General features: G+C 67.0%; 40 protein-coding genes and 3 pseudogenes. 35 read left to right on the plus strand and 8 right to left on the minus strand.

The features are described 5' to 3' along the window. The 9 genes from rpsB to rlmN all read left to right on the plus strand — a co-directional run. Window positions 1-1120: 30S ribosomal protein S2 (gene rpsB / locus WKF39_RS15215; RefSeq protein WP_340389927.1), on the plus strand; the 1120-nt coding region annotated here is incomplete at its 5' end. A gap of 38 nt (window positions 1121-1158) precedes the next feature. Then, window positions 1159-1980 (plus strand): translation elongation factor Ts, encoded by an 822-nt coding sequence (gene tsf, locus WKF39_RS15220; RefSeq protein ID WP_340389929.1) that lies wholly within the window; start codon window positions 1159-1161, stop codon window positions 1978-1980. A gap of 34 nt (window positions 1981-2014) precedes the next feature. Then, window positions 2015-2770: a UMP kinase gene (pyrH, locus tag WKF39_RS15225; RefSeq protein ID WP_340389931.1), complete on the plus strand. Its 756-nt coding sequence runs from the start codon at window positions 2015-2017 to the stop codon at window positions 2768-2770. A 36-nt stretch (window positions 2771-2806) separates the two neighbouring features. Beyond that, on the plus strand, window positions 2807-3361 hold the full coding sequence (gene frr, locus WKF39_RS15230) for a ribosome recycling factor (protein WP_340390003.1): 555 nt from the start codon (window positions 2807-2809) through the stop codon (window positions 3359-3361). Then, window positions 3351-4217 carry a phosphatidate cytidylyltransferase gene (locus tag WKF39_RS15235; protein WP_340389933.1) on the plus strand — a complete coding sequence of 289 codons (867 nt, stop codon included), beginning with the start codon at window positions 3351-3353 and terminating at the stop codon, window positions 4215-4217. The genes frr and WKF39_RS15235 overlap by 11 nt, the downstream gene beginning before the upstream one ends. Window positions 4218-4233: 16 nt before the next feature. After that, window positions 4234-6693 (plus strand): circularly permuted type 2 ATP-grasp protein, encoded by a 2460-nt coding sequence (locus tag WKF39_RS15240; protein ID WP_340389935.1) that lies wholly within the window; start codon window positions 4234-4236, stop codon window positions 6691-6693. Continuing rightward, the gene (locus WKF39_RS15245; RefSeq protein WP_340389937.1) at window positions 6690-7565 is read left to right on the plus strand and encodes a transglutaminase family protein; all 876 of its coding nucleotides are present in this window, start codon (window positions 6690-6692) and stop codon (window positions 7563-7565) included. The genes WKF39_RS15240 and WKF39_RS15245 overlap by 4 nt, the downstream gene beginning before the upstream one ends. 29 nt (window positions 7566-7594) lie before the next feature. Beyond that, on the plus strand, window positions 7595-8578 hold the full coding sequence (locus tag WKF39_RS15250; protein ID WP_340389939.1) for a putative zinc-binding metallopeptidase: 984 nt from the start codon (window positions 7595-7597) through the stop codon (window positions 8576-8578). A 44-nt stretch (window positions 8579-8622) separates the two neighbouring features. Then, window positions 8623-9753 carry a 23S rRNA (adenine(2503)-C(2))-methyltransferase RlmN gene (rlmN, locus tag WKF39_RS15255; protein WP_340389941.1) on the plus strand — a complete coding sequence of 377 codons (1131 nt, stop codon included), beginning with the start codon at window positions 8623-8625 and terminating at the stop codon, window positions 9751-9753. A gap of 16 nt (window positions 9754-9769) precedes the next feature. Here the strand turns inward: rlmN and WKF39_RS15260 are convergent, their stop codons facing one another. Further along, window positions 9770-11482, minus strand: coding sequence for a TIGR03767 family metallophosphoesterase (locus tag WKF39_RS15260; RefSeq protein WP_340389943.1), 1713 nt, complete (start codon window positions 11480-11482; stop codon window positions 9770-9772). Between the two features lie 118 nt (window positions 11483-11600). On the opposite strand from WKF39_RS15260, the gene WKF39_RS15265 reads away from it, so the two are divergent. After that, window positions 11601-12320 (plus strand): enoyl-CoA hydratase, encoded by a 720-nt coding sequence (locus tag WKF39_RS15265; protein ID WP_340389945.1) that lies wholly within the window; start codon window positions 11601-11603, stop codon window positions 12318-12320. After that, complete coding sequence (locus tag WKF39_RS15270; protein WP_340389947.1) at window positions 12320-12769, plus strand: AMP-binding protein; 450 nt, start codon at window positions 12320-12322, stop codon at window positions 12767-12769. Before WKF39_RS15265 ends, WKF39_RS15270 begins: the two co-directional genes overlap by 1 nt. A 69-nt stretch (window positions 12770-12838) precedes the next feature. On the opposite strand, the gene WKF39_RS15275 is transcribed toward WKF39_RS15270, so the two are convergent. Then, window positions 12839-13318: an Lrp/AsnC family transcriptional regulator gene (locus tag WKF39_RS15275; protein WP_340389949.1), complete on the minus strand. Its 480-nt coding sequence runs from the start codon at window positions 13316-13318 to the stop codon at window positions 12839-12841. 156 nt (window positions 13319-13474) lie between these two features. Here WKF39_RS15275 and WKF39_RS15280 point away from each other — a divergent pair, with 156 nt between their 5' ends. From WKF39_RS15280 to WKF39_RS15295, 4 genes are read left to right on the plus strand one after another with little or no spacing between them, the layout of a single operon-like run. Beyond that, entirely contained in the window at window positions 13475-14635 is a 1161-nt protein-coding gene (locus tag WKF39_RS15280) for a spermidine/putrescine ABC transporter substrate-binding protein (protein ID WP_340389951.1), read from the plus strand. Further along, window positions 14628-15782, plus strand: a complete 1155-nt coding sequence (locus tag WKF39_RS15285; protein ID WP_340389953.1) for an ABC transporter ATP-binding protein — start codon at window positions 14628-14630, stop codon at window positions 15780-15782. Before WKF39_RS15280 ends, WKF39_RS15285 begins: the two co-directional genes overlap by 8 nt. A 2-nt stretch (window positions 15783-15784) precedes the next feature. Beyond that, window positions 15785-16663 (plus strand): ABC transporter permease, encoded by an 879-nt coding sequence (locus WKF39_RS15290; RefSeq protein WP_340389955.1) that lies wholly within the window; start codon window positions 15785-15787, stop codon window positions 16661-16663. Next, entirely contained in the window at window positions 16660-17481 is an 822-nt protein-coding gene (locus tag WKF39_RS15295) for an ABC transporter permease (RefSeq protein ID WP_340389956.1), read from the plus strand. The genes WKF39_RS15290 and WKF39_RS15295 overlap by 4 nt, the downstream gene beginning before the upstream one ends. A 138-nt stretch (window positions 17482-17619) precedes the next feature. Here the strand turns inward: WKF39_RS15295 and WKF39_RS15300 are convergent, their stop codons facing one another. Continuing rightward, window positions 17620-19026, minus strand: coding sequence for an aspartate aminotransferase family protein (locus WKF39_RS15300; RefSeq protein WP_340389958.1), 1407 nt, complete (start codon window positions 19024-19026; stop codon window positions 17620-17622). A gap of 112 nt (window positions 19027-19138) precedes the next feature. On the opposite strand from WKF39_RS15300, the gene WKF39_RS15305 reads away from it, so the two are divergent. After that, window positions 19139-20578, plus strand: a complete 1440-nt coding sequence (locus WKF39_RS15305; protein WP_340389960.1) for a gamma-aminobutyraldehyde dehydrogenase — start codon at window positions 19139-19141, stop codon at window positions 20576-20578. 3 nt (window positions 20579-20581) lie between these two features. After that, window positions 20582-21817: a saccharopine dehydrogenase C-terminal domain-containing protein gene (locus WKF39_RS15310; protein ID WP_340389962.1), complete on the plus strand. Its 1236-nt coding sequence runs from the start codon at window positions 20582-20584 to the stop codon at window positions 21815-21817. An 8-nt stretch (window positions 21818-21825) separates the two neighbouring features. On the opposite strand, the gene WKF39_RS15315 is transcribed toward WKF39_RS15310, so the two are convergent. Then, window positions 21826-22197, minus strand: a complete 372-nt coding sequence (locus WKF39_RS15315; protein ID WP_340389964.1) for a hypothetical protein — start codon at window positions 22195-22197, stop codon at window positions 21826-21828. A gap of 650 nt (window positions 22198-22847) precedes the next feature. Between WKF39_RS15315 and WKF39_RS15320 the strand changes: the two are divergent. The 5 genes and pseudogenes from WKF39_RS15320 (at window position 22848) to WKF39_RS15340 (ending at window position 27284) form a co-directional block, all read left to right on the plus strand. Next, window positions 22848-24093: pseudogene (locus WKF39_RS15320) on the plus strand (IS256 family transposase). A 295-nt stretch (window positions 24094-24388) separates the two neighbouring features. Next, window positions 24389-25354: an acyl-CoA dehydrogenase family protein gene (locus tag WKF39_RS15325; protein ID WP_340389966.1), complete on the plus strand. Its 966-nt coding sequence runs from the start codon at window positions 24389-24391 to the stop codon at window positions 25352-25354. Beyond that, the gene (locus WKF39_RS15330) at window positions 25347-26042 is read left to right on the plus strand and encodes a PIG-L family deacetylase (protein WP_340389968.1); all 696 of its coding nucleotides are present in this window, start codon (window positions 25347-25349) and stop codon (window positions 26040-26042) included. The genes WKF39_RS15325 and WKF39_RS15330 overlap by 8 nt, the downstream gene beginning before the upstream one ends. Next, window positions 26039-26605: a class I SAM-dependent methyltransferase gene (locus WKF39_RS15335; RefSeq protein ID WP_340389970.1), complete on the plus strand. Its 567-nt coding sequence runs from the start codon at window positions 26039-26041 to the stop codon at window positions 26603-26605. The genes WKF39_RS15330 and WKF39_RS15335 overlap by 4 nt, the downstream gene beginning before the upstream one ends. Further along, window positions 26592-27284 (plus strand): glycosyltransferase, encoded by a 693-nt coding sequence (locus WKF39_RS15340; RefSeq protein WP_340389972.1) that lies wholly within the window; start codon window positions 26592-26594, stop codon window positions 27282-27284. Before WKF39_RS15335 ends, WKF39_RS15340 begins: the two co-directional genes overlap by 14 nt. Here WKF39_RS15340 and WKF39_RS15345 read toward each other — a convergent pair. Together WKF39_RS15345 and WKF39_RS15350 are read right to left on the minus strand one after the other, a co-directional pair. Beyond that, a complete protein-coding gene (locus WKF39_RS15345) occupies window positions 27281-27952 on the minus strand; it encodes a response regulator transcription factor (protein ID WP_340389974.1) in 672 nt (223 codons plus the stop codon). The genes WKF39_RS15340 and WKF39_RS15345 overlap by 4 nt on opposite strands. A 245-nt stretch (window positions 27953-28197) precedes the next feature. Continuing rightward, entirely contained in the window at window positions 28198-29355 is a 1158-nt protein-coding gene (locus WKF39_RS15350) for a histidine kinase (RefSeq protein WP_340389976.1), read from the minus strand. Window positions 29356-29485: 130 nt separating this feature from the next. Here WKF39_RS15350 and WKF39_RS15355 point away from each other — a divergent pair, with 130 nt between their 5' ends. From WKF39_RS15355 to WKF39_RS15395, 9 genes and pseudogenes are all read left to right on the plus strand, one after another. Further along, window positions 29486-30400, plus strand: a complete 915-nt coding sequence (locus tag WKF39_RS15355) for an ATP-binding cassette domain-containing protein (RefSeq protein WP_340389978.1) — start codon at window positions 29486-29488, stop codon at window positions 30398-30400. After that, window positions 30397-31188: an ABC transporter permease gene (locus tag WKF39_RS15360; RefSeq protein ID WP_340389980.1), complete on the plus strand. Its 792-nt coding sequence runs from the start codon at window positions 30397-30399 to the stop codon at window positions 31186-31188. Before WKF39_RS15355 ends, WKF39_RS15360 begins: the two co-directional genes overlap by 4 nt. Window positions 31189-31341: 153 nt before the next feature. Further along, window positions 31342-32544, plus strand: a complete 1203-nt coding sequence (gene dxr, locus WKF39_RS15365) for a 1-deoxy-D-xylulose-5-phosphate reductoisomerase (RefSeq protein WP_340389982.1) — start codon at window positions 31342-31344, stop codon at window positions 32542-32544. Then, a complete protein-coding gene (locus tag WKF39_RS15370; protein WP_340389984.1) occupies window positions 32541-33839 on the plus strand; it encodes a M50 family metallopeptidase in 1299 nt (432 codons plus the stop codon). The genes dxr and WKF39_RS15370 overlap by 4 nt, the downstream gene beginning before the upstream one ends. Window positions 33840-33924: 85 nt before the next feature. Beyond that, window positions 33925-35070: a flavodoxin-dependent (E)-4-hydroxy-3-methylbut-2-enyl-diphosphate synthase gene (gene ispG / locus WKF39_RS15375; protein WP_340389986.1), complete on the plus strand. Its 1146-nt coding sequence runs from the start codon at window positions 33925-33927 to the stop codon at window positions 35068-35070. Window positions 35071-35226: 156 nt separating this feature from the next. Next, window positions 35227-36081, plus strand: coding sequence for a GNAT family N-acetyltransferase (locus WKF39_RS15380; protein ID WP_340389988.1), 855 nt, complete (start codon window positions 35227-35229; stop codon window positions 36079-36081). 25 nt (window positions 36082-36106) lie between these two features. Beyond that, window positions 36107-36469, plus strand: a complete 363-nt coding sequence (locus WKF39_RS15385; protein WP_340389990.1) for a DoxX family protein — start codon at window positions 36107-36109, stop codon at window positions 36467-36469. Between the two features lie 43 nt (window positions 36470-36512). Further along, window positions 36513-38263: pseudogene (locus WKF39_RS15390) on the plus strand (proline--tRNA ligase). Further along, a complete protein-coding gene (locus tag WKF39_RS15395; protein ID WP_340389992.1) occupies window positions 38260-39162 on the plus strand; it encodes a TylF/MycF/NovP-related O-methyltransferase in 903 nt (300 codons plus the stop codon). The pseudogene WKF39_RS15390 and the gene WKF39_RS15395 overlap by 4 nt, the downstream one beginning before the upstream one ends. On the opposite strand, the gene WKF39_RS15400 is transcribed toward WKF39_RS15395, so the two are convergent. Further along, entirely contained in the window at window positions 39153-39563 is a 411-nt protein-coding gene (locus WKF39_RS15400) for a DUF4439 domain-containing protein (protein WP_340389994.1), read from the minus strand. The genes WKF39_RS15395 and WKF39_RS15400 overlap by 10 nt on opposite strands. After that, window positions 39560-40045, minus strand: coding sequence for a hypothetical protein (locus WKF39_RS15405; protein WP_340389996.1), 486 nt, complete (start codon window positions 40043-40045; stop codon window positions 39560-39562). Before WKF39_RS15405 ends, WKF39_RS15400 begins: the two co-directional genes overlap by 4 nt. 106 nt (window positions 40046-40151) lie before the next feature. Here WKF39_RS15405 and rimP point away from each other — a divergent pair, with 106 nt between their 5' ends. The 4 genes and pseudogenes from rimP to WKF39_RS15425 form a co-directional block, all read left to right on the plus strand. Beyond that, a complete protein-coding gene (gene rimP, locus WKF39_RS15410) occupies window positions 40152-40604 on the plus strand; it encodes a ribosome maturation factor RimP (protein ID WP_340389997.1) in 453 nt (150 codons plus the stop codon). 1 nt (window position 40605) lies between these two features. Continuing rightward, window positions 40606-41676 (plus strand): transcription termination factor NusA, encoded by a 1071-nt coding sequence (gene nusA / locus WKF39_RS15415; protein WP_340389998.1) that lies wholly within the window; start codon window positions 40606-40608, stop codon window positions 41674-41676. Window positions 41677-41680: 4 nt separating this feature from the next. Further along, window positions 41681-41986, plus strand: a complete 306-nt coding sequence (locus WKF39_RS15420) for a YlxR family protein (RefSeq protein ID WP_340390001.1) — start codon at window positions 41681-41683, stop codon at window positions 41984-41986. Window positions 41987-42140: 154 nt separating this feature from the next. Beyond that, a pseudogene (locus WKF39_RS15425) lies at window positions 42141-43633 on the plus strand (translation initiation factor IF-2 N-terminal domain-containing protein); the annotation flags it as partial.

Genomic DNA, 43633 nt, shown 5'->3' on the forward strand with positions numbered 1-43633 from the left:
GAAGCGCTTCATCTTCACCGAGCGCAACGGCATCTACATCATCGACCTGCAGCAGTCGCTCGCCTACATCGATGCCGGCTACGAGTTCGTCAAGAACACCGTCGCCCGCGGCGGCACGATCCTGTTCGTCGGCACCAAGCGCCAGGCGCAGGAGCCGATCGAGGAGCAGGCCAAGCGCGTCGGTATGCCCTTCGTCAACCAGCGTTGGCTCGGCGGCATGCTCACCAACTTCCAGACGATGCACCAGCGGCTCCAGCGCATGAAGGAGCTCGAGGAGATCGACTTCGACGACGTCGCGGGATCCAACCGCACGAAGAAGGAGCTCCTGGGGATGAGCCGGGAGTATGCGAAGCTCTCGCGCACTCTCGGTGGTATCCGTGACATGGGCCGTACGCCGTCCGCCGTCTGGATCGTCGACACCAAGAAGGAGCACCTCGCGGTCGACGAGGCCAAGAAGCTCGGTATCCCGATCATCGCGATCCTCGACACCAACTGCGATCCTGATGACGTCGACTTCCCGATCCCGGGCAACGATGACGCCATCCGCTCGGTCGGCCTGCTGACCCGAGTCATCGCCGACGCCGTCGCCGAGGGCCTCATCGCCCGCGGTGGCAGCAAGACCGGCGATGAGGAGCCCGGCGCTGAGCTCGGCGCCGAGGAGCCCCTGGCTGACTGGGAGCGCGAGCTGCTGGAGACCAAGGCTGCTGAGGCTGCCGCAGTCGAGGCGCCCGCGACCGGTGACGCTGAGAAGCAGGTTGAGGCTCCGGCTGACGCCAAGGTCGAGGCTCCGGCTGACGCCAAGGTTGAGGCTCCGGCTGACGCCAAGGTTGAGGCTCCGGCCGACGCCAAGGTCGAGGCTCCGGCCGCGGAAGAGGCAGCTCCGGCCAAGAAGGCCCCCGCCAAGAAGGCGCCGGCTGCCAAGAAGGCCGCCGCTGATGAGGCTCCGGCCGAGAAGGCTCCGGCCGAGAAGGCTCCCGCCAAGAAGGCGCCGGCTGCCAAGAAGGCCGCCGCTGACGAGGCTCCGGCTGACGAGGCCCCGGCTACCGAGAAGGCGGCAGCTGATGAGGCTCCCGCCGAGAAGGCGCCGGCTGCCAAGAAGGCCGCCGCCACCTCCGAGTGACCAGCTGACCACCAGTCAAGACGCAGAAGGAACCACACATGGCTATCACCGCCACAGAGGTCAAGAAGCTCCGCGACGCGACCGGCGCCGGGATGATGGACGCCAAGAAGGCGCTCACCGAGGCTGACGGCGACTTCGAAAAGGCGATCGAGGTGCTCCGCATCTCGGGCGCCGCTAAAGCCGCCAAGCGCGGCGCCGAGCGCAATGCAACGGCCGGACTCGTCGCCAACTACGGCAGCGCGATCGTCGAGCTCAACTCCGAGACCGACTTCGTCGCCAAGAACGATCAGTTCGTCGAGCTCGCCGAAGAGCTCGCTGTCCTGGCCGACAAGGTCAAGCCGGCCGACGCGACGCAGTTCGCAGCGACGACGCTCGACAACGGCAAGACCGTGTCCGAGGCCGTCGCCGATCTCGCCGTGCTGATCGGCGAGAAGATCGAGCTCGGCCGAGTGGCCAGCTTCGATGGCAATGTCGCGACCTACATGCACCGTCGCGCCAGCGACCTGCCGCCCGCCGTCGGCGTGCTGGTGGAGTTCGAGGGTGACGAGGCCGGTCACGACGTGGCGCGTGGAGTCGCGATGCAGATCGCGGCCATGCGCCCTCGCTACCTGACGCGCGACGAGGTGCCAGCGGACGTCGTCGCCAAGGAGCGCGAGATCGCCGAAGCCACCGCCCGCGAAGAGGGCAAGCCCGAGCAGGCCATCGCCAAGATCACGGAGGGACGCCTCAACGGGTTCTTCAAGGACACGGTCCTGCTCGATCAGGCCTCGGTCCAGGACAACAAGAAGACCGTCAAGGCACTCCTCGATGAGGCAGGCGTGACGCTCAAGCGTTTCGCGCACATCGAGATCGGCGCCTGACTCCCGCTCGTACGACCAACATCGGAGGCCGAAAGTGGACACTGACACCGCTCAGGACGTCGACGGCCCGGCCTCCGGTCATGGTCTCAAGCGAGTGCTGCTGAAGCTGTCGGGCGAGGTCTTCGGTGGCGGCAAGATCGGCATCGATCCCGACGTCGTCAACGGCATCGCCGTCCAGATCGCTGAAGCGGTTGCCGAGGGCGTCGAGGTCGCGATCGTGGTCGGCGGCGGCAACTTCTTCCGCGGAGCCGAGCTCAGCCAACGCGGCATGGACCGCTCGCGCGCCGACTACATCGGCATGCTGGGCACGGTCATGAACTGCCTCGCACTGCAGGACTTCTGCGAGAAGCAGGGCATCGAGACGCGGGTCCAGTCCGCCATCACGATGGGCCAGGTCGCCGAGCCCTACATCCCGCGTCGGGCGATCCGTCACCTCGAGAAGGGGCGCGTCGTGATCTTCGGCGCCGGCGCCGGTATGCCCTACTTCTCCACCGACACGGTCTCGGCGCAGCGCGCGCTGGAGATCGGCGCCGACGCGGTGCTGATGTCCAAGAGCGGAGTCGATGGCGTCTACTCGGCCGACCCGCGGACGGATCCGACTGCCAAGAAGTTCGACGAGATCACCTTCGACGACGCCTTGCGCCTTGGGCTCAAGGTTGTCGACGCGGCCGCCTTCGCCCTGTGCATGGAGAACAAGCTGCCGATGATCGTGTTCGGAATGGAGGGCGAGGGCAACATCGCCCGCGTCCTCCGTGGTGAGAAGATCGGAACGCTGGTCCACGCCGCCTAGGCGTCGGACCGAACAGAACCGGATGGAGACATCGTGATTGACCAGACCCTGCGTGACGCCGACAGCAAGATGGCCAAGGCCGTCGAGCACACCCGCGAGGAGTTTGCCGCGATCCGCACAGGCCGTGCGCACCCGGCGATGTTCGCCCAGATCACCGCCGATTACTACGGGCAGGCGACGCCGCTCAACCAGCTCGCCGGGTTCCAGGTTCCCGAGCCCCGGACCGTCATCATCCAGCCGTACGACGCCGGTGCCAAGCCCGCGATCGAGAAGGCCATCCGCGAGTCCGATCTCGGCGTCAACCCCAGCGACGACGGCAAGGTCCTTCGCGTGACGCTGCCCGAGCTGACCGAGGACCGTCGCAAGGAATACATCAAGCTCGCGAAGTCCAAGGCCGAGGAAGGTCGCGTCTCGGTGCGCAACCTGCGTCGCGGTGCCAAGCAGGCGCTCGACAAGGCGGAGAAGGACTCAGAGATCAGCAAGGATGAGAATGTCGGCGCGGAGAAGCGCCTTGACGGACTCACCAAGAAGTACGTCGACACCGTCGATGAGCTGCTCAAGAACAAAGAGGCAGAGCTCCTTGACATCTGAGTCTCCCGCCGAGACCCCCGAGACCCCCGCAGCCGCAGAGAAGACCAGCCGGGCCGGCCGCAACCTGCCGGCTTCGATCGCGGTGGGCGTCGGGCTGGTCGCGATGGTCCTGGCGACGCTGTTCATCCAGAAAGAAGTCTTCATCGGGGTGATCGCGATCGCGCTGGCGATCGGACTGTTCGAGCTGTCCCGCGCCTTCTCGACCGCCCGGATCAAGATCCCCGTGGTGCCGGTCTTGACCGGTGGCACGATCATGCTGGTCGGCAGCTACCTGGGCGGTATGGAGACCGCCTCCATCGCGTTGGCGTTGACCGTCATCGGCACGTTGGTCTGGAGGTTGTCCGACGGCGCCGAAGGCTTCGTCCGCGACAGCAGCGCTGGTGTCTTCGTGCTCGGCTACCTCTACCTCATGGGCTCATTCGTGATCCTCATGCTGGTCGAGGATGACGGCCCGTGGCGCGTTGTCGCGTTCATCGTGGCGACGATCGCCTCCGACATCGGCGGCTATATCGCAGGGGTCCTGTTCGGCAAGCACCCGATGGCACCCACGATCAGCCCCAAGAAGTCCTGGGAGGGCTTCACCGGATCGCTGATCTTCGGCGTCGGTGCGGGCATTGTCACCATCACGTATGCGCTCGACGGCGACTGGTGGGTCGGCATCATCCTGGGCATCGCCGGTGTCGTCTTCGCGACGCTCGGCGACCTGTCCGAGTCGCTCATCAAGCGTGACCTGGGCATCAAGGACATGGGTGACCTGTTGCCGGGACACGGGGGTCTCATGGACCGACTCGACTCGTTGATCGCCGTCGCGCCGATCGCCTGGTTGATCCTGCACACCCTGGTCCCGGTCAGCTAGCCGATCGGGCAGATCCATGACGGCTCTGCGGGACTACTCCGCCGCGGTCACGCAGCCCACGCTCACCGGCGGGCCGGCCCGCTACGACGAAGTGGTCGCTCCTGACGGGAGCCTGCGGGTCGGATGGAGGCTGCTCGCCGAGCAGGCCATCCAGCTGACCGACAGCGACTTGCGCCGGGTCGGCAGCGACATCGAGCGTTTCCTTGCCGATGACGGCGTGACGTACACACCTCCGGAGGAAGAGCCGGGTCCGTGGCGCCTCGATCCGTTCCCGCTCATCATCGATGCCGCCGAGTGGGCGCCGCTGGAGGTCGGGCTTGCGCAGCGCGCAGAGCTGCTCAACGCGATCCTCGTCGATCTCTACGGTCCGCAGCGGCTGCTGTCCTCGGGTGTTCTGCCGTCCTCGCTCATCTTCGGACATCAGGGTTTCCTTCGGGTGGCCGCGCGAGCGTCGGCGAGCGATGCCCGGCCGTTGTTGCTGGCCGCTGCCGATCTGGGACGCAACGCCGCAGGTGAGTGGCAGGTCCTCGCCGACCGTGCGCAGGCGCCGTCAGGGATCGGCTTCGCGATGGAGAACCGCCGGGTGATCTCCCGCGTCATGCCCGAGCTCTATCGTCAGGCCGCACTGCACCGCATGGCCCCGTTCTTCCAGGCGTTGCGATCGACACTGATCGACTCGGCGCCGGGCGACAGCCCCAACCCCCGGGTGGTGGTCCTCTCGCCGGGGACGCACTCCGAGACCTCGTACGATCAGGCGTTCGTCGCGACGAGCCTGGGCTTCCCGCTCGTCGAGGGCAGCGACCTGGTGATGCGCGAGGGTGCGGTGTGGATGCGGGTGTTCGGCCGCCTCGAGCGAGTCGACGTCATCTTGCGGCGGGTCGATGCGGCATGGAGCGATGCGCTCGAGCTGCGCAAGAACTCGCAGCTCGGTGTCGCCGGTCTGTCCGAGGCGGTTCGCCGCGGCTCCGTGCGGGTCGTCAACGGGCTCGGTGCGGGCGTCCTCGAGAACCCGGCTCTCCTGCCGTTCATGTCGGCGATGTGCGAGATGCTGCTCGACGAGCCGCTCCGACTGCCATCCGTGCAGACCTACTGGACCGGCGACGACCGGTCGCGGGCCTATGTGCTGGACAACCTGGACAGTCTCGTCGTGCGCTCGATCGACGACCCAGTCGAGGGCGCGGCCCCGTCCCGCGACCAGCTCCAGGCCAGGATCTCGGCCGAACCGCACCGCTACGTCGGGCAGGAACCCCTGATGCTCTCGCAGTCGCCGACCCTCGGCGCAGGTGGCCTGCGTCCGCAGACGCTGACGTTGCGGACGTTCACGCTGCGATACGGCTCGACCTATCGGCCGCTCGTCGGCGGTCTGGCCCATGTCTTCGAGGCCGGCCGGCCGACATCCAGCAAGGACGTCTGGGTGCTCAAGGACAGGCCGGAGGACCCCGACCAGGGCCTGACCGACGTGCTGCCACTGACCAACGTACGTGCGTCTGCGGCAATGATGCCGCGGGTGCTCGAGGACATGTTCTGGTTCGGGCGCTATGCCGAGCGCGCCGAGGACATGTTGCGACTGGTGCTCACTGCGCACGCGATCGCAGAGGACTTCCGGTCCCGACCGCAGACCGCCGGTGGCGCGAGTCTCGCGGTGCTGATGCGCGCCATCTCGGGTCTCAGCCGGTCGTCGTTCGGGTCTGATCAGCTCGATGAGAACTTCCGCTCGATCCTGCTCGACGTCCGGCGCTCCGGCTCGGTCGCACAGTCGGTCACCGCCCTGCGAGAGGCGGCCCAGAGCGTGCGAGACCAGCTCTCGCCCGACACCTGGCTGGCATTCAGCTCGACTGATCGTGCCTCATCGGCGTTAGAGGCCTATCACTACAGCCATCAGGTCGCCGAGAGCGCGGGCAGGATGCTGACGGGGATCCTGTCGCTGCAAGGCATGACGGCCAACATGATCCGCGATCCTGGCTGGCGGATGATCGGCGCCGGTCGCGCGATCGAGCGCGGGCTGCAGCTGTGCCACCTGCTGAGGTCGACCACGACGGTCCGCCGCGGCATCGATGCCGATCGCGACCTGCACCTTGCCGTGCTGTCAGCGGCCGAGAGCACCGTGACGCATCGGCGTCGTTATCAGGGCTATGTGCGCCTGGCGGGCGTGCTGGACCTGCTGCTGGTCGATCCGGACAACCCCCGCTCGTTGGCGTTCGGCATCGGCGAGATGCGCGAGCATCTCGCGGAGATGCCCGGGTCGACCGGCTCGACCCGGCCGGAGCGGCTCCTCGATGATCTCGCCGATGAGCTCGACCGGGCCGACATCGTGGCCTTGACCGCGATCGAGGGCGAGAACCGGCCCAACCTTGCGCGCTTCCTCGACGGATACGCAGCACAGCTGAGCCGACTCGCCGACGCGGTCGGCGAGCTGCATTTTGCCGCCGCGCCCATCCCTCGCTCATTCGGCTTCGCGACGGCGGTCCAGGAATGAACCGGTATCGCGTCTCGCACCGCACGACCTACTCCTACGACGAGGACGTCAGCGACAGCCTCGGAATCGCCTACCTCGTCCCACGGGAGCTGCCGTGGCAGCACGTCGTCTCCCACGAGCTGAGCCTCGACCCCTCGACCGAGGACTGCACCGGGGACCTCGACTTCTACGGCAACACCTCCACCTATTTCCAGGTCACGTCCCCACATCAGGTGCTCGACATCTTGGCGACGAGCGAGGTCGAGACCGAGCCACCCAGCCATGACGAGCACACACTCGACACGCCCTGGGAGTCCGCCCGGCCGCAGCGACGTGCCGACGTCGCGGACGCGTGGCAGGCGCAGGACTTCGCGCTGGCCTCGGCCCTGGCCGACCAGACCACCGAGGCACACGCGTACGCCGCGCAGTCGCTGCAATCCGGCCGCCCGGTGGGGGAGGCGGTCACCGACCTGATGCACCGCATCCACGCCGACTTCGCCTATGACAAGGCCTCGACGACTGTCACCACCACGATCGACGACATCTTCGCCCAGCGGGCCGGGGTCTGCCAGGACTTCGCGCACCTGACCCTCGCCTGCCTGCGGTCCCACGGCCTCGCGGTCCGCTATGTCAGCGGCTACCTCGCCACGAGGCCGCCACCGGGCAAGGAGCGGATCGTCGGTGCTGACGCAACGCACGCCTGGGCCGCGGTGTGGATCCCTGACGGTGGCTGGCTCGCGCTGGACCCGACCAACGACCAGTGGGTCAACGACCGTTACGTCACTGTCGCGTGGGGGCGCGACTATGCCGACGTGGCCCCGGTCAAGGGGGTCATTTTCACCGAGGCCAAGAAGTCCTCCCTCAAGGTCGAGGTGGATGTGGCGCCCATCTGACCGGCCCGGGCGCCTGACAGTATTGCCCGGTGAAGTCCTTCTCCTGCCGAATATGCGGCAATCCCCTCTACTTCGGCAACTCGGTCTGCTTCTCGTGCGGCTCACGTCTGGGTTTCTCCCGCGAGGACAAGGCGATCGTCCCGGTCGACGAGCACGGTCAGCACGTGGACATTCACAGCAGGGTGTGGCACGTCTGCTCCAACGCAGCCCTTTCCGGCTGCACCTGGCTGACCAATGTTCCAGGCGGCACATGTTTCAGCTGCGGCCTGACCCGTGCCCGGCCTTCGGACGATGACGTCAAGGGCCTGTCGGAGTACCCGATTGCCGAGGGTGCCAAGCGCCGGCTCATCGTCGAGCTGGACGACCTCGGATTCCCGATTCGTACGCGCCAGGAGGATCCCGAGACCGGTCTGGCATTCGACCTGCTCTCGAGCGTCTCGGAACGGGTCACGACAGGGCACGCCGATGGTGTCATCACGCTCGACCTCGCCGAGGGCAATGACGTGCACCGCGAGCGGCTTCGGGTGTCGATGGACGAGCCCTACCGCACGATGCTGGGCCACTTCCGTCACGAGATCGGCCACTTCTACTGGCAGCAGCTGGTCACGGGCGACCTGCTCACGGAGTTCCGAGAGCTGTTCGGCGATGAGAGCGCAAGCTATGCCGACGCCATGCAACGCCACTACGGCGAGGGCGCTCGGACGGACTGGCAATCGCACTACATCAGCCAGTACGCCACGATGCACCCCTGGGAGGACTTCGCCGAGACATTCGCCCACTACCTGCACATCTGCGACACCGTGGAGACCGCCTCTGCCTACGGCCTTGCCACCGTGGCCGCACCCAAGCAGTTCTTCTCATTCCGCGATCTGGTTTCGGGGGTCTGGGTGCCACTCAGCATCGCGCTCAACCAGATCAACCGGAGCATGGGCAAGGGTCCGCTCTATCCGTTCGTCATCCCCGGCCCGGTCCTCGACAAGCTCGAGTTCGTCGCCCGGCTCACCCGGGTCTGACGCCGCGATTTCAGCGCTCGGCTGCCGAATGAGAGAATGGGATGGTGTCTGAGTCCCCGAAGAACCTCCCGCTCGTGTTCGAGCAGCCCCGGGGACGCAAGAAGCCTCCCCGGCACCTCGCCGACCTGAGCGCCGAGGAGCGTACGGCTGTCGCCGAGACGCTGGGCGAGCCGGCATTCCGGGTCAAGCAGGTCGCCAATCACTACTACGCCCGGCTCGAGCGTGACCCGGCCAACATGACCGACCTCCCGGCAACGAGCCGGGATCGCATCGTCGCCGAGCTGTTGCCGACGCTGCTCAACCCGGTGCGCACGCTCGAGGCCGACAAGGGGACGACGCGCAAGACCCTGTGGCGGCTGTTCGACGGCGCACTCGTCGAGTCGGTCCTGATGCGCTATGCCGACCGCGCGACGATCTGCGTCTCGAGCCAGGCCGGCTGCGGCATGGCCTGCCCGTTCTGCGCTACCGGCCAGGGCGGCCTCGAGCGCAACATGAGCGCCGCCGAGATCGTCGACCAGGTCGTTGACGGAGCGCACGCGATGGCCAGCGGCAAGGTCGCCGGTGGTCCCGGCCGGCTGTCCAATGTCGTCTTCATGGGCATGGGCGAGCCGATGGCCAACTACAAGGCCGTGATCGGCGCCGTGCGCCGGATGGTCGCGCCGGCACCCGACGGGCTCGGGATGTCGGCCCGCAACATCACCGTCAGCACCGTCGGGCTCGTCCCGCGGATGAGACAGCTCGCGGACGAGGGCATCCCCGTCACCCTGGCATTGTCCTTGCACGCACCCGACGACGAGCTGCGCAACGAGCTCGTCCCGATCAACACCCGCTGGTCGGTGCACGAGGCCGTGGAAGCGGCGTGGGACTACGCCCGCAAGACCAAGCGGCGCGTCTCGATCGAGTACGCCATGATCAAGGACATCAACGACCAGGCGTGGCGGGCCGACCTGCTCGGCGACGTGCTGCAGTCATATGGCGACTGGGGGTGGGTCCACGTCAACCTGATCCCGCTCAATCCGACACCGGGCTCCAAGTGGACGGCCTCACGGCCCGAGGACGAGCGTGAGTTCGTGCGACGACTGATCGCCAAGGGCGTACCGACCACGGTCCGCGACACGCGAGGCAGCGACATCGACGGAGCCTGCGGGCAGCTGGCCGCCGCCGACCTCGTCTGACGCCTGCCCGCGAGTCTCAGGCCAGCGGGTTCTTGAGCAGCAGCTCGGTGTTGCGGTCGTCGAGCGACCCTTCCTGGGCGGAGTCGCGCTGTTGCGGGTCGTTGGCCGACAGCTCCCGCCCCAGCGAGGCGAGGCGCACCGAGTCGACGAGCGATCCACCGTGCGATGCCGGAGCCGCGTGGTCGACCATCGTGGTGAAGATCGACAGCGTGCCGTCGCGGTTGTCGACGAGCTCGATGAGCCTCGACTGCTGCGGGAAGTCGACGTGGGAAGCGCTGTTGATCTCCCAGAAGCCGCTCTGACCGCTCACGCTGGGGTGCGCCGTGACCTCGTTGCGATGGGTGTGGCCGTTGACCCACGCAACGACATTCTTGCTGGCCAGCAGCGTGGCGACGACCTGATCGCCCAGCACGCGCGGGTTGAGGTCGAGACCCGTGACGACGAGCGGGTTGGTCATCGTCTTGGAGGTGTGGTGGCTGAACACGAAGACGTACTTGTCCGTCGAGGCGGCCAGGAGCTGCGTGAGCCACAGGTGCTGCGGTTGGTCGATCGAGCCGTCGGCATAGCCGTTGGGATTGACGCTGTCGAGCACGACGCACCGGACGCTGCCCCGGTCGAAGGAGTAGTACGCGGTCTTCTGCGCGCGGTTCGTGGAGGTGAAACCGTGGCCGACGGGCGACCCGGTGGTCTTGAAGTGCTCTTCGACAACCTGCCCGCGGGTCAGGGTGCGGCGCTGCGGATCCGCGCTGACGATTGTCGCGGAGGTCAGTGTCGCGGCGCCGAACAGGACCGTGGGGTCGGCCGTCGCGAGGCTCGAGATGACATCGGCCTGGGACAGCCCGGGCGGTAGCGCGGTGGCCTTCAGCGAGCCGGTCGCCAGCACCGTCAGCGGCAGCGTGCTCGGGAAGTTGCCCTGCACGAGGCCGTCGTGGTTGCCGAACACCGAGTACCACGGGATGCCGAGGCCCTGGGGTTGGAATGAACGGCGGGAGGCATTGAGCATTCCGGTCTTGCGGGGAAATCCGAACCGGGAGACGTAGAAGTCCTCAGGGACGCCGGTCTTGGGACCTTCGGGGTGGTAGTAGTGCGGATCCCAGTTGGTGTTGTCGGAGACGCCTTCGTACTTCGTCTTGTTGCCGGAGTCGGGGACGACGCGTTTGCCGTCGAGGATGTCGATGTTCCACCGCACCTCGTTGTACTGGCAGTTGTCAGAGTTGTCGCCGGTCTGGATCGCGAATGCGAGCTTCTGCCCAGTCACCGGCCCCCGCCCGACCCGATTGACCGCCCGCACCATGGAGTCGGCGATGTGCGGCGTCAACATCTCCTGCGGCCGGTACGCCGATGAGAGGAGCCCGCCGAGCGTCGGGGATCCGTCGTACGAGTCGTCGAATCGGTCAATGTACTCGGCACGTGCGGGCGACTGTGCATCGATGATGTGCACATCGGTCAGGTGGGCGAAGCTCAGGACGACAGCTCGCGTGGTCTCGCGACCGGTTCCCGCCGCCGTGCCGAGGTCAGTGCGGACGGTGTGCGGTTCGCCGCCGGTCGAGACGAGCGTGGCGTAGCCGCCGGCGCCGGCGGACCCACGAGCCAGGCAGCTGTCGAGGGTTGTGTACTGCGGCGCGACGACGCCCGGAGCCGCCCAGGCCGTGAGGGGGCGCAGTCCGACGGCTGCCGCACCGCCCATGACGGCACTGGACTGGATCAGGGCGCGGCGGGAGATCGTCATGCTGGATCAACGAGCCTGAGCGTGTGAGGTTACTCACAAGTCATATGTTGTCATCGGGCCGGGTCGGATGGTGTCCGATTGCGGCAGATAGCGTGGTCGCGACCCTCGAAGGAGACCCATGCTCGGTGTGACCACGGATGGCGCAGTCACCGTCCTCGAACTCCAGCGCGAGGACCGGCGCAATGCGTTGAACCTTGAGCTCTGCCGCGCGATCCACGCAGCGGTGGACAAGGCAGTCGACGGGGGAGCGCGCGCGATCGTGATCACGGGTCAGGGCAGCGCGTTCTGCGCCGGCGCTGATCTCGGCGGTGTCTACGGACCGGAGTTCCTCGAAGCGCTCTACGGCATGCTGCACCACCTCACGGAGCTCCCTGTCCCGATCATTGCGGCGGTCAACGGCCCAGCGATCGGTGCCGGCACCCAGCTCGCGATGGCGTGCGACCTGCGAGTAGCCGACACCACCGCGAAGTTCGCCGTCCCGACCGCCCGCAACGGCATGGCTGTCGACGCCTGGACCATCCGCACGCTCAAGGAGCTCGCCGGTGCCGGGCCCGCACGACGGCTGATGCTTGCGGCCGAGTCGCTCGACACGGACGAGGCGATCGCATGTGGCCTCGCCGATCGCGCCGGGACGCCTCAGCATGCGATCGAGTGGGCGCACGAGCTCGCGCAGCTCGCGCCGATGACGCTGGCACACAACAAGCTGGTGCTCAACGGATCGCCTGCGGACGACGCGGCGATCGAGGCGAGCTTTGCCTCGGTCTGGGCGAGCAGCGACGTGAAGGAGGCTGCGCAGGCACGCCTCGACAAGCGCGCCCCGGTCTTCGAGGGGCGATGATGACGAGCTTGGTCTTTCGTGTCCTCGACGCGCAGGTGGTCGGCGGCCTCGCCGACGAGATCGCCGTCAGCGACGGGCGCGGCACGATGTCGTACGCCCAGCTGCTCCACGAGTCCGCCTCGCTGGCGGCGGGTCTGCGTCACATGGGGATCGTCGCCGGCACCCACGTGGTGATCGACCTGCCTCCCGGGCGCGACCGGGTTGCCGCGGTCCTCGCCTGCGCCCGGATCACCGCCGTGCCGCACACCACGGGAGACTTCCGTCTCAAGGGCACGCCGCCGGTGCTCCACGCCCCCGACACAGAGGTCACGTGGGACGTGCTGATCAAGGCCGGTCGGACCGAGCCCGCCAGTGCGCCCGAGAGCGATCCTGACGGCTATGACGAAATGGTGCGCGAGACGTACGAGGACATCTTCTCGACGCTTGCCGCGGGCGGCACCATCACGTAGTGACCATGGGTCGAGCCAGCGCAGCGAGTGCAGACAAACCCCCGAGCGGCGACGAAGGAGCCGCGCGTCTCACCTGACGCCCCAGGCATAGGTCTGCTTCTCCAGGCGCAGGTAGACGAATGTCTCGGTCGTCACGACCCGGTCGAGAACGCTGATCCGCCCCGACACGATCTCGAGCAGCTCGTCATCGCTCCCTGCGACGATCTCGGCGAGGATGTCGAAGCGGCCCGTCGTGATCACGATGTAGTCGAGCTGCTCCATCACCGCCAGCTCCTGGGCGACCTCTCGCACGTTGCCGCTGACCTTGATCCCGATCATGGCCTGCCTGGCGAAGCCCATCTGCATCGGATCGGTGACCGCCACGACCTGCATGACACCGCTCTCGATGAGCTTCTGCACACGATGTCGCACCGCGGCCTCGGAGAGGCTGACCTCCTTGGCGATGGCCGAGTAGGAAAGCCGGCCGTCTCCCTGCAGGAGCTCGATGATCCGCTTGGCGGTCTCGTCCAGGTTCTGGCCACGTGTTGTCGTCGACTTGGGTTCGGTCACGAGCGACATCATGCCGTACTCCGGCACTGAAAGCATCGAATTGCCGGGGGGAACTTGACGCTTTCCGGACCGAAACATGTTTGTTACGCCGGATTCCCTTGTGGTCAGCCCAAAATCTTGCGAAGATTCGTGGTCATGGACAGAAATGAGGGTGTTATGGCGCAGCTCGACAGGCGGACGTTGCTTCGAGGCGTGGGTGGACTGGCAGTCGCTGGCACCGGCGCGATGGCTCTGGGTGCCTGTGGCACGTCAGGCAGCAAGCAGAATGCGGAGGAGTGCGTGGCGAAGGACGTCTCCGGCACCGAGAAGAAGCTCATCGTCTCCAACTGGCCGGAGTACATCGACGAGGACGATGGTTCTTATGTCTCGACACTCGCCGCGTTCGAGAAGGCCACCGGCATCAAGGTCGACTACACGGCTGACGTCAACGACAACAACGAGTTCTACGCCAAGGTGAAGAACCAGCTCGGCTCGTGCTCGTCGACCAAGCGCGACATGTTCATGCTGACGGACTGGATGGCGACGCGCATGATCCAGTCCGGTTGGATCCAAAAGCTCGACAAGTCCAAGGTGCCCAACCTCGACGCCAACATCATCGACAGCCTCGCCAACGTCGGCTGGGACAAGAAGCGTGAATACTCCGCCCCGTGGCAGAGCGGGCTCACGGGCATCGCCTACAACAAGTCGAAGGTCAAGGAGATCCGCTCGTTCGAGGAGCTGCTCACCCGGCCCGACCTCAAGGGACGCATCTCCCTGCTCTCGGAGATGAACGACACGATGGGCCTGACACTCCTGACCAATGGGGCCGATCCGGCGAAGTTCACCGACGATGAGTGGCAGGCCGCCATCGACAAGGTCACGAAGGCGCGCAGCGACGGACAGGTTCGTGCCTTCACCGGCAACGAGTACATCCAGGATCTCGCCTCGGGCAATGTCGTCGCATGCGAGGCATGGTCAGGCGACGTCGCGGCGGCCGAGGACGAGAACATCGTCTTCGTGACGCCCGAGGAGGGTCACATGATCTGGGCCGACAACATGCTCGTGCCCAACCTCTCGACCCACCAGAGCAATGCCGAGAAGTGGATCAACTACTACTACCAGCCCGAGGTCGCCGCCAAGCTCGCCGCGTACGTCTACTACATCTGCCCCGTCAAGGGTGCGCAGGAGGCGATGGAGAAGATCGACCCTGAACTGGTGACCAACGAGCTGATCTTCCCGACGTCGAAGACGCTCGACGTGACGCACAACTTCATGAGCCTCGACAGCAAGAAGGAGCGCCAGTACAACGGCGACTTCGCCAAGGTCATCGGTGGCTAGGGCCGCAGAGACCACGTCCGACATCGCTGAGGCTGGCGGGCCACGTCCGCTCCAGCTCACGGCGCTCACCAAGGAGTTTGCAGCCTTCACGGCGGTCGACTCGCTGGACCTGGAGATCCCGCAGGGCTCCTTCTTCGCACTCCTGGGTCCCTCCGGGTGCGGCAAGACCACGACCCTGCGGATGGTTGCCGGCCTCGAGACGCCGACGTCCGGGACGATCCACCTGGGCGACCGGGAGATCACGTACGACAAGCCGTACAAGCGCCCCGTCAACACGGTGTTCCAGAACTACGCGCTCTTCCCGCACCTCGACATCTCCAAGAACGTGGCATTCGGGCTGCAGCGCCGCGGCATCAAGGATGTCAAGAAGCAGGTCGCCGACATGCTCGAGCTCGTGGAGCTCACGTCGCAGGCCCACAAGAAGCCGGCCCAGATGTCCGGGGGTCAGCAGCAGCGCGTGGCACTGGCCAGGGCCCTGATCAACAAGCCCGAGGTGCTCCTGCTGGACGAGCCGCTCGGCGCCCTCGACCTCAAGCTGCGCCGTGGCATGCAGATCGAGCTCAAGCGCATCCAGACCGAGGTCGGCCTCACGTTCGTGCACGTCACGCACGACCAGGAGGAGGCCATGACGATGGCCGACACCATCGCGGTCATGAACCACGGTGTCATCGAGCAGATGGGGGCGCCGAACGACCTCTACGAGAACCCCCGAACGACGTTCGTTGCCAACTTCCTCGGCCAGTCGAACCTGATCGCTGGCGAGATCGAGGGTCGTGAGGGTGACCACGTGAAGGTCAGGGTCCAGGGGGCTCTCGCCTCGGTCCCCGGCGACCGCGCGCACGCCGATTCCGGCCAAGGCTGGCTCGGGATCCGTCCCGAGAAGGTGCTGATCGCCGAGTCGGGGGAGACGATCGACGCGCCAGGCGAGACCATCACCGGCGGCTACGTCACCGACGTGAGCTTCGTCGGCGTCAGCACCCAGTACATGGTGCGGATGCCATGGGGCCAGACGCTGATGGTGTTCGAACAGAACACCGGCTCGCGACGGATGCTCGCGGTCGGCACGAAGGTTGACGTGTCATGGCGCCCGGAGTACGCGTTCCTGCTCGATGCGAGCCAGGACGCGCACGCCGGGATGGAGGACTGAGCGTGGCGACCCTCGACGACGTCGCGCCCGGCACCCGTTCGAAGCGAAAGCTGACCGGCTACTGGTTGATCCTGCCCGGCGCGATCTGGCTCGGCCTGTTCTTCGTCGTGCCGTTCTTCACGCTGATCTCGACGAGCCTCTACGACCCGACCGGCTCGGTCGAGACCGGCTATTCGGTGACGTGGCACGTCCAGAACTTCGCCGATGCGTTCAGTCAGTACAAGGGCTCACTGTGGCGGTCGCTGTGGTACGCCGGGGTCGCCACGGTGTTGTGCCTCGTGATCGGCTACGTCCTCGCCTATGCGATCGCGTTCAAGGCCGGACGCTGGAAGAACCTGCTCCTGATCCTGGTGATCGCGCCGTTCTTCACCAGCTTCCTGCTGCGGACGCTGTCCTGGAAGCTGCTGCTTGCTGATGACGGATTCGTGGTCGACGCTTTGCAGACGGTGCACCTGCTCGGCCCGGACGACCGGCTGCTGAACACCCCGTTCGCCGTCATCGCCGGCCTGACCTACAACTTCCTGCCGTTCATGGTGCTGCCGCTCTACGCGAGCCTGGAGAAGATCGACGTCCGACTGATCGAGGCGTCGAGCGACCTCTACGCCTCTGCGGCGAAAGGCTTCTTCAAGGTCACCTGGCCCTTGTCCCTTCCCGGGGTCGTGGCCGGGACCCTGCTGACGTTCATCCCCGCTGCGGGCGACTTCATCAACGCCGAGCTGCTCGGCAGTCCCAACGAGCGGATGGTGGGCAACAACATCCAGTCGTTGTTCGACATCGGCGACTACGCGGCCGCCGGCGCCCTGTCAGTCATCCTCATGGCGATCATCGTCGCCCTGGTGCTGGTCTGGGTCCGTACGTCCGGCACGGAGGAGCTCGTATGACCGGAGTGCTGAAGATCCGTCGTTGGGTGGGCGAGCACGTCGTGATGGGGCTGGGCCTGCTCGTGCTGGCCTACACGTTCGTCCCGATCGCGGTCGTGGCGCTGATGTCGTTCAACGACAGCAGCAGCTCGCGCAACGTCTACCGTTTCCAGGAGTTCACGACCAGCAACTACACAGATGCGTGCGGGCCCGACGGGCTGTGCTCTTCGGTCATGCTGAGCATCTGGATCTCGCTGGGAGCGACTCTGCTCGCCACGATCTTGGGGACGCTGGCGGCCTTTGCGCTGGTCCGGCACCGGTTCAAGGGACGCTCGGCGGCCAACTTGATCATCTTCCTTCCGATGGCGTCGCCGGAGATCGTGATGGGCTCGTCGTTGCTGGCGTTGTTCGTGTCGTCCGGACTCAGTGGACAGCTGGGCTTTTGGACAGTCCTCGTCGCGCATGTCATGTTCTGCCTGTCGTTCGTCATCGTGACGGTCAAGGCGCGGCTCGGTGGTCTCGACGACAACCTCGAGCAGGCGGCGATGGACCTCTACGCGACCGAGGCGCAGACCTTTCGCCGGGTCACCTTCCCGCTGGTGCTGCCCGGCATCATCGCCGCGGCGCTGCTGAGCTTTTCCCTGTCATTCGACGACTTCATCATCACCAACCTCAACTCCGGCCAGGAGGTGACGTTCCCGATGTACGTCTGGGGGGCGGCTCAGCGCGGTGTGCCCATGCAGGTCAATGTGATCGGCACGGCGATGTTCGTCATCTCGATCGCCATAGTCCTGGCGGTCGAGCTCAACCGTCGGCGCCAGGAAAAGGCCCTCACCTAACCCTCACGGTTTACCACGGTCCCTAAGCAAAGGTCGTCCGCCCCGGGGAAATATCCCTAGGGCGGACGACCTTTGCAGTGGGGGGACCTCGGCGACGAACGGTTTCCGTAGGGACCGTGGTAAACCGTCAGGCGAGGGTCAGATCAGTTCCTGGGCCTCGGTCAGGACGGAGCGCAGGATCTGCTCCATCTCATCGAAGTGGCTCTGGTCCGCGATCAGCGGCGGTGAGAGCTGGATGACCGGGTCGCCACGGTCGTCCGCACGGCAGTAGAGCCCGTTGTTGAACAGCGCCTTGGACAGGAAGCCGCGGAGCAGCTTCTCGGACTCGGCGTCGGTGAAGGTCTCCTTGGTGCCCTTGTCCTTGACGAGCTCGATGCCATAGAAGAAGCCGTCGCCGCGTACGTCGCCGACGATGTCGAGGTCGAGGAGCTTCTCCAACGTGCTGCGAAACGCACCCTCGTTGTCGCGCACGTGGTCGTTGAGCTTCTCGCGCTCGAAGATGTCGAGGTTCGCATTGGCCACGGCGGCCGAGACGGGGTGACCGCCGAAGGTGTAGCCGTGGGCGAAGCTGGTGTCCCCTTGCAGGAACGGCTCCATGACCCGATCCGTCGCGATCATCGCGCCGAGGGGGGAGTAGCCCGACGTCAGGCCCTTGGCGCACGTGATCATGTCGGGTACGTAGCCGAACTTGGTCGCGCCGAACATCTCACCGAGCCGGCCGAACGCGCAGATGACCTCGTCCGAGACCAGCAGCACGTCGTGGCGGTCACAGATCTCCCGGACCCGCTGGAAGTAGCCGGGCGGAGGCGGGAAGCAGCCGCCGGCGTTCTGAACGGGCTCGAGGAAGACTGCTGCGACGGTGTCGGGACCCTCGGCGAGGATCGCGTCCTCGATCTGGTCCGCGGCCCAGATCCCGAATGCCTCGAGCTGCTGGGTGGGATCCGAGCTGCCGCCGAGGGAGTACTCCGGAGCTCGATAGAAGTTCGTGTTGGGCACGTGCACCGTCGAGGGCACCAGCGGCTCGAACATCTGCTTGAGGGCGGGGATGCCAGTGATCGATAGCGCCCCGTGGGGAGTGCCGTGATAGGCGATCTGACGGCTGATGACCTTGGTCTTGAGCGGCTTGTCGGTCAGCTTGAAGTACTGCTTGGCAGCCTTCCACGCCGTCTCGACAGCCTCGCCGCCACCGGTCGTGAAGAACACCCGGTTGAGATCGGCCGGTGCATACGACGCGATGCGCTCAGCCAGGGTGATCGCCTGCGGGTGCGCGAAGGTCCAGATCGGGAAGAACGGCAGCTCCTTGGCCTGCTTGGCGGCAGCCTCTGCGAGCTCCTCGCGGCCGTGACCGGCCTGCACGACGAACAGGCCAGCGAGTCCGTCGAGATATCGCCGCCCCTGGGCATCCCACACGTACATGCCGTCGCCCTTGGCGATGATCGGGATGTCGTGGGCATCGTCGTAGCTCCCGTGTCGGGAGAAATGCATCCACAGGTGGCGCTTTCCTGCCTTCTGCAGCCGGTCGTAGTCTTCGTCGGAGTAGCTCATGCCACCATGATCGCAAGACTATGCGTGCAAAGACAAGGGAATTCGTCGTATGATCTGCGAATTTCTTCGAAATCCGTTGCATCTGGCCGCCGGTGTGCGCTTGGATGGGTGGATGGATCGACCCATCACCAACATCATCAACGGCGAGCTCGTCCCCGCAGCGAGCGGCGCGACATATGACGTCACCGACCCGTCGACCGGGCAGGTCTACGGCTCGGCGCCTCTGTCGGGCGCACAAGACGTGGACCGCGCGTTCAGCGCCGCGGCGACGGCCTTCGAGACATGGCGGGACACCACACCGTACGAGCGGTCCACCATGTTGCACCGGCTTGCCCGCGCCATCGAGGACCGGGCTCAGGAGATCGTCGACGTCGAGTCGCGCGACACGGGCAAGCCCAAGGCGCTGACGGTGAGTGAAGAGATTCTCGGTCAGGCACTTGACGCGGTGACCTTCTTCGCCGGCGCGGCGCGGGTGCTCGAGGGCAGGTCTGCGGGGGAGTACCTGCGCGGGCACACCTCGATGATCCGGCGGGAGCCCATCGGAGTCGTGGCCCAGGTGACTCCGTGGAATTACCCATTCGTCATGGCGATCTGGAAGATCGCCCCGGCCCTCGCCGCGGGCAACACGATCGTCCTGAAGCCCAGCGACACGACGCCAGCCTCGACGGCGCTCCTGGCCGAGATCGCGCAAGAGTTCTTCCCGCCGGGCGTGTTCAACGTGGTGTGCGGTGACCGAAACACCGGACGAGAGCTGGTGACTCATCCGACGCCACAGATGGTCGCGATCACCGGATCTGTGCGAGCAGGCATGGAGGTTGCCGCGTCCGCTGCCGCCGGCCTCAAGAAGCCACATCTGGAGCTCGGCGGCAAGGCTCCGGTCGTCGTCTTCGACGACGCCGACCTCGCAGCGGCCGCTGAAGGAATAGCCGGCGCGGGCGACATCCACGCCGGCCCGGACTGCACGGCCGCGACCCGGGTCCTCGTGCACCCCCGGGTCGCCGCCGACTTCACCGCTGCACTGACCGAGGCGGCCCGTGCCACCAAGGTCGGCCTGCCCGATGACGAAGACACCTATTTCGGGCCGGTCAACAACGCCAAACAGCTGGCACACGTTGCCGAGTTCATCGACTCACTCCCCGATCACGCCAACCTCGAGACGGGTGGGTCGCGGGTTGCTGCGCTCGGCGATGGCTACTTCTTCGAGCCGACTGTCCTGTCCGGCCTCCGGCAGGACGATCACGCGAGCCAGGAAGAGATCTTCGGTCCGGTGATCACGGTGCAACAGTTCAGCGACGAGGACGAAGCGGTCCGCTGGGCCAATGGCGTCGACTATGGACTGTCGTCCTCGGTGTGGACCAAGGATCATGGCCGGGCGATGCGGATGTCCCGGCGGCTCGACTTCGGCTGCGTGTGGATCAACACCCACATCCCGATTGTCGCCGAGATGCCTCATGGTGGATTCAAGCACTCCGGCTACGGCAAGGATCTGTCGATGTACGGCCTGGAGGACTACACCCGCATCAAGCACGTCATGACAAATCTGGAGGCCTAGTCCATGAAGATCCTGCTCGTTGGCGCCGGTGGCGTCGGTTCAGCATTCTGCGCGATCGCAGCTCGGCGCGACTTCTTCGAGTCCATCGTCGTCGCCGACTACGCACTCGAGAGCGCTGAGCGTGCCGTGGCCGGTGTCGACGATGCGCGGTTCTCAGCCGCCCAGGTCGATGCGTCGAGCGCGTCGTCGGTGGAAGACCTCGCGCGTACGTCCGGGGCCACGCATGTCATGAATGCTGTCGACCCGCGATTCGTCATGCCGATCTTCGAGGGCGCACACGCTGCCGGGGCCGACTATCTGGACATGGCGATGAGCCTGTCGAAGCCGCACCCCGAGAACCCGCACTCCGAGACCGGGGTCAAGCTCGGCGACGAGCAGTTCGCGATGGCAGGGGAGTGGGAGGCCGCTGGCCGGCTCGCCCTAGTCGGCATCGGCGTCGAGCCCGGGTTGTCGGATGTCTTCGCCCGCTATGCCGCCGATCACCTGTTCTCCTCGATCGATGAGCTCGGCACGCGCGACGGTGCCAACCTCACGGTCGATGGCTATGAGTTCGCGCCGTCGTTCTCGATCTGGACCACGATCGAGGAGTGCCTCAACCCGCCGGTCATCTGGGAGGACGGCAAGTGGTTCACGACCCCACCGTTCAGCGAGCCCGAGGTGTTCGACTTTCCCGAGGGCATCGGCCCGGTCGAGTGCGTCAACGTCGAGCACGAGGAGGTGCTCCTCATGCCCCGCTGGATCGAGACCAAGCGGGCAACGTTCAAGTATGGCCTCGGCAACGAGTTCATCGAGGTGCTCAAGACCCTTCACAAGCTCGGCCTCGACTCGACCGAAAAGGTCAATGTGGCCTCGACGGTCGGCGGCAAGCCCAGCGTGGTCCCCGTCAGCCCCCGCGACGTGGTCGCTGCCTGTCTGCCCAACCCCGCAACCCTCGGCGACAAGATGCATGGCAAGACCTGCGCGGGTCTGTGGGTCACCGGCACCGGCGTCGACGGTCAGCCGCGGTCGACCTACCTCTATCACGTCGTCGACAACGACTGGTCGATGAAGGAGTACGGCCATCAGTGCGTCGTGTGGCAGACCGCGGTCAACCCCGTCATCGCGCTCGAGCTCCTCGCCAACGGCACCTGGTCCGGCGCCGGTGTCCTCGGCCCCGAGGCATTCGACGCGGTGCCGTTCCTTGAACTCCTCGGCGAATACGGCTCGCCGTGGGGGCAAAAGGAGCTGGATCCTGCCTGAGACAGGGATCAGGTGGGCTCGATCTTCACAGCTCGGCAGGCATGGGACCAGACGTTCCGCCGCGCGGCCGGATCGTCGGCCTGCCAGGAGAGGTAGTAGGTCGGCCGCATCCGTCGATCGCACCAGAACTCTCCGCTTCGCTCGGTTGCCGCATCAGCAGCGGTCAGCCACACGATGGTGTCGGCGCCGTCCGAAGGGGACCTGAGGATGGGGCTGATGACTTTGGCGAAGCGGGGCATCGAGTCGGTGATGCCCGAGGTGTCGGCCCATCCCGGATGCATGCTGTGCACCGTGATGCCGTCGGTCATGTAGCGCTGCGCGAGCTTCTCGGCCACCACGACCTGGATGCGTTTGGTCCGTGCATAGGCGCGGATGCCCACGTAGTCGCCGCGTTCGTACTCGACGTCCTCGCCGATCGACTTGTCGAGGGGCGGAATACATGCCGCCGGATGAGACGATCACGACCCGAGGCGAGCTGGCAGCCGCCAGCACATCCCGCAGCAGCTCGGTCAACAAGAGCGGCCCCAGCACATGCGTCGCGAGCGCCATCTCGTGCCCCTGCATGGACTCGGTGCGCTCTGGCGGCATCACGCCGGCGTTGTGCACGATCCCGTGCGGGGCTTCGACCCTGCCGCTCAGGTCCGCGGCGTATGCGCGCACCGAGTCGAGATCGCTGATGTCGCACACCTCGGGGCTGAGCACAGCGTCTGACACCTCGCTGCGGATGGTATCGACAGCCTCGCCGAGCCTGCCGGCGGAACGACCGACGAGGTGCACCGTCGCGCCGAGGCGCGCTAGGTCCATGGCCGCCGCCTGGCCGAGGCCGCTGCTGGCGCCGGTCACGACGACGTGTCGCCCGACCAGCGCGTCGGGAGGTTGTCCCGGGTCTCGTGGAACTTGAGGTGGCGGTCCCCCGCCTGATGCCTGCCTTGCGGTAGGTGTTGGGCGTCCGCCAAAGACGACCCAGAGACAGGGGACCACCGTGACCAAGAGCTACCAGACCAAGATCCGCGACGCGAGCGCGCTCGCCATGCCCGAGCAGGTGAGCGTGGCGATGGACGAGATCGCCGCCGACATGCGCGAGGGGCTGCTGGCCCTCGCGGTCGGCGCGGGACTGCAGGTGATGGCCCAGCTGATGGGGGCCGACGTGAGCGCGGTGTGCGGGCCGCGAGGCAAGCACGACCCCGAGCGTGCGGCGACCCGGCACGGCACCGAGGCGGGCTCGGTCACCTTGGGCGGGCGACGGGTGCCGGTGACCCGGCCTCGGGTCCGTACTACCGACGGCGCCGGCGAAGTGGCGGTGCCCGCTTACGACCTGTTCAACTCCACCGAGCTGCTCGGCAAGATGGCGATGGAGCGGATGCTCGGCGGGCTCTCGACCCGGCGCTACCCGCTCGGGCTGGAGCCGGTCGGCGAGGCGGTCGGGACAAGGTCGACGAGCAAGTCGGCAGTCTCACGCAAGTTCGTGGCCATGACCGAGCACGCACTGGCCGACCTGCTCGCCAAGGACCTCACCGGGCTGGACCTGGTGGCGTTGATGATCGACGGCGTCCACTTCGCCGACCACCTGTGTGGTCGCGCTCGGCATCGACATCGACGGAACCAAGCATCCGCTCGCCCTGGTCGAGGGGTCGACGGAGAACACCACCTTGGTCCGCGAGCTGTTGGTCGGGCTGCGCGAGCGTGGCCTGGACACCACCCGCCCGATCCTGGCGGTCCTGGACGGCGCCAAGGCATTGTCCGCAGCGGTCAAGGAGGTCTTCGATGCCCCGGTGCTGGCTCGTTGCCAACTGCACAAGCTGCGCAACGTCCGCAACCATCTGCCCGAGAAGATGCGCGGCCCGGTCGCCAAGCGGATGCGTGCGGCCTACCACGCCAGCTCCGCTCTGGAGGCTCAGTCGCTGCTCGAGGCGCTCGCCAAGGAACTGGACAAGACCCACCCCGGCGCCGCCGGCAGCCTGCGTGAGGGAATGGTTGAGACCCTGACAGTGCTGCGCCTCGACCTCCCGCCCACCCTGGCGCGGACGCTGAGGTCGACCAACGCGATCGAGTCGATGATCTCGATCTGTCGCGACCACTCCCGCAACGTCAAGCGCTGGCGCGACGGGCAAATGGCGCTGCGCTGGTGCGCCGCCGGGATGGTCGAGGCGAGCAGCCAATTCCGCCGCGTGAACGGCCACCTGCACCTACCGGCACTGCGCACGGCGCTGGAACACCACATCGCCGCCCGCAATGTCGGCGCCGACTGCAACACTCAAGACGTGAGCGCAGCCTGATGCTCACCGGACCGCCACCGAAGTTCCACGGAACTCGGGACATCCTCGCGCGTCTCGGCAGGTGGGTCAGCCGGCCACCAAAGGCGACGAGCTGCGACTCCGACCCTGGAGTAACCCAGCACCAGCGACTTGTCGAGGATGACGTCGAGGGTGGATGTCAGCGCGTGCACCGGCGAGGTCATGGGTCAACGGTAGGTTGCGGCTCGACACCTCGCCGTCTGAGCCGTTCATGGTTTGGCTGAGTCGCCAGGTGGGTACTCCGCCGCCGTCACATCCGGTCACAGAGATGGGTGTCGTGGAACCCTCAGCCGTGGGCGACAGCCCATCCCTGGTGTCGTTGGTCGACGTGACTCCGCACGTCAATAGTCCGTGGCCGTTCCCGGGTGACGGCGCAACCGTCGAACGGTTCCGATCTCTGGCAGACCTCGCGCGGCGCGACCTGCCGCTGGCCAAGATCGTCGAGCCCCATCACGACGCCGCCGCGATCCTGCGTGACCTCGACGGTCCGGCTGTCGAGCCCGACTCGGTGTGGGCCGTATGGGCGGCCGAGCCCCCTTTCGCGCAGCTGGAGGCTCGTGAGACCGCCGAGGGATTCGTGCTGTCCGGCCGCAAGGCGTTCTGCTCCGGCGCGACGACGGCGACCAACGCCCTGGTCACGGCGGGGACGCCGGAGGGTGCCCGACTGTTCTCGATCGACGTACGGAGCGCCGGCCTGGCCATCGACCACCGCGCGGCCCAGTGGTCCGGTCATGGCATGCGCCGCGCGGACACCCGCTCCCTGCAGCTCGATGAGGTCCCCGCCGTGGCAATCGGGGCGGCGGGGGACTACACCGCCCGACCCGGCTTCTGGCACGGCGCCATCGGGATCGCCGCGTGCTGGTTCGGCGGCGCGCGTGGTGTGGCGGACACGGTGGAGTCGGCGGGCGGCCGTCTCGACGCGCACGGGCTCGCCCACCTCGGTGCAATCCGCGCCGATCTCGACAACCTCGGTGCCGTGCTGCGGGACGCAGCGCACCGCATCGACGCGGCGCCGGATGTCCCGGCGGAGCAGGCCGAGCGGCTGGCCCTCTCGGTCCGGGCGCTGGCTGCCGATGTGGTCGACCGGGTCATCGCCCGTGCAGGTCGTGCTCTCGGTCCGGCGCCCCTCGTGTATGACCGGCGGCACTCCGACCACGTCGCCGATCTGGTCGTCTTCGTGCGCCAGCATCATGCCGAACGCGATCTCGAACGTCTCGGCGGGATTGGTCAACAGCATGACTGAGACCTGGCGAGAAGAGCTCCAGGCCGCTGGCCTGCCGGCTCCGGACGACCCCGGCGGTGCGATCCTGGTCCTGTCGGCGCACCCCGACGATGAGGTGCTGGCTGTTGGGTCGTGGCTGGCGGCGCAACGCAGGCGCTCCTTGACCTTTGTGACGGCGACAGATGGCGAAGCATCGCACCCCAGGAGCCCGTCGCATGGTCGCGACGACCTGCGATCGCTACGCGCAGCCGAGCTGTTGGAGGCATTGCGCAGACTCGGAATCGAGAAGCCCGTCGTGCACCGTCTGGGATTGCCAGACGGTGGGTTGCAGGAGCATGGCGTTGAGCTCCGGTCAGCGCTCGAGCCGTTCGTGCGGGCGGCAGACCTGGTCCTGTCGCCATTTCGTCTGGACGGGCACGGTGACCATGACGCTCTCGGTCGGGCTGCGGCCGAGGCGTGCGGAGATGACGTCCCGCTGTGGCAGTTCCCGATATGGACGTGGGCCTGGACGACACCGCACGAGGCCGACTGGCTGCCCCACGCCCGCACACTGTGGAGCCCCGCTTCGTCCCGGGAGCGCAAGCACGACGCCATCGACGCCTTCAACACCCAGGTGCGGCCGCTGAGCGATCACCCGGCCGACCGGGCGGTGGTCGAAGGAGCTCTTCTCGATCACGCGCTGCACGCCCCAGAGGTCGTGATCACATGACTGAGCCGAGCTATTTCGAGGACATGTATGCCGCGGCGCCAGATCCGTGGCATCTCGCCGAACGACGCTATGAGGCTCGCAAATATGTGCTGACCATCGACAGCCTCCCGAGGGCGCGATACCGCCGTGCCTTCGAGCCGGGCTGCTCGATCGGACTGCTCACGAGTGCGATCGCCGCGAGATGCGATTTCGTGCTCGCGACCGATGCCGTGGATACCGCGCTGGATGAGGCCCGTACCCGCAATCGAGGGCCCCACGTCGAGCTACGGGTCGGCCGCGTCCCGCAGGACTGGCCGGACGGGACGTTCGACCTGATCGTGGTCTCCGAACTCATGTACTTCCTCTCGATGGACGATCGTCACGAGGTCATCCGTCGATCGGTCAACTCCCTCGACGCCGACGGGCATATCGTGATGGTCCACTGGCGCCACCCGTTCGACGTCGCAACCTGCACGGGAGACGACGTTCACGCGGAGATGACCGCATTCAGCACCCTCGAACGGCTGGTGCGTCACGAGGAGCGTGACTTCCTGCTCGAGGTGTTCGGCCATGCCGGGTCCTGACATCGGCGCCGTCGTCGTCGTGGTGCCGGCCTGCAACGAGGCCGCCACGGTCCGCAGGTGTCTGGACTCCCTGCGGTGCGCCGCAGACCTGCTGCCAGCGTCGATCCACCTCGACATCGTCGTGGTGGCCAACGGCTGCGCAGACCGCACGGCAGAGATCGCCCATGAGCTCGGTGCCACGGTTCTGGTCAACGCGGTGGCAAACGTCGGCCTTGCCCGGTCGTCGGGATGCACGTGGGCACTTCGGCGCCACACCGGGCGGTGGGATCGCACGTGGCTGGCGACGACCGACGCCGACAGCGTCGTACCGAGCGACTGGCTCTCCGCGCAGATCGCCCTTGCGGACGGCGGAGCCGACGTCGTGGTCGGGACCGTCGCTCTTGAGCCGCGGGAGTCCCGACGCCATCAGGCCTGGCAGAAGCAATATGACGCCGATGCGGCGAGGGGCAGTCGGCACGGCCACGTGCACGGGGCCAATCTGGGACTTCGGGCCGACGTCTACCAAGCAGCCGGCGGATTCAGCCCCTTGCCGAGCGGAGAGGACGCAGATCGGGTGTCCCGCCTCAGTACGTCGGGGGTGCCGACGGTGTGGGCCACGCACCTGCCGGTCACGACATCGGCGCGCCACGACCCGCGGGCCGCCGATGGCGTGGGCGACGACCTCGCGGATTCTGTCTAGAGCAGATCGGCGTCGTGCATCGCGATGGCGACCTGGACCCGGTTCGTCACCCCGAGCTTGGTGAAGATGTGCGAGATGTGGGCCTTGACGGTCGCGACACTCATGTGGAGGGCCGCAGCGATCTCGGCGTTGGAGGATCCGCCACCGACCGCCACCGCCACCTCGAGCTCACGCTCGGTCAGCCCCGCCACACGGGACCGCGCCTCGTCGTCCCGCTGGTCAGGCGCCGCGTCGGTGACCTGGCGGATGAGCTGCTGCGTGATGGTCGGCGACAGCATCGGCTCACCGGCGACGACCTTGCCGATCGCTGCGACGATCTCTGCCGGCGGGGTGTCCTTGAGCAAGAAGCCGTTGGCGCCGGCCGCGAGGGCGCGGACGACGAACTCATCGGCGTCGAATGTCGTCAGCACGATGACCTTGGGCGGCTCCGGCAGGGCAAGCACTGCCGTGGTCGCGGCGATGCCGTCGAGGACGGGCATCCGGATGTCCATCAGCACGACGTCGATCCCGCCTGCCTGCACCGCATCGACCGCGGCCCGGCCATTGACCGCTTCGCCGACGACGGTGATGGAGTCCGATCCGCCGAGCATCAGGGCCAGTCCGGCCCGCACGAGCGGGTCATCGTCGGCCAGCAGCACTCGTACGGTCCTGTCAGCCCGCTCGATCATGCCGGCACCTGCCCTGGGAACGAACGGTAGGCAGACGCCGGCATGAGTCCAACCCGATAGTTCGCTCGCTGCCGCTCGTTCATGCCGGCACCTGCCCTGGGAACGAACGGTAGGCAGACACCGGCATGAGTCCAACCCGATAGTTCGCTCGCTGCCGCTCGTTCATGCCGGCACCTGCCCTGGAAACGCACGGTGGGCAGATACCGGCATGAGTCCAACCCGATAGTTCGCTCGCTGCCGCTCGCTCATGCCGGCCACGGTAGCCATGCCTTGACGATGAACTCGCGCTCAGGGGTGATGCGGTGGCTCAATCGACCCCCGACGAGGTCAACGCGCTCGGCGAGCCCGATCAGTCCCAGCCCGGACTCGGGTACGCCCTGGTCGCTCGCCCCGATCATGAGCGGGTTGCTGACGTTCACGGACAGGCCATCGTGCGGATTTCCACCGACGTCAATCTTCACGAGCGTGTTGGGGGCATGCTTCCGTGCGTTGGTCAGGCATTCCTGGACGATGCGGTAGAGCGTACGTCCCAGCGTCTCCGGTATGCCGTCGAGCGAGCCCAGCTCCGTGGTCTCGATCCGCATGCCGGACTTCAGTCCTTCGGCGATCAGGTCCGGGAGGTCGACGGCGGATGGTTGCGGTCGCTCGGGGGTTGCATCGCCCGGGCCGTCACGCAGCAGCCCGAGGACATCGCGCAGCTCGACGAGCGCCTGATGGGAGCTCTCCTGGATCACCGCAGCGGTGGCGCGCATGTCATCGGCGCTGAGATCCGTGCGATAGGTCAGGGCGCCGGCGTGCATCGTGACCAGCGAGATGCGGTGCGCCAGCACGTCGTGCATCTCGCGGGCGATGCGAGCACGCTCGGCCGTACGCGCCTGCGCGACCCGGGCGGCCTGCTCGGACTCGGCGGTGTCGGCGCGTCCGCGCAAGGTCGCCAGGAGCTCGCGGCGCGACCCGATGTACATGCCCCAACCGATCGAGACGCCGATGATCAGCACGATGAACGGGACCGCGAAGGCGAACGAGTCCTGGCTGACCGGGTTCATGCTCTCGAGGGCCAGCCCGGACACCAGTGAGAGGAGGCCGACGGGGATGATCTCGCGCCACCGTCGCCGGGTCGCCAACGAGACGAGGGCCAGGGTCGCCGCGCCGCCGGATGACCATGAGACAAAGGTCAGCGCATTGATGACCGTTGCGATGGCGACCGGATGCGACCGACGCCAGGCGAGGAGCACCAGGCTGAGGACACCCAACGCGAAGTCGAGCCAGAACCACCAGCGCTGGTTGTCCCACTGCCACTGCACCACCTCGAACCAGGCGAGACCTGTGATCGCCAACACCAGCACGTAGCGCCACACATGGCTCCACGTTCGCAGCTCGGGCTGGCAGGAGACGGTGGTCACCCGCCAAGGCTAGAGGGAGCCGGTGAGTGGCACGACGGCCTAAGGGCTCGCGCTTCTCATACTTTCGGCTATCACGCCGTGGTCGCTCGACGGATGCAGCCGACCCGCTGCACAAGGCAGACTGGGTGTCATGATCACAGTTCAAGGACTCACCAAGATGTACGGCGGCTTCAAGGCCGTCGACGATGTCTCATTCGAGTGCCGACCGGGAGCCGTCACCGGCTTCCTCGGCCCCAACGGCGCCGGCAAGTCGACCACGATGCGCATCATCGCTGGTCTGACGCCTCCCACAGCGGGCGAGGCGCGAATCGGCGGCATCCTCTACCAGGACATCCCCAATCCAGGGACTCAGGTCGGCGTCCTTCTGGACGCCTCGGCTCAGCACGGCGGACGTACGGGTCGCGAGATCCTGACGATGAGCGCCATCATGATGGGCCTGCCGATGTCTCGCGTCGACGAGATGCTCAACCTGGTCAGCCTCACGGCGGGCGAGTCGAAGCGGCGCGTTCGCAACTACTCGCTCGGCATGCGCCAGCGCCTCGGAATCGCCAACGCCCTGCTCGGCGACCCGAAGATCCTGATCCTCGACGAGCCGGCCAACGGTCTCGACCCGGCTGGCATCCACTGGATGCGAAGCCTGCTGCGTGAGTATGCCAACCGCGGTGGCACGGTGTTGCTGTCGTCGCACCTGTTGCATGAGATCGAGGTCATCGCCGATGAGATCATCGTCATCGGCAACGGCCGGATCGTGGCTGAGGGCACCAAGGCTGAGCTTCTGCAGACCGCTGGAACGTTCGTCAAGGCTGGCGACATGTCGGCCCTCGCCAACGCGTTGACGTCTGCCGGCATAACCGCTAGCCCGTCCGGTGACGCCGGGCTGCGCACGGAGGCTGATCCCGAGACCGTGGGCAAGGCTGTTGCGACCGCGGGCGTTGCGCTCGTCGAGCTGCGCCCTGCTGAGGGCGCAGGACTCGAGGAGATGTTCCTAGAGCTCACCGGTGACACACAACGTGAACAGCGCCCCACTGAAGGAGTTCAGGCATGAGTACAACTGTTGCCACCATCGACACCACACGTCCCGGGATCCCGTTCTCGCGACTGGTCAACGTCGAGCTGCGAAAGATGTTCAACACCCGGTCCGGACGCTGGTACACCTTCTCGATCATGCTTCTCTGCGTCGTCGTGGTGGCATTCTGCGGTGCGTTCTTCGAGCCCCGTGACTTCGCATACGGAGACGCGATCGGCATCGTCGGCGGCGTGCTCGGATTCTTCCTGCCCGTGATCCCGATCCTGCTGGTCACCTCTGAATGGGGGCAACGAACAGGTCTCGTGACCTTCACGCTAGAGCCGCGGAGGCCGCGAGTCGTCGTGTCGAAACTGGTCGCTGCCATCATGGTGTCGCTGGCGACGATCATCGTTGCCGCTGTCATCGCGCTCGTCGCGGTGTGGTTCTTCTCGACGGTCCGGGGATTCGACGCCCAATACGACATCGAATTTGCATTGATGCGCAACTTCGTCCTGACGAATGCGCTAGCTGTCGTCATCGGATTCGCGTTCGCCATGCTGATCATGAACACGCCTGCAGCGATCGTGGCCTACTTCTTCTACGCACTCGTGCTGCCGATCGCGTTCGGAGCGGTCAGCGCCGCGGTCGATGGCTTCGAGGACATCGTCCCGTGGTTCGACTTCAATTGGGCTCAGGGACCGCTGTTCACCGGCGACTACTTGCCCGACGGGAAGGAATGGGCCCAGCTCGCCACATCAGGCACGATCTGGCTAATCCTTCCGGTTGTGCTCGGCACGTGGCGCCTGCTCAGGTCCGAGGTCAAGTAACAGACTCCCGGGGCGGGAGGCGCGCGGCGACAGGACATCTCTTCGATGCCACCGCCCCGGGGCACTGACGATGGCGACACTCCAGGGGAGTGTCGCCGTTGTGCATGTCGGGATCGAGTAGGTCCAGGACACCGCATCAGGGAGAATGGCGACATGCGCAAGCGTGTCGCCATTCTCGGCTCTACGGGATCCATCGGGACCCAGGCCCTCGAGGTCATCGCCGCCAACCCAGAACGCTTCGAGGTCGTCGCTCTCGCCGCCGGTGGGAGCAACCCGCGGCTGTTGGCCGAGCAGGCCGTGCAGTTCGACGTGCCGCTGGTTGCCGTCGCCCGGGCGAGCGCGGCCGAGGACGTACAGCTCGCGCTCTACGCCGAGGCGCAGAAGCGGGATTTTGCTCACGGCGACCACCGGGTGCCGCGTCTCCTCGCAGGACCCGATGCCGCGGTCGAGGTGGCCCGGGTTGAGTGCGATGTCGTGCTCAACGGCATGACCGGGGCGGTGGGTCTGCAGCCGACCCTGGCCGCGCTGGAAGCCGGTAGGACCCTCGCCCTCGCCAACAAGGAGTCGCTCATCATCGGGGGCGAGCTCGTGATCGGCGCAGCCAAGCCGGGTCAGCTCGTGCCGGTAGACTCCGAGCACTCCGCACTCGCCCAGGCCATGCGTGGCGAGCGACGCGACGACATCCGCCGCCTGATCGTCACGGCGAGCGGTGGACCGTTCCGTGGGCGCACTCGGGCAGAGCTCGTAGACGTCACGCCCGAGCAGGCGATGGCGCACCCGACGTGGGTCATGGGGCCGGTCATCACGATCAACTCCGCGACGCTCGTCAACAAGGGGCTCGAGGTCATCGAGGCCAATCTGCTGTTCGACATCGGCTTCGACCGCATCGAGGTCGTCGTGCACCCGCCGTCGATCGTGCACTCGATGGTCGAGTTCGCCGACGGCGCGACGATGGTCCAGGCGTCTCCGCCGGACATGAAGCTGCCGATCGCCCTCGGCCTCGCCTGGCCAGGCCGGGTTCCCGATGCGGCGGCCGGGTGCGACTGGACCCAACCCGCGACCTGGGAGTTCTTCCCGCTCGACAACGAGGCGTTCCCAGCGGTCGACATGGCGCGCAAGGCCGGCACCTTCGGGCGTACGGGCCCGGCAGTCTTCAACGCGGCCAACGAGGTGTGCGTCGATGCGTTCGTCGCCGGCGACTTGGACTTCCTCGGCATAGTGGACACGGTGGGCGTGGTTCTGGACGAGCATGTGGGCGACCCGGACGTCGCCCGACAGGACCTGACCCTCGATGGCGTGCTCAGCGCCGACGCATGGGCTCGCACCCGGGCCGCGGAGCTGGTGGAGAAGCGATGAACGCACTGATCTACACCCTGGGTGTCGTGGCGTTCGTGATCGGCGTCGCGATCTCCATCGGCCTGCACGAGCTCGGTCACATGTATCCCGCCAAGAAGTTCGGCATCAAGGTCACCCAGTTCTTCGTGGGCTTCGGCAACACGCTGTGGTCGTTCAAGCGTGGAGAGACCGAGTACGGCATCAAGTCGATCCCGCTCGGTGGCTACGTCAAGCTCGTCGGGATGTTGCCGCCGGCCAAGGACGCCGACCCGCACGAGGTCCGCAAGACCAACACGGGGCTGTTCACCCAGCTCATCTCGGATGCCCGCAACGCCGAGTACGAGCACATCGAGGACAAGGATCTGGACCGCCTCTTCTATCGCAAGCCGTGGTGGCAGAAGCTGATCGTGATGGCCGGCGGCCCGACGGTCAACATCCTGATCGCCATCGTCCTGTTCACGATCGTGTTCATGGGATTTGGCGCCCTGACCCCCTCGACGACCGTGCAGGCAGTCTCCGACTGCGCAATCAGCGACGCCGAGGCCGGCCGCACCTGCACCTCCGAGGACTCGGTCACCCCGGCCAAGAAGGCCGGGCTGCTCGCTGACGACAAGATCACCTCGTTCAACGGCGCGAAGATCACGTCGTGGGACCAGCTCACGGGCCTCATCCGGGCCAACGGCTCCAAGGAGGCGACGATCGGGTTCGAGCGTGACGGCAGCCCCCGCGAGGTCAGCGTCGCCACCTCGGTCCTGGCCCGCGCCGATGTCGACGACCCCACCAAGACCGTTGACGTCGGGTTCCTTGGAGTCACGCCCACCCAGTCGTACGTCCGTCAGGGCCCGGGCTTCGTCGCGTCGGTGATGGGTGACTACGTCGTGGGCACGACCCAGGCGATCATCCACCTGCCCGAGCGGATGGTCGGCGTCACGAAGGCCGCGTTCGGTGCCGAGCGCGAGGCCGATGGCCCGATCAGTGTCGTCGGCGCCAGCCGGGTGGCCGGCGAGATGGTCACGGTCGACGATCCGACCTGGCCCGAGCGGATCCAACGTGTGCTTGTCCTGCTCGCAGGCCTCAACCTGTTCCTCGCGCTGTTCAACTTCATCCCGCTGCTGCCGCTCGATGGCGGGCACATCGCCGGTGCGCTCTACGAGGCGGTCCGCCGGGCATTCGCCAAGCTGCGGGGACGACCCGATCCGGGCTATGCCGATGTCGCGCGGATGTTGCCGGTCGCCTACGCCGTGGGGGCCCTCCTTATGCTGATGAGTGTGATCCTGATCTACGCCGACATCGTCAACCCGGTCTCCATCTCATGACCTCACCCCACGAAACCGCTCTCTGGCAGTTCTCCCCGGCCACGAGCACCGTCACCGGCGCTCACGCTTTCGCGGGGACCCCGAGATGACCGACCTCGGCCTCCCGGCAATGCCGCCCCCGGTGCTCGCGCCGCGCCGCAAGACCCGCAAGATCAAGGTCGGCAAGGTCGATGTCGGCGGCGACGCCCCGATCTCGGTCCAGTCGATGACCACGACCCTGACGTCTGACGTCAACACGACGCTTCAGCAGATCGCCGAGCTCACTGCGGCCGGTTGCGACATCGTCCGGGTGGCGTGCCCGAGCCAGGACGATGCCGACGCGCTGGCCGAGATCGCCCAGCACTCGCAGCTGCCGGTCATCGCCGACATCCACTTCCAGCCGAAGTATGTCTTCGCGGCGATCGACGCGGGCTGCGCCGCGGTCCGGGTCAACCCCGGCAACATCCGTAAGTTCGATGACCAGGTGGGCGCGATCGCCAAGGCTGCCAAGGATGCCGGCGTCTCGATCCGCATCGGTGTCAACGCCGGATCGCTCGACAAGCGCATCTATGACAAGTACGGCAAGGCGACGGCGGAGGCGCTCGTGGAGTCTGCGGTCTGGGAGGCCTCGCTGTTCGAGGAGCACGACTTCCACGACTTCAAGATCTCGGTCAAGCACAACGATCCCGTCGTGATGGTGCAGGCATACGAGATGCTCTCGGCGCGCGGTGACTGGCCGCTGCACCTCGGCGTCACGGAGGCCGGACCGGCGTTCCAGGGCACGATCAAGAGCGCCACGGCCTTCGGCGCCTTGCTGAGCCAGGGCATTGGCGACACGATCCGGGTCTCGCTGTCCGCGCCGCCGGTCGAGGAGGTCAAGGTCGGGCTGCAGATCCTGCAGTCGCTCAACCTGCGCGAGCGCAAGCTCGAGATCGTGTCGTGCCCGTCGTGTGGTCGCGCCCAGGTCGATGTCTACACACTCGCCGAGGAAGTCACCGCCGGGCTTGAGGGCATGGAGGTCCCGCTGCGCGTCGCCGTGATGGGCTGCGTCGTGAACGGACCGGGGGAGGCCCGCGAGGCCGACCTCGGTGTGGCCTCCGGCAACGGCAAGGGTCAGATCTTCGTCAAGGGTGAGGTCATCAAGACGGTGCCGGAGTCCAAGATCGTCGAGACCCTGATCGAGGAAGCGCTGCGTCTGGCCGAGGGCATGGAGCCGGTCGAGGGCGGATCGCCGGCTGTGTCGGTTTCCTGAGCCGTTCTGCTGGCCTGCCGGGTTCGCGGTGACATAGCGACCTTTCGGCCCCCGGGATAGGTGGCTGACTCACCGCTTCACCAGGGATTGCGGAGTGCGGTCGGGCTTCTCAAGCTAACCCCGGGCCGCTCGCCGACGTACGCTGTGATCACCACCATGGGAGGCGCTGTGCTCAGGACGACGACGCACGTCCGTCCGCTGACGCCATCTGACCTGACCGAGCTGCACGCGCTCCTGGACCGCGATCCCCTGGTCAACCTGTTCGTACGCAATCGAGTCGACGCGACCAAGCTCCAGACCCGCTGGCTGGGCGGTCAGGTGTGGGGATACTTCGAGGACGATGTGCTGGTGTCCGCCTGCCATGCCGGCGCCAATGTCGTACCGGTCCAGGCGACCCCCGCCGCGATCGAGGCCTTCGCGGAGCGGGCCGTCGCCGACAACATACGGCCGTCGTCGATCGTCGGTCCCAGGGACGCGGTGCTGCCGATGTGGAAGCTGCTCGAACCGCACTGGGGGCCGGCACGCTCGCCCCGCATCGACCAGCCGTTCCTGGTGCTCGAGCGTGACAGCAGGCTACGCCCAGATCCGCGCGTACGTCCGGTCGTCCTGGACGAGTTCGACACGGTCTATCCCGCGTGCGTTGCGATGTTCACCGAAGAGGTCGGCGTCGACCCCGAGGTGGGCAACCGCAGCGGCTACCGGGCGCGGGTGGCTCAGCTGATCTCGCAGGGTTGGTCGTTCGCGATCATCGAGGACGGTGAGGTGCTCTTCAAGGCCGAGGTCGGAGCTGCCGCGCCCTACGCGTGCCAGCTGCAGGGTGTCTATGTCCGTCCGGACCTGCGCGGCCGGGGGATCGCCGCACCGGCGCTCGCCGCGGTCGTGGAGCAGGTTCGGGCGACGGTCTCGCCGATCGTCACGCTGTACGTCAACGACCACAACACCGCGGCACGTCGGGCATACGAGCGAGTCGGCTTCAGGCACACGACGACATTCGCGTCGATCCTGCTCTGAGCGGCCGCGCCGCTACGCTGACCCCATGGGTCGTGACATCAAGTTCCTTGCCGGCATCTTCACGATCTCCGGAGTGCTTCACTTCGTGAGTCCTCGGACATACGAGGCGATCGTCCCCAGGGTCCTTCCCTACAAGCGCGAGCTCGTGCTCGTCTCGGGTGTCGTCGAGGTGGCATGCGCCGCGATGATGCTGCATCCACGCACACGTCGGGCGGGGGGTCTCGCCTCGGCGGGTCTGCTCGTGGCGGTGCTCCCCGCCAATGTGCAGATGACGGTCGACAGCGCCCGCGACGATCGCAAGCCCTGGTGGTTCACGCTCGGCACGATCCTGCGACTTCCGCTGCAGGTGCCGATGATCCGCATCGCGTTGAGGGCCGCCACGTCCTAGGTCGGATCCCTCGGCGCGGCCCGATAGGCTCGTCGCCATGCGTATGTCCCGGCTCTTCCTGCGTACTCTCCGCGACGATCCGGCCGACGCGGAGGTGCCGAGCCACAAGCTCCTGATCCGTGCCGGTTATGTGCGCCGTGTGGCACCCGGAATCTATTCGTGGCTGCCGCTCGGGCTGAGGGTCCTCGCCAAGGTCGAGAGGATCATCCGCGAGGAGATGGAGTCGTTCGGCGCGCAGGAAGTACGCTTCCCGGCCCTGCTGCCGCGTGAGCCCTACGATGTCTCCGGCCGGTGGACCGACTACGGCCCCAACGTGTTCCGGCTCAAGGACCGCAAGGGCAACGACATGATGCTCGGTCCGACGCACGAAGAGTTCTTCACGCTGCTGGTCAAGGACCTCTATTCGTCCTACAAGGATCTGCCGCTGCACATCTATCAGATCCAGACCAAGTATCGCGATGAGGCGCGTCCTCGGGCAGGCATCCTGCGCGGCCGGGAGTTCATCATGAAGGACTCCTACTCCTTCGACATCGATGATGCCGGCCTCGAGGCCTCCTATCAGGCGCACCGAGAGGCATACGTCCGGATCTTCGACCGGCTCGGCTTCGAGTACGTCATCGTGCACGCGCAGTCCGGCGCGATGGGCGGCTCGGCGAGCGAGGAGTTCCTCGCAGTGTCCGAGACGGGGGAGGACACCTTCGTGCGCTCACCCGGAGGCTATGCCGCCAACGTCGAGGCCGTCACGACCGTCGTGCCGCAAGCGCTCGACCACACCAACTTTCCCGCCGCGCATGCCGAGCAGACTCCCGGCACCCCCACGATCGACACGCTCGTCGAGCACCTCAACGAGGTCTTCCCGCGCGATGACCGGGCATGGGAAGCATCCGACGCGCTCAAGAACGTCCTCGTCATGGTGCGGCAGCCCGACGGCACGCGGGAGCCGCTCGCGATCGGCCTTCCCGGCGACCGGGAGGTCGATGCCAAGCGGCTCGAGGCGGCCCTGTCTCCTGCCGAGATGGAGCCGTTCGAGGACAAGGACTTCGCCACGCACCCCGGCCTGGTCAAGGGTTACATCGGACCGGCCGCACTCGGCAGCGAGAGCGAGACCGGCATCCGATACCTCACCGATCCACGGGTCGTCGATGGCACGCGGTGGGTCACCGGCGCCAACATCCAGGGCTCCCACGTCATCGACCTGGTCGCCGGCCGCGACTTCACCTCCGACGGCACGATCGAGGCCGCCGAGGTCCGCGCCGGCGATCCCGCGCCCGACGGCTCGGGTCCGCTCGAGCTCGCGCGTGGCATCGAGATGGGACACATCTTCCAGCTCGGCCGCAAGTATGCGAGGCGTTGGATCTCAAGGTGCTCGACGAGAACGGCAAGCTCGTCACCGTCACGATGGGCTCGTATGGAGTGGGCGTGTCCCGGGCAGTGGCCGCAGTTGCGGAGTATGCGCACGACGACCTCGGTCTGGTGTGGCCCAAGGAGCTGTCACCCTTCGACGTGCACCTCGTCGTGGCCGGCAAGGACGAGGCCGTCGTCGCAGGAGCTGAGGAGCTCTATGCCGAGCTGATCGGCTCGGGCCTCGACGTTCTGTTCGATGACCGCCTGGGCAAGGTCTCGCCCGGTGTGAAGTTCAAGGACGCCGAGCTGATCGGTGTTCCGACGATCGTCGTGGTCGGCAAGGGGTACGTGGACGGTGTCGTCGAGGTCAAGGACCGAGCGACGGGTGAGCGTACCGATGTCGCGCTCGCCGATGTCGTCCACACCGTCCTCGCCAAGGGAGCGCAGTGAATCGGATCAAGGCAGCCGCACGTCGTCGTCTCGGCGTGACCGACCTCGAAGCCAGGCTGGCGGCGTCGAAGAGACAGCGGGCACACGCGAAGTCGACTCTCGCTGAGCTTCGCGCCCGGCACAAGGAGCAGGGCAAGGAGGTCCGCAGGCTGGGCAGGCGGCTCGAGCACACGCAGGCCGACATGCACAGCCTGCTCGACCTCGTCGCCGGCAACACCGAGCTCTCACCAGAGGTGAGTCGCGTGCTGCTGCACGTGACCTCCCGGAGACTGACGATGATCCGGGTCCCTGCGCTCATCGAGATGTGCGGAATCGTGGCAGATCTCAAGGAGCGAGGCGTGGAGGGCTCGTTCCTGGAGACCGGGACAGCCATGGGTGGTTCCGCGATCCTGCTGACGGCGCTCAAGGAGCCGGACCGCGAGCTGGCGGTCTACGACGTGTTCGGGCAGATCCCGCCGCCCACCGAGGCCGACGGCGAGGACGTCCACCAGCGCTACGACACGATCGTCAAAGGCGAGGCCAAAGGGCCAGGGGGCAGCGACTACTACGGCTACCAGGATGACCTCCTGGGCAAGGTCGCCGCAGCGTTCACCTCCGCCGGCTACCCGGTGGAGGACAACCGGGTCCGCCTGGTCCAGGGCCTGTTCGAGGACACCTTGACCCCGGATGGGCCGGTTGCCTTCGCGCACCTTGACGGCGACTGGTACGAGTCGACCATGGTGTCGTTGGAGCGCGTGGTCCCGCACCTGAGCGTCGGGGGTGTGTTGCTGGTCGACGACTATCACTCGTGGTCGGGCTGTGCCCGGGCCGTTGATGAGTTCTTCGCCGAGCGTGCCGACTTCGAGCGTGTCGATGGCACGCGTCTGCGCCTCGTCCGCACGTCCGCGGCTCAGGACTGAGCCGGCAGCCCGGGGAACGCCCGTGGCTGTGCACCCCAGGCGAGCTCGGCCAGGGCGGCGCGGCGCAGCTCGCGGGTGGCGAAGGCCCGCAGCTCGCCGCTGCTCTCACCCGTCAGGGTCAGGCAGGCGGCGGCGACGTCCCGCTCGACCCTCCGCGCTTGTGAGAGCGCCTGTGCCTTCGTGCGGAGCGGGCCAACGTCGTATGTCAGAGCGGTCGCGACCGGTTCGACACCCAGGTCGTCCAGGCGTGCGAGCAGCCGGTCACGCAGGTTGCGGTGCAAGGCGTACGACCTGCGGGCCCGGTTGGCAAGGTCGTCGAAGCGGGCCCCGATCACGGGGTAGAGCCACACGGCCTCGTGCTCGATCGCCAGCCAGTCCTGTAATGCCTCGGCCGATGTCATCGCAGCCCCGCGACTTCTCGAGCGCACTGGGTGAGCCCGGCGGACATGGAGGCCAGCACCCGCGCGAGATCCGGTGACACGGCCTTGGCCGAATCGGCAGCCCGGGCCTTCGCTGCGTCGGAGTATGCCGCCGACAGGGCTTTGACAGCCTTGGGCCGGTCGGCCGGGGGGGGAGCGACATCGGGGATCTTCGCGGCGACACCGACGGCCTCCGCGTGCTCGGTGCTGATCGCGATGAACCGTCGGAGCCGCAGGTCGCGGTGGGTCGAGGCGGTCGCTTCGACCCTGGCGAGCAGCGCGTTCTGGTCGGCAGCGGCTCCGGAGATGATCTGGTCGTCAGCGGGGTCCGGCTCGGGGTGAGGCTCGACGCCGATGCCGCGGGCCAGGTCGTCCAGGGTGTGGCCCAGGGCCGCAGCGCCGAGCCCGGCCGCGACGACGGCAGAGGCGATCCCGGTGCCGAGAAGCGCGCGTCGGCTGATCACCCCGGCAGGCTAGCCCACGAGTGACGTTCACCGGAGCACCGCCGGTTCGGTAGGGTGGACACCGACACTGATGCCGGTGCCGACAACAGAACACGGAGGAAGAGCCATGGACGATCGATTGGCGAACCTCGTCTCTGAATGTGTGTCGGATCTCGCCCTCGATGTCGAGGCGATCGAGCTGACTCCGGCGGGCAACAAGCGGGTGCTGCGTATCGCCCTGGATCGCGACGGCGGCGTCGGCATCGACCACATCACAGCCGCCACCCGCGCGCTGTCCGAGGCGCTGGACTCCTCTGAGGCGATGGGTTCGCAGCCCTACACGCTCGAGGTCACCTCACGCGGCGTGGACCGACCGCTGACCGCACCGCGCCACTGGCGCCGCAATGCCGGCCGCCTGGTGCGGCTGCGGCTCACCGACGACTCATCGATCGACGGTCGCATCGGCGACAGCGACGATCAGGGCGTCCACATCGAGGGCCGCAGCGGCAGCCAGCGCCTCACCTATGACCAGATCAACACCGCGCTCGTGCAAACCGAGCTCAACAGGAAGGACGCCTGACATGGACATCGACATGGCTGCATTGCGCGCCCTCGAGCACGAGAAGGACATCTCCTTCGAGGTGGTCGTTGAGGCCATCGAGACGGCTCTGCTGTCCGCCTATCACAAGAGCGGCGGCTCCCACACCAACGCGCGAGTCGAGCTCAACCGCAAGACCGGGCACGTCACGGTGTGGGCCAAGGAGCGCATCGAGGTCGAGCCCGAGCTGCGACCCGAGCCCGCCGAGGCCGGCGAAGCACGAGACGGTGAGGCGCCCGAGACCCCCGCGCCGAGGCCGGCGCCGCAGTACACCCCTGAGTTCGACGACACACCCGACGACTTCGGCCGATTCGCCGCGACGATCGCGCGCCAGCTCATCATGCAGCGCATCCGTGATGCCGAGGACGAGTCGAAGTACGGCGAGTTCGCCGGCAAGGTCGGGGACATCGTCTCCGGTGTCATCCAGCAGGGCCGCAGCCCCGGCGACGTGATGCTCGACCTCGGCAGGATCGAAGCCATTCTGATCGCATCCGAGCGTGTGCCTGAGGAGAAGTACGCCCACGGCGAGCGGCTCAAGGCATACGTCTATGAGGTCGAGAAGGGGCTGCGCGGACCCCGCGTCAAGGTCTCCCGCACCCACCCCAACCTGGTGAAGCTGTTGTTCGCCCTCGAGGCTCCCGAGATCGCCGACGGGTCCGTCGAGATCGTCGCGATCGCCCGTGAGGCGGGTCATCGCAGCAAGATCGCGGTACGCGGCAACGTGTCTGGCGTCAACGCCAAGGGCTCGTGCATCGGCCCGATGGGCCAGCGCGTCCGCAACGTGATGCACGAGCTGCATGGTGAGAAGATCGACATCGTCGACTACAGCGACGATCCGGCCGAGTTCATCGCGCACGCGTTGTCGCCGTCCCAGGTCAAGGGGGTCACGCTGGTCGATCCGGCGACCCGATCGGCGCGTGTCGTCGTACCGGACTTCCAGCTCTCGCTCGCGATCGGCAAAGAGGGCCAGAACGCCCGTCTCGCGGCCAAGCTCACTGGCTGGCGCATCGACATCCGTTCGGACACCGAGGCGCCGCGGGCCGAGGGCGCCTGAGGCCATGGCGCGACCGCCTCGCGAAACGGGTAGACTGGACGAGGTCGTTCGTACCTGCATCGGTTGCAGGCAGCGTGCGGACAAGACCAATCTGGTGCGAGTCGTCGCAGTTCAGGAGTCCACGACCTCGGTCGTGACGCCCGATCCGCGCGGAACGCTGCCGGGTCGAGGGGCGCACCTGCACCCCACGCACCGGTGCCTGGACCTCGCCACCCGCCGCAAAGCGTTCGGTCGGGCCCTTCGAATCGAAGGTCCGCTCGATCTGAGCGCAGTGGTGGCTCTGATGGAGGAATCGGGTCCAACAGCTTGACCACAAGGAATGCACACTGCGTTCCCCGACATGAATACGGAGCATTCGCTCATGACATCCCGATGAGTACTGCGCGATGAGTACTGCGCAATGAGCACGTTCGTCAACTAGTGGTCTGATCTCCTTCGGGGTCGGACCCCCCTGAAGGAGAAGAGTGGCTGTAAGAGTCCACGAGCTCGCACGCGAGTTCGGTGTTGAGAGCAAGGTCGTCCTGTCCACCCTGAAAGACATGGGTGAGTACGTGAAGTCGGCCTCCTCGACCGTAGAAGCCCCCGTCGTCCGGCGCCTCAACGAGGAGCACGGCGAAGCCCTGCGCTCGCAGGGCGCCAAGAAGTCCGCTGGCAAGCCCGCCGCCAAGAAGGCCGCACCGGCCGATCCGCAGAAGGCGGCAAGTGCCCCCACCGCCGCTCCGGACATCGCTCCGGCTGAGGTCGCAGAGGCTGCCCCGGCTGCCCCGGCGCGTACGCCCGGACCCATGCCCGGTCCTCGGGTCGCCCCGACGCCGGAGCCAGTGCCCGAGCCGGTCGCCGAAGCACCCGCTCCTGCGCCGGAAACCACGGTCGAGGCGCCTGCTGCTGCGACCGCACCGGCACCGGCTGCTCCCGGTCCGCGCCCCGGTCCCAAGGCCCCGGGCGCACGACCGGGCAACAACCCGTTCTCGTCCACGCAGGGCATGCAGCGCGCCCCGCGCCCGCCGGCCGCACGTGCTGACGGGGCTGCTCCGGCAGCTCCGGGCATGCCGCGTCCCAACCCGGCGATGATGCCGCGCCTGGCCGGCCTCTCGGCCCGCCGACTGGGCGCGGCGCGCCCGGACGCGGTGGACCCGGCGGTGCCCCCGGTCGCGGTGGCCCCGGTGGGGCACCGGGTCGCGGCGCTCCCAGCGGAGGTGGCGGCGGGTTCGCCGGTCGCCCCGGTGGTGGCGGTGGCGGAGGAGCCCCGGGCCGTGGCGGTCCCGGTGGCGGAGGCGGCTTCAGTGGGCCCCCGCGCACGGGTGGTCCCGGCGGTCGCAACACCCGTGGCGGCACGCAGGGCGCGTTCGGTCGCGCCGGTGGGCCGGTCCGACGTGGACGCAAGAGCAAGCGCGCGAAGCGTCAGGAATTCGATCAGATGCAGGCGCCGGCCATCGGCGGTGTCCGCGTCCGCAAGGGCAACGGCGAGACCGTACGTCTGACCCGCGGCTCCTCGCTGGCGGACTTCGCCGACAAGATCGGCGGCGACTCCGCGTCGCTCGTCGAGGTGCTGTTCCACCTCGGCGAGGTCGTCACGGCGACCCAGTCGGCCAATGACGAGACGCTGCTGCTGCTGGGCGAAGAGCTCAACTACAACGTCGAGGTCATCTCCCCGGAGGACGAGGATCGCGAGCTGCTCGAGTCGTTCGACATCGAGTTCGGTGAGGACGAGGGCAACGAGGACGATCTCGAGGCCCGTCCGCCGGTCGTGACTGTCATGGGTCACGTCGACCACGGCAAGACCAAGCTCCTCGACGCGCTGCGCAGCAGCAACGTCGTGGACAAGGAGGCCGGCGGCATCACCCAGACCATCGGTGCCTACCAGGTCGCGACCGAGGTCGACGGCACCGAGCGTCGCATCACGTTGATCGACACACCGGGCCACGAGGCGTTCACCGCCATGCGTGCCCGTGGCGCC

Origin of the sequence: Aeromicrobium sp. (assembly GCF_037719875.1) — a bacterium.
GTDB lineage: Bacteria > Actinomycetota > Actinomycetes > Propionibacteriales > Nocardioidaceae > Aeromicrobium.

Bases quoted from the DNA above. Each gene is read 5' to 3' on its own strand.
- WKF39_RS15245 (WP_340389937.1), top strand. From the start codon at position 6,690: ATGAACCGGTATCGCGTCTCGCACCGCACGACCTACTCCTACGACGAG.
- WKF39_RS15260 (WP_340389943.1), bottom strand. From the start codon at position 11,482: ATGACGATCTCCCGCCGCGCCCTGATCCAGTCCAGTGCCGTCATGGGC.
- WKF39_RS15345 (WP_340389974.1), bottom strand. From the start codon at position 27,952: ATGATCGAGCGGGCTGACAGGACCGTACGAGTGCTGCTGGCCGACGAT.
- WKF39_RS15335 (WP_340389970.1), top strand. From the start codon at position 26,039: ATGACTGAGCCGAGCTATTTCGAGGACATGTATGCCGCGGCGCCAGAT.
- ispG (WP_340389986.1), top strand. From the start codon at position 33,925: ATGACCGACCTCGGCCTCCCGGCAATGCCGCCCCCGGTGCTCGCGCCG.
- WKF39_RS15355 (WP_340389978.1), top strand. From the start codon at position 29,486: ATGATCACAGTTCAAGGACTCACCAAGATGTACGGCGGCTTCAAGGCC.
- nusA (WP_340389998.1), top strand. From the start codon at position 40,606: ATGGACATCGACATGGCTGCATTGCGCGCCCTCGAGCACGAGAAGGAC.
- WKF39_RS15265 (WP_340389945.1), top strand. From the start codon at position 11,601: ATGCTCGGTGTGACCACGGATGGCGCAGTCACCGTCCTCGAACTCCAG.
- WKF39_RS15310 (WP_340389962.1), top strand. From the start codon at position 20,582: ATGAAGATCCTGCTCGTTGGCGCCGGTGGCGTCGGTTCAGCATTCTGC.
- tsf (WP_340389929.1), top strand. From the start codon at position 1,159: ATGGCTATCACCGCCACAGAGGTCAAGAAGCTCCGCGACGCGACCGGC.
- WKF39_RS15380 (WP_340389988.1), top strand. From the start codon at position 35,227: ATGGGAGGCGCTGTGCTCAGGACGACGACGCACGTCCGTCCGCTGACG.
- dxr (WP_340389982.1), top strand. From the start codon at position 31,342: ATGCGCAAGCGTGTCGCCATTCTCGGCTCTACGGGATCCATCGGGACC.
- WKF39_RS15370 (WP_340389984.1), top strand. From the start codon at position 32,541: ATGAACGCACTGATCTACACCCTGGGTGTCGTGGCGTTCGTGATCGGC.
- WKF39_RS15385 (WP_340389990.1), top strand. From the start codon at position 36,107: ATGGGTCGTGACATCAAGTTCCTTGCCGGCATCTTCACGATCTCCGGA.
- WKF39_RS15295 (WP_340389956.1), top strand. From the start codon at position 16,660: ATGACCGGAGTGCTGAAGATCCGTCGTTGGGTGGGCGAGCACGTCGTG.
- WKF39_RS15280 (WP_340389951.1), top strand. From the start codon at position 13,475: ATGGCGCAGCTCGACAGGCGGACGTTGCTTCGAGGCGTGGGTGGACTG.
- WKF39_RS15330 (WP_340389968.1), top strand. From the start codon at position 25,347: ATGACTGAGACCTGGCGAGAAGAGCTCCAGGCCGCTGGCCTGCCGGCT.
- WKF39_RS15400 (WP_340389994.1), bottom strand. From the start codon at position 39,563: ATGACATCGGCCGAGGCATTACAGGACTGGCTGGCGATCGAGCACGAG.
- WKF39_RS15240 (WP_340389935.1), top strand. From the start codon at position 4,234: ATGACGGCTCTGCGGGACTACTCCGCCGCGGTCACGCAGCCCACGCTC.
- WKF39_RS15420 (WP_340390001.1), top strand. From the start codon at position 41,681: ATGGCGCGACCGCCTCGCGAAACGGGTAGACTGGACGAGGTCGTTCGT.
- WKF39_RS15270 (WP_340389947.1), top strand. From the start codon at position 12,320: ATGACGAGCTTGGTCTTTCGTGTCCTCGACGCGCAGGTGGTCGGCGGC.
- WKF39_RS15340 (WP_340389972.1), top strand. From the start codon at position 26,592: ATGCCGGGTCCTGACATCGGCGCCGTCGTCGTCGTGGTGCCGGCCTGC.
- WKF39_RS15360 (WP_340389980.1), top strand. From the start codon at position 30,397: ATGAGTACAACTGTTGCCACCATCGACACCACACGTCCCGGGATCCCG.
- WKF39_RS15305 (WP_340389960.1), top strand. From the start codon at position 19,139: ATGGATCGACCCATCACCAACATCATCAACGGCGAGCTCGTCCCCGCA.
- WKF39_RS15300 (WP_340389958.1), bottom strand. From the start codon at position 19,026: ATGAGCTACTCCGACGAAGACTACGACCGGCTGCAGAAGGCAGGAAAG.
- rimP (WP_340389997.1), top strand. From the start codon at position 40,152: ATGGACGATCGATTGGCGAACCTCGTCTCTGAATGTGTGTCGGATCTC.